This is a genomic window from Pseudomonas sp. PS02302, from assembly GCF_029959585.1.
Taxonomy (GTDB): Bacteria; Pseudomonadota; Gammaproteobacteria; order Pseudomonadales; family Pseudomonadaceae; genus Chryseomonas; species Chryseomonas aestiva.
Map to the genome: position 1 here is coordinate 57672 of NZ_JASCON010000004.1, position 55755 is coordinate 113426.

The 55755-nt window shown below is 67.1% G+C and carries 50 protein-coding genes and 1 tRNA gene (2 of these 51 running past the window's edge); 19 read left to right on the forward strand and 32 right to left on the reverse strand.

Annotation, left to right across the window (positions count from 1 at the left end):
* Positions 1-503, forward strand: partial view of a leucine-rich repeat-containing protein kinase family protein gene (locus QMX82_RS02565; protein ID WP_208694367.1) — the 3' portion only. Its footprint begins 802 nt before the window's first position; only the last 503 of its 1305 coding nucleotides appear in the window; the start codon falls outside the window, past its left edge; it ends in the stop codon at positions 501-503.
* On the opposite strand, the gene QMX82_RS02570 is transcribed toward QMX82_RS02565, so the two are convergent.
* Positions 500-1204 (reverse strand): aspartate/glutamate racemase family protein, encoded by a 705-nt coding sequence (locus tag QMX82_RS02570; RefSeq protein ID WP_282281104.1) that lies wholly within the window; start codon positions 1202-1204, stop codon positions 500-502. The genes QMX82_RS02565 and QMX82_RS02570 overlap by 4 nt on opposite strands.
* A gap of 339 nt (positions 1205-1543) precedes the next feature.
* On the opposite strand from QMX82_RS02570, the gene QMX82_RS02575 reads away from it, so the two are divergent.
* Together QMX82_RS02575 and QMX82_RS02580 are read left to right on the forward strand one after the other, a co-directional pair.
* The gene (locus tag QMX82_RS02575; protein WP_282281106.1) at positions 1544-2341 is read left to right on the forward strand and encodes a phosphodiesterase; all 798 of its coding nucleotides are present in this window, start codon (positions 1544-1546) and stop codon (positions 2339-2341) included.
* A 310-nt stretch (positions 2342-2651) separates the two neighbouring features.
* Entirely contained in the window at positions 2652-2843 is a 192-nt protein-coding gene (locus QMX82_RS02580; protein WP_208694371.1) for a hypothetical protein, read from the forward strand.
* 92 nt (positions 2844-2935) lie between these two features.
* On the opposite strand, the gene QMX82_RS02585 is transcribed toward QMX82_RS02580, so the two are convergent.
* The gene (locus tag QMX82_RS02585; protein WP_282281107.1) at positions 2936-3742 is read right to left on the reverse strand and encodes an SDR family NAD(P)-dependent oxidoreductase; all 807 of its coding nucleotides are present in this window, start codon (positions 3740-3742) and stop codon (positions 2936-2938) included.
* Positions 3743-3864: 122 nt separating this feature from the next.
* Here QMX82_RS02585 and QMX82_RS02590 point away from each other — a divergent pair, with 122 nt between their 5' ends.
* Positions 3865-4080 carry a DUF3820 family protein gene (locus QMX82_RS02590; protein WP_158892131.1) on the forward strand — a complete coding sequence of 72 codons (216 nt, stop codon included), beginning with the start codon at positions 3865-3867 and terminating at the stop codon, positions 4078-4080.
* On the opposite strand, the gene QMX82_RS02595 is transcribed toward QMX82_RS02590, so the two are convergent.
* Positions 4077-4529: a GNAT family N-acetyltransferase gene (locus QMX82_RS02595; protein WP_208694373.1), complete on the reverse strand. Its 453-nt coding sequence runs from the start codon at positions 4527-4529 to the stop codon at positions 4077-4079. The two genes, QMX82_RS02590 and QMX82_RS02595, sit on opposite strands and share 4 nt — an antisense overlap.
* Before the next feature lie 2 nt (positions 4530-4531).
* Entirely contained in the window at positions 4532-4756 is a 225-nt protein-coding gene (locus QMX82_RS02600) for a hypothetical protein (RefSeq protein ID WP_133859899.1), read from the reverse strand.
* A 124-nt stretch (positions 4757-4880) separates the two neighbouring features.
* Between QMX82_RS02600 and QMX82_RS02605 the strand changes: the two genes are divergently transcribed.
* Positions 4881-5294, forward strand: a complete 414-nt coding sequence (locus tag QMX82_RS02605; RefSeq protein ID WP_208694374.1) for a VOC family protein — start codon at positions 4881-4883, stop codon at positions 5292-5294.
* Between the two features lie 23 nt (positions 5295-5317).
* On the opposite strand, the gene QMX82_RS02610 is transcribed toward QMX82_RS02605, so the two are convergent.
* Positions 5318-5668, reverse strand: a complete 351-nt coding sequence (locus QMX82_RS02610) for a 4a-hydroxytetrahydrobiopterin dehydratase (protein WP_282281109.1) — start codon at positions 5666-5668, stop codon at positions 5318-5320.
* A gap of 163 nt (positions 5669-5831) precedes the next feature.
* Between QMX82_RS02610 and acs the strand changes: the two genes are divergently transcribed.
* Both acs and QMX82_RS02620 read left to right on the forward strand, forming a co-directional pair.
* Positions 5832-7790 (forward strand): acetate--CoA ligase, encoded by a 1959-nt coding sequence (acs, locus tag QMX82_RS02615; RefSeq protein WP_208694375.1) that lies wholly within the window; start codon positions 5832-5834, stop codon positions 7788-7790.
* A 286-nt stretch (positions 7791-8076) separates the two neighbouring features.
* Entirely contained in the window at positions 8077-9039 is a 963-nt protein-coding gene (locus QMX82_RS02620) for a GlxA family transcriptional regulator (RefSeq protein WP_282281110.1), read from the forward strand.
* Positions 9040-9057: 18 nt separating this feature from the next.
* Here the strand turns inward: QMX82_RS02620 and QMX82_RS02625 are convergent, their stop codons facing one another.
* The 3 genes from QMX82_RS02625 to QMX82_RS02635 all read right to left on the reverse strand — a co-directional run bounded on the left by QMX82_RS02625 (position 9058) and on the right by QMX82_RS02635 (position 13138).
* Positions 9058-11622, reverse strand: a complete 2565-nt coding sequence (locus tag QMX82_RS02625) for a bifunctional diguanylate cyclase/phosphodiesterase (protein ID WP_282281111.1) — start codon at positions 11620-11622, stop codon at positions 9058-9060.
* A gap of 176 nt (positions 11623-11798) precedes the next feature.
* Entirely contained in the window at positions 11799-12479 is a 681-nt protein-coding gene (locus tag QMX82_RS02630; RefSeq protein ID WP_208694378.1) for a hypothetical protein, read from the reverse strand.
* Between the two features lie 59 nt (positions 12480-12538).
* A complete protein-coding gene (locus tag QMX82_RS02635) occupies positions 12539-13138 on the reverse strand; it encodes a short chain dehydrogenase (RefSeq protein ID WP_282281112.1) in 600 nt (199 codons plus the stop codon).
* Between the two features lie 97 nt (positions 13139-13235).
* Between QMX82_RS02635 and QMX82_RS02640 the strand changes: the two genes are divergently transcribed.
* Positions 13236-14147: a LysR family transcriptional regulator gene (locus QMX82_RS02640; RefSeq protein WP_282281113.1), complete on the forward strand. Its 912-nt coding sequence runs from the start codon at positions 13236-13238 to the stop codon at positions 14145-14147.
* A 638-nt stretch (positions 14148-14785) separates the two neighbouring features.
* On the opposite strand, the gene QMX82_RS02645 is transcribed toward QMX82_RS02640, so the two are convergent.
* From QMX82_RS02645 to QMX82_RS02665, 5 genes are all read right to left on the reverse strand, one after another.
* Positions 14786-15487: an ABC transporter ATP-binding protein gene (locus tag QMX82_RS02645; RefSeq protein WP_208694381.1), complete on the reverse strand. Its 702-nt coding sequence runs from the start codon at positions 15485-15487 to the stop codon at positions 14786-14788.
* A gap of 11 nt (positions 15488-15498) precedes the next feature.
* Positions 15499-16266 carry a high-affinity branched-chain amino acid ABC transporter ATP-binding protein LivG gene (gene livG / locus QMX82_RS02650; protein ID WP_133859890.1) on the reverse strand — a complete coding sequence of 256 codons (768 nt, stop codon included), beginning with the start codon at positions 16264-16266 and terminating at the stop codon, positions 15499-15501.
* Positions 16263-17519: a high-affinity branched-chain amino acid ABC transporter permease LivM gene (locus tag QMX82_RS02655; protein WP_282281114.1), complete on the reverse strand. Its 1257-nt coding sequence runs from the start codon at positions 17517-17519 to the stop codon at positions 16263-16265. The genes livG and QMX82_RS02655 overlap by 4 nt, the downstream gene beginning before the upstream one ends.
* Positions 17516-18439, reverse strand: a complete 924-nt coding sequence (gene livH / locus QMX82_RS02660; protein WP_007159571.1) for a high-affinity branched-chain amino acid ABC transporter permease LivH — start codon at positions 18437-18439, stop codon at positions 17516-17518. Before livH ends, QMX82_RS02655 begins: the two co-directional genes overlap by 4 nt.
* A 114-nt stretch (positions 18440-18553) precedes the next feature.
* Positions 18554-19675, reverse strand: a complete 1122-nt coding sequence (locus tag QMX82_RS02665) for a branched-chain amino acid ABC transporter substrate-binding protein (protein ID WP_133859888.1) — start codon at positions 19673-19675, stop codon at positions 18554-18556.
* A 214-nt stretch (positions 19676-19889) separates the two neighbouring features.
* Here QMX82_RS02665 and QMX82_RS02670 point away from each other — a divergent pair, with 214 nt between their 5' ends.
* Positions 19890-20198 (forward strand): DUF2288 domain-containing protein, encoded by a 309-nt coding sequence (locus tag QMX82_RS02670; RefSeq protein WP_282281119.1) that lies wholly within the window; start codon positions 19890-19892, stop codon positions 20196-20198.
* 45 nt (positions 20199-20243) lie between these two features.
* On the opposite strand, the gene QMX82_RS02675 is transcribed toward QMX82_RS02670, so the two are convergent.
* A complete protein-coding gene (locus tag QMX82_RS02675; RefSeq protein ID WP_282281120.1) occupies positions 20244-21230 on the reverse strand; it encodes an aldo/keto reductase in 987 nt (328 codons plus the stop codon).
* Positions 21231-21340: 110 nt separating this feature from the next.
* Here QMX82_RS02675 and QMX82_RS02680 point away from each other — a divergent pair, with 110 nt between their 5' ends.
* The 3 genes from QMX82_RS02680 (at position 21341) to QMX82_RS02690 (ending at position 24336) form a co-directional block, all read left to right on the forward strand.
* Positions 21341-22228 carry a LysR family transcriptional regulator gene (locus QMX82_RS02680; RefSeq protein WP_282281122.1) on the forward strand — a complete coding sequence of 296 codons (888 nt, stop codon included), beginning with the start codon at positions 21341-21343 and terminating at the stop codon, positions 22226-22228.
* Between the two features lie 89 nt (positions 22229-22317).
* Positions 22318-24231: a selenocysteine-specific translation elongation factor gene (gene selB, locus QMX82_RS02685; protein WP_282281124.1), complete on the forward strand. Its 1914-nt coding sequence runs from the start codon at positions 22318-22320 to the stop codon at positions 24229-24231.
* A gap of 9 nt (positions 24232-24240) precedes the next feature.
* Positions 24241-24336 (forward strand) — tRNA-Sec (locus tag QMX82_RS02690).
* A 10-nt stretch (positions 24337-24346) separates the two neighbouring features.
* Here QMX82_RS02690 and QMX82_RS02695 read toward each other — a convergent pair.
* A complete protein-coding gene (locus tag QMX82_RS02695) occupies positions 24347-25357 on the reverse strand; it encodes a hypothetical protein (protein ID WP_282281126.1) in 1011 nt (336 codons plus the stop codon).
* A 144-nt stretch (positions 25358-25501) separates the two neighbouring features.
* Here QMX82_RS02695 and QMX82_RS02700 point away from each other — a divergent pair, with 144 nt between their 5' ends.
* Entirely contained in the window at positions 25502-26110 is a 609-nt protein-coding gene (locus QMX82_RS02700; protein ID WP_282281128.1) for a TetR/AcrR family transcriptional regulator, read from the forward strand.
* Between the two features lie 9 nt (positions 26111-26119).
* Here the strand turns inward: QMX82_RS02700 and QMX82_RS02705 are convergent, their stop codons facing one another.
* Positions 26120-30151, reverse strand: a complete 4032-nt coding sequence (locus QMX82_RS02705; protein ID WP_282281133.1) for a bifunctional nitrate reductase/sulfite reductase flavoprotein subunit alpha — start codon at positions 30149-30151, stop codon at positions 26120-26122.
* Positions 30152-30733: 582 nt separating this feature from the next.
* Here QMX82_RS02705 and nirB point away from each other — a divergent pair.
* The 3 genes from nirB to QMX82_RS02720 all read left to right on the forward strand — a co-directional run bounded on the left by nirB (position 30734) and on the right by QMX82_RS02720 (position 34118).
* A complete protein-coding gene (gene nirB / locus QMX82_RS02710) occupies positions 30734-33283 on the forward strand; it encodes a nitrite reductase large subunit NirB (RefSeq protein WP_282281135.1) in 2550 nt (849 codons plus the stop codon).
* Positions 33284-33285: 2 nt separating this feature from the next.
* The gene (gene nirD / locus QMX82_RS02715; protein WP_282281137.1) at positions 33286-33642 is read left to right on the forward strand and encodes a nitrite reductase small subunit NirD; all 357 of its coding nucleotides are present in this window, start codon (positions 33286-33288) and stop codon (positions 33640-33642) included.
* A gap of 266 nt (positions 33643-33908) precedes the next feature.
* Positions 33909-34118 (forward strand): hypothetical protein, encoded by a 210-nt coding sequence (locus tag QMX82_RS02720; RefSeq protein ID WP_133859878.1) that lies wholly within the window; start codon positions 33909-33911, stop codon positions 34116-34118.
* Positions 34119-34122: 4 nt separating this feature from the next.
* Here the strand turns inward: QMX82_RS02720 and QMX82_RS02725 are convergent, their stop codons facing one another.
* The 5 genes from QMX82_RS02725 to QMX82_RS02745 form a co-directional block, all read right to left on the reverse strand.
* Positions 34123-36657 (reverse strand): bifunctional diguanylate cyclase/phosphodiesterase, encoded by a 2535-nt coding sequence (locus tag QMX82_RS02725; RefSeq protein ID WP_280310520.1) that lies wholly within the window; start codon positions 36655-36657, stop codon positions 34123-34125.
* A gap of 160 nt (positions 36658-36817) precedes the next feature.
* Positions 36818-37402 (reverse strand): DUF4136 domain-containing protein, encoded by a 585-nt coding sequence (locus QMX82_RS02730; RefSeq protein WP_208694393.1) that lies wholly within the window; start codon positions 37400-37402, stop codon positions 36818-36820.
* 62 nt (positions 37403-37464) lie between these two features.
* Positions 37465-38076, reverse strand: a complete 612-nt coding sequence (locus tag QMX82_RS02735) for a DUF4136 domain-containing protein (RefSeq protein WP_280310525.1) — start codon at positions 38074-38076, stop codon at positions 37465-37467.
* A gap of 47 nt (positions 38077-38123) precedes the next feature.
* Entirely contained in the window at positions 38124-38879 is a 756-nt protein-coding gene (locus tag QMX82_RS02740; protein WP_280310527.1) for a methyltransferase domain-containing protein, read from the reverse strand.
* The gene (locus QMX82_RS02745) at positions 38876-39181 is read right to left on the reverse strand and encodes a nucleotide pyrophosphohydrolase (RefSeq protein ID WP_280310529.1); all 306 of its coding nucleotides are present in this window, start codon (positions 39179-39181) and stop codon (positions 38876-38878) included. The genes QMX82_RS02740 and QMX82_RS02745 overlap by 4 nt, the downstream gene beginning before the upstream one ends.
* 34 nt (positions 39182-39215) lie before the next feature.
* Here QMX82_RS02745 and QMX82_RS02750 point away from each other — a divergent pair, with 34 nt between their 5' ends.
* Positions 39216-40430: a hypothetical protein gene (locus QMX82_RS02750; RefSeq protein ID WP_282281145.1), complete on the forward strand. Its 1215-nt coding sequence runs from the start codon at positions 39216-39218 to the stop codon at positions 40428-40430.
* A gap of 207 nt (positions 40431-40637) precedes the next feature.
* Here QMX82_RS02750 and QMX82_RS02755 read toward each other — a convergent pair whose 3' ends face one another.
* From QMX82_RS02755 to QMX82_RS02805, 11 genes are all read right to left on the reverse strand, one after another.
* Complete coding sequence (locus QMX82_RS02755) at positions 40638-41108, reverse strand: helix-turn-helix domain-containing protein (protein ID WP_208694398.1); 471 nt, start codon at positions 41106-41108, stop codon at positions 40638-40640.
* Between the two features lie 355 nt (positions 41109-41463).
* Complete coding sequence (locus QMX82_RS02760) at positions 41464-41883, reverse strand: GNAT family acetyltransferase (protein WP_208694399.1); 420 nt, start codon at positions 41881-41883, stop codon at positions 41464-41466.
* Between the two features lie 225 nt (positions 41884-42108).
* Positions 42109-43134 (reverse strand): peptide ABC transporter ATP-binding protein, encoded by a 1026-nt coding sequence (locus QMX82_RS02765; RefSeq protein ID WP_208694400.1) that lies wholly within the window; start codon positions 43132-43134, stop codon positions 42109-42111.
* Entirely contained in the window at positions 43121-44152 is a 1032-nt protein-coding gene (locus QMX82_RS02770) for an ABC transporter ATP-binding protein (RefSeq protein WP_280310537.1), read from the reverse strand. The genes QMX82_RS02765 and QMX82_RS02770 overlap by 14 nt, the downstream gene beginning before the upstream one ends.
* The gene (locus tag QMX82_RS02775; RefSeq protein WP_027602553.1) at positions 44149-45060 is read right to left on the reverse strand and encodes an ABC transporter permease subunit; all 912 of its coding nucleotides are present in this window, start codon (positions 45058-45060) and stop codon (positions 44149-44151) included. Before QMX82_RS02775 ends, QMX82_RS02770 begins: the two co-directional genes overlap by 4 nt.
* Before the next feature lie 22 nt (positions 45061-45082).
* A complete protein-coding gene (locus tag QMX82_RS02780; RefSeq protein WP_208694402.1) occupies positions 45083-46093 on the reverse strand; it encodes an ABC transporter permease subunit in 1011 nt (336 codons plus the stop codon).
* Positions 46094-46453: 360 nt separating this feature from the next.
* On the reverse strand, positions 46454-47872 hold the full coding sequence (locus tag QMX82_RS02785) for an OprD family outer membrane porin (protein WP_208694403.1): 1419 nt from the start codon (positions 47870-47872) through the stop codon (positions 46454-46456).
* Positions 47873-48018: 146 nt separating this feature from the next.
* Positions 48019-49611 (reverse strand): ABC transporter substrate-binding protein, encoded by a 1593-nt coding sequence (locus tag QMX82_RS02790; RefSeq protein ID WP_282281152.1) that lies wholly within the window; start codon positions 49609-49611, stop codon positions 48019-48021.
* 42 nt (positions 49612-49653) lie between these two features.
* Positions 49654-51252: an ABC transporter substrate-binding protein gene (locus QMX82_RS02795; RefSeq protein WP_208694405.1), complete on the reverse strand. Its 1599-nt coding sequence runs from the start codon at positions 51250-51252 to the stop codon at positions 49654-49656.
* Between the two features lie 70 nt (positions 51253-51322).
* A complete protein-coding gene (locus QMX82_RS02800) occupies positions 51323-52921 on the reverse strand; it encodes an ABC transporter substrate-binding protein (protein ID WP_282281153.1) in 1599 nt (532 codons plus the stop codon).
* 246 nt (positions 52922-53167) lie between these two features.
* The gene (locus QMX82_RS02805) at positions 53168-53875 is read right to left on the reverse strand and encodes an SIMPL domain-containing protein (protein ID WP_282281154.1); all 708 of its coding nucleotides are present in this window, start codon (positions 53873-53875) and stop codon (positions 53168-53170) included.
* 177 nt (positions 53876-54052) lie between these two features.
* On the opposite strand from QMX82_RS02805, the gene QMX82_RS02810 reads away from it, so the two are divergent.
* Positions 54053-55312: an ATP-binding protein gene (locus tag QMX82_RS02810; RefSeq protein WP_208694407.1), complete on the forward strand. Its 1260-nt coding sequence runs from the start codon at positions 54053-54055 to the stop codon at positions 55310-55312.
* Between the two features lie 16 nt (positions 55313-55328).
* On the forward strand, positions 55329-55755 hold the 5' portion of the coding sequence (locus QMX82_RS02815) for a response regulator transcription factor (RefSeq protein ID WP_208694408.1). 134 nt of this gene lie beyond the right edge of the window; 427 of the gene's 561 nt are visible here — the first part of the coding sequence; it begins with the start codon at positions 55329-55331; the stop codon falls past the right edge of the window.

Below are 55755 nucleotides of genomic sequence, written 5' to 3' on the forward strand. Positions count from 1 at the left end.
TGATCGGCGCCCTCGGTGATCTGGCCGAGCATCCCGAGCAGCGCAGTGGCCTGGTGCTGGAGCTGGTGGAGCCGGCCTTCGGCAACCTGGCCGGTCCGCCGAGCTTCACCACCTGCAGCCGTGACGTCTATCCGGAAGACACCCGCTTTACCGCCAGCGCCGTGCGCACCATGGCGGGCGGCATGGCCAGCGCCCTGGCGCACCTGCACGGGCATGGCCTGGTCCACGGCGACTTCTATGCCCACAACATCCTCTGGGACGGTGGCGCGCGCTGCCTGCTGGGTGATTTCGGCGGCGCCTCGCTGCTGCCCGAGGACCGGGCGCAGGCCGCGCGGCTGCAACGCTTCGAAAGTCGCGCCTTCGGCATCCTGCTGGAGGAGTGGCTGACGCGTTGCAGCGAGCCCGTGGATCCGGCGCTGGCGGCCCTGGCCGCGCAGTGCCAGCAGCCCGCACTCGATGCGCGCCCGCTGCTGGCCGAGGTGGCGCAGCGGCTGCAGGGCTAGCCCTGGGTCTCGTCCAGGGCCCAGTCCACGGCGGCCAGGGCATGCAGTCGCGTGGTGTCGAACAGCGGCACCGCGCTGTCGCCCTGGTCCACCAGCAGCATGATCTCGGTGCAGCCGAGCACGATGCCCTCGGCGCCCTGGGCGACCAGCTCGGCGATGATCGCGCGATAGGCTGCCCGCGACTCGGGGCGCACCTCGCCACGTACCAGCTCGTCATAGATGATGCGGTGCACGATCTGGCGCGCGGCTTCATCAGGCACCACCACTTCCAGGCCGAAGCGGTTGGTCAGCCGCTCGCGATAGAAGGCCTGCTCCATGGTGAAGGCGGTGCCCAGCAGGCCGATGGTCCGCAGGCCCCGGGCGCGGATCGCCGCACCCGTGGGGTCGGCGATGTGCAGCAGCGGCAAGGTCGTGGCCGCCTCGATCTCCGCCGTCAGGCAGTGCATGGTGTTGGTGCAGAGCACCAGCGCCTCGGCACCACCGGCGGCCAGTTGCCGCGCGTGGTCCTGCAGGCGCTGACCCAGCGCCGTCCAGTCGCCGGCATGCTGCAGCGCGGCGATCTCGGCGAAATCCACCGACAGCAGCAGGCAGGCCGCCGAATGACTGCCACCCAGCCGGCGCCGGACCTCTTCATTGAGGATGCGATAGTAGTGAGCCGAACTCTCCCAGCTCATGCCGCCCAGCAGGCCCAGGGTGCGCATGGTCGTTCTCACGGTGATTGGCGAACGGGCATCTTGGCGTCTGTTCAAGCTGTGCGTGAGGATCAGTAGGCGGGAGATCGAGCAGTACAGTGAGCGTGCGGTAGGGAGAAAGCGCGGGAGACTCTTGAAGCGGTGGGATGACTATCCCGGCGCGATTGGCTCTCTCCCGTGAACGCTGTGCGCAACGGTTTCCCTCTTTTCGGGTTAACACTGGCAGAGCCTTTCGCATTTGGCACCACTATTGCTGCTAAAAGCGGACTTATGAGGGCTGCCGCACGGGATAGCGGGTTGCGCTGTGGCGCGCGGTAGTAGCGGTCTTCAGGAATGGGTGAGGGTCTTATGCTGATAGCTCAGTTTTCCGACACGCATGTAAGGCCTGAGGGCCAGCTTTACCAGAATCAAGTGGACGCCAATGCCATGCTTGAAGCAGCCGTCCGTACGCTGCTTGAATTGCAGCCCAAACCGGATGTGATTCTATTCAGCGGGGATCTGGTCGATTGCGGAAGCCCAGCAGCCTATGACAAGGCACAACAGATATTGGAGCCTTTGACGACACCGGTATTGATGCTGCCGGGCAACCACGATGACCGCCAGGTAATGGCTCGTTATTTTGCAGACCACTGCCCCAGCGACGATACGCTGGATTGGAGCGCTGTCTACGCCGATCCTGCGTGGCCGTTGCGAATCATCGCGTTGGACATCAGTGTGGCGAATGACCACCATGGTGACATGACCGAAAGCCACGCGGCCTGGCTACGCCAGCGGCTAGACGAAGCGCCAGAAACACCCACCCTGATATTCATGCACCAACCGCCGTTCGATAGCGGCATTCCTTATATCGATGCCTACAGGTGTCTCAATGGCGACCGCCTTGGGCACGTAGTAAGCGACTACCCCAGCGTCGAGCGAATCCTGTGCGGGCACATTCATCGCTTTATGACCCTGCGTTTTGCGGGCACCCTGCTATGTACCGCGCCTAGTACCACCACCGCAATAGCACTACGTCTGGATCCCCAGGCCAGCGAAGCGTCCTACGTTGAGCCGCCGGCCATCCTGCTGCACCAGTGGACCGATGCCGGCCTCATTACCCACTGGTATCCCGTAGGCGACTTTCCTGGACCCTATCCATTTGCCTGAATAACTCGGTCCAGTGGTGCTTTGGCAATGTTCTCAAGAGTGATTCCTGGAACAACGAGGCCAATACCGCCAGAGCGTGCTAGCTACCGATGGCGAAACGCTCCGCTAGCCGTTACCAGTGTCATTCCAAGGGCAGAGGGTATTCCGCCAGCCTGAATATCCTTGGCCAAGTGACGAGTGATCGACGGCCGACCCTTGCCTGAGCGTTCAATCTCGCCGGGATGATCTGCAGCTTTCAAACCCCATGGCAGACCCCACGTGCGCAGGCTACGCTTCGAGAGGCCACTCCCGGCCCCTGGAGGTGATCGCCATGCTCAAAGCCCTGTTCGCCGCGGTAGCCCTGACCCTCTTCGCAGCCGCCAGTGTCCAGGCGGCGCCCTGCCGAGATGCCCACGGCAAGTTCGTCAAATGCGACACGACCAAGACCAAGGCCGCGCAATGCAAGGACGCCAAGGGCAAGTTCGCCAAGTGCGGCTCGCCCGGGGCCACGCCGGTCAACTAGAGCCGGCCAGCCGGATGTCAGGCAGGGTCTTGGTCATGACCCCTCGCCTGACGTCGCCGCCTGCGCCTGCCGGCGCCCCGGCGCAAGGGCCGCTAGTCCTTTTCCGCCGATCCCGGCTCCGACCAGGCGCGATGGCGCTCGGCTTTCTGCGCCTCGCTTTCCACCCGATTGAGCACCTCGCCCTCGTGCTGGACTTCGGGGCCGCCGCCATAGACATGGTCGAGGCCCTGCATCAGGGCGGCATAGCCCTGGGCGGCCACCTGCGCCGGATCGTTCTTGGGCCCGGCGCCGACGCTGGTGTCGTCCTCGCCGGCGCGGTGGAAGAAGTTGGTGTCGGTCTGACCGGGCATGAGCACCGTGAGGGTCACGCCACTGTCCTTGAGTTCGTTGCGCAGGGCGAAGGCGAAGGCGTTGATGAAGGCCTTGGAGGCGCCATAGACGGCCTCGAAGGGAATCGGCGCCGTGGCCGAGATGGACGACGTGAAGAGCATCCGGCCACGGCCGGCGGCGACCATCTCCGGCAATACCAGCTTGGCCAGGTGCACGGTAGCCATCACATTGAGCTGGATCAGCGCCATCTCGTCTTCCAGCCGCGTCTGGCCGACGAAGGCGCCGCCCAGGCCGACCCCGGCATTGAGCACCACGACGTCCAGCGGCCGCCCCTGGCGGCGCAGGAATCTGAAGGTTTCTTCCACGCCCACGGCGGTGCGCAGGTCGGCCGCATGACTCCAGACCTTGACCCCCAGGGCGCGCAATTCGCGCTCGGCGGCGTCGAGGCCGTCGCCGCGGGAAACCAGTAGCAGGTCATGGCCATGGCGGGCCAGCTGCTTGGCCAGTTCAAAGCCGATGCCGCTGGAGGCACCGGTAACGGCGGCCAGTGGCCGGGTAACATTGCTCATGCTGAAATCCTCTGCAGACCTGGTGTAGCTGGGATCGTCGCGGCGGGCTGGTGCTCCCCGCGGCCGATGGTTGACCCCTGACGGCATGGCATAATCGCCAGGCCGTGTAGAGGAGACAAGCGATGCAACCCGCGGATCTGGACGCCCTGGTGACCTGGACCATGCCCTATGGCAAGTACGCCGGCCGCCTGCTGGCCGACCTGCCGGGCCACTACCTCAACTGGTTCGCCCGCAGCGGCTTTCCACCTGGCGAGCTGGGCCGGTTGCTGGCGCTGATGCAGGAGATCGACCACAACGGCCTCAAGCCGCTGCTCGATCCGCTGCGCCGCCGACGCTAGTCCGCCAGGCGACGCATGTCGATATGGGGAATTCCGTCCTCGTCGTACACCGCTGAGCAGGGCGTGAAGCCATAGCGGCCATAGTAGGCCTGCAGATGAGCCTGGGCGGAGAGAAACAGCGAGCGCCCGGGCCAGCGCTCGGCGCAGACGCGCAGGGCTTGCGCCAGCAGCAGGTGCCCCAGGCCGCTGCCGCGGCCCTCGGGGGCGACGATCACCCGGCCGATCACCACGTCCTCGCGTACCGCCCCGAGCAGGCGCAGGTAGGCGTGCAACTGGTCGTCACGCCAGCCGAACAGGTGCCAGACATCCGCTGCCAGATCCAGGCCATCGGCGTCGGGATAGATGCACTGCTGCTCCACCACGAACACCCGGGCGCGCAGCACCAGGGCGGCATAGAGTTCGGCGGTGGTCAGCGCTGGCGCGGCGCGGCAGCTCCACTGGAGGGTCATGGTCAGTCCTTGCGGCGGCCGGACAGCATGCGGAAGCGGTTGCGGTTGAGCAGCACGTAGCCGGTCAGCTGCAACCCCGCCGCGAACAGCAGGCTGCGCATGGCACCGGGTTCGGTGGGGCGCGGACCCTGGTAGAGGCCATAGAGGGAGAAGGCCACGCCCAGCAGGCCAAGGATGAAGAAGACCAGGCCGATCTTGGTCAGGCGGGGGAGGTTGCGCAGATTCATGGGCAAGTCGTCAGAGGCGAAGGCCGCCACGCTAACCGTCCGCGCCGGGCTTGTCGAGCCGATAGGCAGGCGCGGCGGACTGGTCTAACGTGGCTTGATGACCCCTGCCAGCGAGAGAGCGTCCATGTTCAGCCATGTACAGCTAGGCGCGCGCGATCTGGAGCGCCTGATTGAATTCTACGACAGCGTCCTGCACGAACTCGGCCTGGTACGCATGCCGGCGGAAGACGATGGCGGCCCGCCCGGCTGCGGCTGGCAGCGCCCGGGGCGGGCGTGGCCGCAATTCTATGTGCAACTGCCGTTCAACGGCCTGCCGGCCTCCTGGGGCAATGGCGTCCAGGTGAGCTTTGCCGCGCCCTCGCCGGCAGCGGTGACGGCGGCCTGGCACCGCGCCCTGCAACTGGGCGGCAACGACGAAGGCGCCCCAGGGGTGCGACCAGGCTATGGCGCGGACTTCTACGCCGCCTATTGCCGGGACCCGGAGGGCAACAAGCTGTGCTTCGTCCATGCCGAGGGACTGACCGCCGCCTGCGACTAGCACAGGGTCCGGCGCTCCGATGGTCAGACGTTGGCCGCCAGGGCGACCGAATCGGTACGGGCGGCCATGATGAAGTCGTTGCGGTGCAGACCGCCGATGTTGTGCGTCCACCAGCTCACCGTCACCGCGCCCCATTCGGTGAGCAGGGCGGGATGATGGTCCTCGTCCTGGGCTTCGCGGCCGACGCGGTTGGTGAAGTCCAGGGCCTCGAGGAAGTTGCCGAAGGCATAGCGGCGTTCCAGCCGCGCAATCCCCGCGCGTTCCACCAGCGTCCAGCCGGGGACGGCCTTGAGCAATTCGCTGCTGGCGGCCGCGCTCAGGGCCGGCTCGCTGGAGCGGCAGGGGACGCAATGGGAGTGGGCGAGATCGGCCATGGGGCGCTCCTTGGGGAAAGAAAGTCACGAAAGGGCAAGGGTAACAGACCCGCCGGTCAGCTCCCGGCGCCCCGTCCGACCATGGTCGAATGGTCCGAAACCGGTGCGCGCCGTACAACTGAAGGCAACAAGAACAACAGTTTCCCGCCGAGGAGATCGTCCCATGAGTGCCGCCTTTTATCCGGTCCGCGCGGAAGTCGCTTCCCGGACCCTGACCGATGAAGTCACCTATCGCCGGCTGTACCAGCAGTCCATCCTCAACCCCGACGGCTTCTGGCGCGAGCAGGCCCAGCGCCTGGACTGGATCAAGCCCTTCAGCCGTGTCAAGCAGACCTCCTTCGACGATCATCGCGTCGACATCCAGTGGTTCGCCGATGGCACCCTGAACGCCTCCTACAACTGCCTGGATCGCCACCTGGAAACCCGCGGCGACCAGACCGCCATCATCTGGGAAGGCGACGATCCGGCCGACAGCCGCCACATCACCTACCGCGAACTGCATCGCGAGGTCTGCCAGCTGGCCAATGCCCTGCGCGGCCAGGACATCCACCGCGGCGACGTGGTGACCATCTACATGCCGATGATTCCCGAGGCCGTGGTGGCCATGCTGGCCTGCGCCCGCATCGGCGCGGTGCACTCGGTGGTGTTCGGCGGCTTCTCCCCCGAATCCCTGGCCGGCCGCATCAGCGACTGCCAGTCCAAGCTGGTGATCACCGCCGACGAAGGCGTGCGCGGCGGGCGCAAGATCCCGCTCAAGGCCAACGTCGACGAGGCCCTGACCAATCCGGCCACCCATTCGGTGCACAAGGTGATCGTCTGCAAGCGCACCGGCGCTGACATCGCCTGGCACCGCCACCGTGACGTCTGGTACGAAGACATTACCTCGGTGGCCCCGGAGCACTGCGAGCCCAAGGAGATGTCCGCCGAGGCGCCGCTGTTCATCCTCTATACCTCCGGTTCCACCGGCAAGCCCAAGGGCATCCTGCACACCACCGGCGGCTACCTGACCTATGCCGCCCTGACTCACGAGCGGGTCTTCGACTATCGTCCCGGCGAGGTCTACTGGTGCACCGCCGACGTCGGCTGGATCACCGGCCACAGCTACATCGTCTACGGCCCCCTGGCCAACGGCGCCACCACCCTGCTGTTCGAAGGCGTGCCCAACTACCCGGACGTCACCCGCATGGGCCAGGTGGTGGACAAGCACCAGGTCAACGTCCTCTACACCGCGCCCACCGCCATCCGCGCCATGATGGCCCAGGGCGATGCGGCCATGCGCGGCGTCGACGGCAGCAGCCTGCGCCTGCTCGGTTCGGTGGGCGAGCCCATCAACCCCGAGGCCTGGCACTGGTACTACAAGACCGTGGGCCAGGAGCGCTGCCCCATCGTCGACACCTGGTGGCAGACCGAGACCGGCGGCATCCTCATCAGCCCGCTGCCGGGCGCCATCGGCCAGAAACCCGGTTCGGCGACCCGCCCGTTCTTCGGCATCCAGCCGGCACTGGTGGACAACGAAGGCAACCTGCTCGACGGCGCCGTGGAAGGCAACCTGGTGATCCTCGATTCCTGGCCGGGCCAGTCGCGCTCCATCTATGGCGACCACGACCGCTTCGTCGACACCTACTTCAAGACCTTCAAGGGCATGTACTTCACCGGTGACGGTGCCCGCCGCGACGAAGACGGCTACTACTGGATCACTGGTCGCGTCGACGACGTGCTCAACGTCTCCGGCCACCGCATGGGCACCGCCGAGATCGAGAGCGCCCTGGTGGCCCATCCCAAGGTGGCCGAGGCCGCGGTGGTGGGCATGCCCCACGATCTCAAGGGCCAGGGCATCTATGTCTACGTCACCCTCAACCAGGGCGAGGAGGGCAACGAAGCCCTGCGCCAGGAGCTCAAGCAGTGGGTGCGCAAGGAAATCGGCCCCATCGCCACGCCCGATGTGATCCAGTGGGCGCCGGGTCTGCCCAAGACCCGCTCCGGCAAGATCATGCGGCGGATCCTGCGCAAGATCGCCGTGGGTGAATACGACTCGCTCGGCGACATCTCCACCCTGGCCGACCCGGGCGTGGTGCAGCATCTGGTCGGGACCCACCAGCAGATGAGCCAGGCCGTCGCCTGATCCAGCGGCCTCGGCAACCGCCCGCTATCGTCCCGGTAGCGGGCGGTTTCTTTTTTTTGGCGGTCCTGTAAGGACGTGTCGCCAGGCTGGAAGCCGCCGCCGTTGCGCTGGCGCTAGAATCGCGCCAGCCGGCGGGCCGCAGGGCACTCCGGTCCGCTACCCGGGGCAAAGGCCGGGACAGGGGCAGCGCTCCGGCGTACCATGCGTGCCACCCCACAAGGGTTTCATGGCGCGCGGGCCCCGGATCGGTTGCCCCCGCCGCTCTCGACAGGAAGCCAGACGTTAGATGACCATCCGCATCGCCTTTCTGCTGTGGCCCGACGTTCGTCCGCTGACCGTGGGCCTGGTCGAGGAAGCGCTGGAACTCGCCTCGCGCCACTCGAGCGATACGCCCTACGAGGTGCGCTTTCTGCAGGCCGGCAGCGAGTTGCAGCCGCGACTGCCGGGTGGCCACTGGGAAGGGCAGCTGGAACGCCTGGATCGGCTCTTCGTGCTGGCCGATGAACCCTCGCCGCCGCTGCCGCCACCGCTGATCGCGGCCCTGCGCCAGACCGCCCGGGCCGGGGTGGTGATGGGTGGTTTTTCCGCCGGGGTGCACATCCTCGCCCAGCTCGGGCTGCTCGACGGTCATCGCGCCGCCGTGCACTGGCGCTGGCTGGAGGAATTCAGCGAGCAATTCCCCAAGGTCATCGCCACCCACCACCTCTACGAATGGGACCGCGATCGCCTGACCGCCTGTGGCGGCCTGGCCATCCTCGATCTGCTGCTGGCCATGATCGGCCGTGACCGCGACGCCGAGCAGGCCGGCACCATCGCCGAGGAGCTGATCGTCGAGCGGCTGCGCGAAGGCAGCGAGCGACAGCGCATTCCGCTGAAGAATCGGCTGGGGTCGAGTCATCCCAAGCTGACCCAGGCGGTGATGCTGATGGAAGCCAACATCGAAGAGCCCCTCACCACCGACGAGATCGCCCAGCACGTCTGCGTCTCCCGTCGGCAACTGGAGCGGATCTTCAAGCAATACCTGGCGCGGGTGCCCAGCCAGTATTACCTGGAACTGCGGCTGAACCGGGCGCGCAAGATGCTCACCCAGACCAGCAAGTCGATCATCCAGATCGGCCTGTCCTGCGGCTTCTCGTCGGGGCCGCATTTCTCCAGTGCCTATCGCAACTTCTTTGGCGTCACTCCCCGCGACGACCGCAATCAGCGGCGCGGCGCGGCGGGCGAGGGCAGCATGGTGGCCGAGCGCTAGGCGCCCGGCCCTGCCGCTTCAACTCAGCGACTCGGTCGCCAGCTCGTCCAGCCAGGCGTCCAGCCGATCGGCCGGCAGGGGCGCGCCGCAATGGAAGCCCTGGATCTCGTCCGCCGGCAGGTGCTGCAGCTGGCGCAGGTGGTCGGCGTCTTCCACCCCCTTGAGCGTCACCCTCAGCCCCAGCGAACGACCTAGATCGATCATGGCCCGCACCAGGGCGCTGTCTTCCGGCGCCTGATGGTGCCGGGCGATGAGGCTGCGATCGAGGCGGATGCCGTCCAGCGGATAGCGGCGCAGGTAGGCCAGGGAGCAGAGGCCGGAACCGAAGTCGTCCAGGCACAGGCGTACGCCCAGGCCCTTGAGCGCACCCAGGGTGTTGGCCACGTCGGCGGCCGGATCCAGCAGGGTGCGTTCGGTGAGCTCCAGCTCCAGCCGCGACGCCGCCAGGCCGCTCTGGTAGAGCGCCTCGGCCACGGTCTGCACCGGGTCTTCGTTGGCGTGGAATTGCTGCGGCGACAGGTTGACCGACACCGAGAGTCGTTCCGGCCAGCCCTGGGCATCGTGGCAGGCGGTTTCCAGCACCCAGCGTCCCAGGCGCTGGCCGAGGCCGGCGTCCTCGGCCAGGGTCAGGAAGTCCAGCGGCTCCAGCAGCCCCTGGGTCGGGTGCTCCCAGCGCACCAGCGCCTCGAAGCCACGCAGGCTGCCATCGGCCAGGCAACGCCGCGGCTGGTAGTAGAGGCTGAGGCGGTCATCGCGCAGGGCCTGGCGCAGGTCCTGCTCCAGCTGCCGGCGCAACAGCACCTGCTCGTTCATGGCCGGCTCGTGGAAGCGCCAGGTGCCGCGGCCAGCGGCCTTGGCCTGGTAGAGCGCGATATCCGCCAGGCGCAGCAGTTCCGCCGGGATGCCGGTATCCCGCGGCGCCAGGGCCACGCCCAGGCTGCTGCCGATGAAGACCCGCTGCTCGCCGAGGCGGAAGGGTTGGCGCAACTGCTCAACCAGCCGTCGGCAGAGGTCGGCGATGGTGCCCGGGTCGCGATCGCCGCTGAGCACCACGCAGAATTCATCGCCGCCCAGGCGCGCCACCAGGTCGGTGGCGGTCACGTTCTGCCGCAGGCGCTGCGCCGCTTCCTGCAGGACCTGATCGCCGGCGGCATGGCCGAGGGCGTCGTTGACCGTCTTGAATCTATCCAGGTCCAGACTGATCAGCGCCAGGGGCCGCGGCTCCGGGCCTTCCAGGTGGGTGGCGAGAAACTGGTGCAGACGATGGCGGTTGGGCAGGCCGGTCAGGGGGTCGTGCCAGGACAGATGCTGGACCTGGGCCAGGGCCTCGATCTCGTCGGTGAGGTCGGTGACGGTGCCGCGATAGCCCCCCTCGGGAATGGCCCGGGCGGCGACCCGACAGGTGCGTTCGCGGCCGTTGCCGTCCAAGTAGTGACAGACCAGCGGAGGTCGCGGCTTGCGGTCGTGCGCCTGGCCGGCGAGCCAGTGCGCCAGGGTATCGGCATGGGGCGTCAGCAGTTCGTTGAGCGGTCGCCCCAGCCAGCGCTCAGTGGCTTCCCCGGTGACTTCGGCGAAGCGATCCGAGACATAGACCAGGCGCAGGGTGGCGTCGACCTCCCACAGCCAGTCCGAGGTGGCCTCGGCGATGTCGCGGAAACGCCGCTCGCCAATCGCCAGTTCGCTGCGACTGGCCAGCAGGTCATCGTATTGGGCATCCAGCTGGCGCATCGACAGCAGCGCCTGGCGAAACAGCCAGATCAGCCCCAGCAGCAGGATCAGCACTCCACCGCCGAACAGCGGCAGGGTCTGCTGCATCAGCCATAAACCCGGTCGCGGCGGGCGCCAGGTCAGCTGATAGCCGGAACCCGGCAGTTGCCAGCTGGCGCGGCTGCCGGCCGGGTCGGTGGTGATGCTCAGCGGCGGCAGGTTGTTGGCTTCGCTCAGGGCGGCCAGCCGGGCGGGACTCAGCACATTGACGAAGACCAGTACCGAGGCCGGCGCCTCCTGGGGGCGGACGCCGGCATGATCGCCCGGGGTGATGGCAGCGGCGGCCACCAGTGCCGGCGTGCCGGCCACGGTCAGTACCCCGGACACGCTGCCGGCGCGGGCGTCGGCGCTGCGTGCCGCTTCCAGCAGGCCGGCGATATCGCCCTGCAGCCAGGGTGTAGCGGGATCGACCAGCTGGCCAGCGAGCAGGCGATAGCGGGGGCGGTCCTGGCCGTCAAATACCAGCACCCCTTCGTAGCCATAGACGCGGTACAGCGATTCGCCGAGGTTGCCCTGGTCGTAGGCCCAGTCGGGGTCCAGTTCCTGATGGAGGCGGCGAAAGGCCTCGTCCCATTTGCTGTAGTCGATCAGGTTGCGGGCGACCTCTTCATCGAGGCGGGTAAAGGTGCGACCGACCGCGCGCTCGGTGTGCTGGGCGACGGTGGCATCCTGGCGCACGGCATTGTCGACCAGCAGGTAGCAACCCAGGCCGATGAGGCCGAGGAGCAGCACGCAGAGCGCCGGGAACAGCCGCAGGAGGACGGTATGGCCCCGCCGACGCGGTGAGGCGCTGCGGGACACGGAAGATGTTGGCATGCCTGGACCCTGGCTGGATGAGCGTTCCTGTGGCTTGGCCCGGCGCGACCCGGAGGTGGCCAAGCGAAGCGGATGAAGCCTTGCCGTCGCTAGACTAGCCCCTGCGGGCGGGCGACGCTAAACGTAAAGCGGAAGATGCCAAGGGGATCGCGCTAAGCATCGCGCGAACGCCCGAGTTAGGTGGGGTTGCCGGCCCCACCGTAGAAGGCGCAGCCCTGCCAGGTCTGGCCATTGATGCGCAATTCGGCCTGCAGCGACTGCACGGTGCCGGTCCGGCCGTCCACGCAGCGCCGGGGATTGATCCACAGCTCGACTTTTTCGCCATTGGCCTCGGTGGAGAGGGCGCGCATGCCGCCGGGCAGTTCTTCCTGCACGAAGGGCAGGGCGCGGCGCTGTTGGCCGGCGGTACTGATGAGCATGCCCTGGTTGCTGACCTGGACGCTCCAGTCCGGCCCATGGCCACCGGCATTCATGGCGGTACGCTTGAAGTTGGGATCGCTGCAGCCCGGACCGCTGTACTGCACGCGGTAGACGTCGGTGACGGCGAACACTCCCTGGGCGCCGTCGCGGCCGCCGGACTTGAGCTTGCCGCGCAGGTCGGCGAACAGCGAAGCGGCACCGCTGTCGGCGGCCAGTTCGTGTGCATCGCGCAGGATGGCGGTGTTGTTGGCGTCGGTGACGTCGAAGAAGCGCTGTTCCTGGCAGGGGCGGAACAGCAGCTGGTCACCGCTCCAGCGCAGATCGCCCTGCAGACGCTCGCCGCCCGGTGCACGCGGGGTGTCGTCGCTCTGGAACAGGCTGCAGCCGCCGAGGAGGCCGAGCAGGGCAAGGGGAAAGATGGCACGCGGCGCTGGCATCGCAGGACTCCGACTGAGGTGGGCACACGTTACTCAGACAGCGCCGCGAGCTCAAGGACTTACCAGACGCGATACGTCTTGCCGGTTTCCCGTCCTTCCACGCTGCGTTCGTAGGCCAGGGCCGCCTCGGCCCCCGATACCGCCTTGAAGCCGCGGAAGAAATCGCCGTAGTGCCCCAGGGATTCCTCCAGCACCGTCGGACTCACGGCATTGATCCGCTGACCCCGCGGCAACTCGATGGCCGCGCCGCGGACGAAGCCTTCCAGGGCGGCATTGACCATGGCCGCCGAGCTGCCCTGGGCGATGGGCTGTTCGCTGAGGATGCCGGTGGTCAGGGTAAAGGAGGCACCCTCGGCCGCCTGGGTCTGGCCCAGCAGCACCAGGTTGACCTGGCCCATCAGCTTGTCCTGCAGGCCCTTCTGATAGGCCTCGGGCGTCATCTCGGTGAAGGGGGCGAAGGTCACCGAACCCACCGCGCTGACCAGGGCGTCGAAGCGCCCGACCTGGGCGAACAGGGCGCGGATGGAATCCGCCTGGGTGATGTCGACCTGCAGATCGCCGGATTGGCGGCCAACGCGGATCAGCTCGTGGCGGCTGCCCAGGCGTTCGGCGATGGCGCTGCCCAGGGTACCGCTGGCACCGACGAGGATGATTTTCATGAGGCGACTCCGTGAAGGGAAGGAGTCTCCAGCCTAGAATGGCGCATTGCCTTGATAAATCACCTGAATGGCAATCCAGTGTTTCCCGGAGGAAACGATGCAGGACGATTTCGCCGATCTCGCCGCCTTCGCCATCCTCTGTGAAAGCGGCAGCTTCACCCGCGCCGCCGAGCGCCTGGGCTGCAGCAAGGGGCAACTGTCGAAGCGCATCCGGGCGCTGGAGGTGCGCCTGGAGACCCGCCTGCTGCACCGTACCACCCGCCGTCTCGATCCCACCCCCGCCGGACGCGCCCTGCTGCCCGAGGCGCAGGCCCTGGTGCGCCAGCGCGAGCGGGCCCTGCAGAGCGTGGCCCGCCTGCAGGAGGAGGCAGCCGGGCCGGTACGCCTGACCGTTCCGGTGTCCCTGGGCTACACCTTTTTCGAGGTGCTGCTGGCCTGTCGCGCCACCCATCCCGCCATCCAGCTGGACCTGGTGCTGGACAACGGCTATCGCGACCTGGTGGCCGAGGGTTTCGACCTGGCGATTCGCGCCCGGCTGGACCCGGACGAACGTCTGGTCGCGCGACCGCTGTTCGCCATGCAGGAGGTGACCTGCGCGGCACCCGCCTATCTGGCCGGGCACGAGGTCCCCCAGGCGCCCGAGGAGCTGCTCGGTCACCGCTGCCTGGTCAACAGCCACTATGCCGAGGGAGAGGTCTGGCTCTATCACCGCGAGCATCGACTCGATCGTGTCCAGGTAGCTCCCAGTCTGGCCTGCAACCACTACAGCCTGCTCAAGCAGGCCGCCCTGGCCGGGCAGGGCATCGCCCGGCTGCCCTCATTCATGGTGCACGAAGAGCTGGCCAGTGGCGCCCTGGTCTGGCTGCTTGGGGAATGGCGCACCCCCAGCCAGCCGCTGTTTCTGGTGCATCCCTACCAGGGTGGCCTGCCCAAGCGAACGCGCGTGGTGGCGGAAGCCCTGAGCGACTGGTTCGAGCGCAGTCGGCAGCGCCTGGAGGCGTTGGGGTAGTGGAGCCGATGAGCTGAACGCGGGTGCGGATAGCCCCTTCTACCCGCGGGAGAGGGCTGGGGTGAGGGCAACCTTCGCGATGAAGCCCCAGTGGAAAAGGCTGCGCCGTTTTCCACGCTACGGTGCTGTTGGGCTTCGACGATGGAGCCGTCTCAACCCAACCTACGTGGCGCACGGATAGCCCCCTCTCCCTGCGGGAGAGGGCTGCGGTGAGGGCACCCTTCGCGATGAAGCCCCAGTGGCAAAGGCTGCGCCGTTTTCCACGCTACGGTGCTGTTGGGCTTCGACGATGGAGCCGTCTCAACCCAACCTACGTGGCGCACGGATAGCCCCCTCTCCCTGCGGGAGAGGGCTGGGGTGAGGGCACCCTTCGCGATGAAGCCCCAGTGGAAAAGGCTGCGCCGTTTTCCACGCTACGTTGCTGTTGGGCTTCGACGATGGAGCCGTCTCAACCCAACCTGCGTGGCGCACGGATAGCCCCCTCTTCCTGCGGGAGAGGGCTGGGGTGAGGGCACCCTTCGCGATGAAGCCCCAGTGGAAAAGGCTGCGCCGTTTTCCACGCTACGGTGCTGTTGGGCTTCGCTGCGCTCAACCCAACGGCGCCGAGGTCAAGGCATGTGAGGTGGCGACGGTGTGACTCAGCCGCCCAGATAGGCCTTGCGCACGTCCGGGTTGGCCAGCAGCTCGGCGCCGCTGTCCTGCATGACGATGCGGCCGTTCTCCAGCACGTAGCCGCGGTCGGCCAGCTTGAGCGCCTGGTTGGCGTTCTGCTCGACCAGGAACACCGTCACCCCGTCCTGGCGCAGTTGCTCAATGATCTCGAAGATCTGCTGGATGATGATGGGCGCCAGGCCCAGCGACGGCTCGTCGAGCAGCAGCAGGCGCGGCTCGCTCATCATCGCCCGGCCGATGGCGAGCATCTGCTGCTCGCCGCCGGACATGGTGCCGGCGCGCTGGGCATAGCGCTCCTTGAGGCGTGGGAAGAGACCGAGGACCTTCTCCAGCTGGCGGTCGTAGGCGGGCTTGTCGGTGAAGAAGCCGCCCATGGCCAGGTTCTCTTCCACGGTCAGGCGGGCGAACACCCGGCGGCCTTCCGGCACCACGGCGATGCCCTTGCGCATGATCTGCGCGGTTTCCTGGCCGACCAGTTCCTCGCCTTCGTAGCGGATGCTGCCGCTGTGGGCGCGCGGGGAGCCGCAAAGGGTCATCAGCAGGGTGGACTTGCCGGCCCCGTTGGCGCCGATCAGGGTGACGATCTCGCCCCGGTTCACCTGCACGCTGACGCCATGCAGCGCCTGGATCTTGCCGTAGAAGGTGGAGACGTTGTCGAACTGCAGCATGGTGGTCTCCATCAGGATTCGCCCAGGTAGGCCTTGATCACGTCGGGATTGTTGCGGATCTGCTCCGGCGTCCCGTCGGCCAGGGGGGTGCCCTGGTTGATCACCACGATGTGGTCGGAAATGCTCATCACCAGGTGCATGTCGTGCTCGATCAGGAGCACGGTCACGCCGTGCTCGGCGCGCAGCAGGGCGATGAGCGCCTTGAGGTCCTCGGTTTCGCGCGGGTTGAGACCGGCGGCCGGCTCGTCGAGCATGAGGATCTGCGGGCGGGTCATCATGCAGCGAGCGATTTCCAGGCGGCGCTGCTGGCCGTAGGCGAGGTTGCCGGCGTTGCGGTTGGCGAATTCGGTGAGATTGACCTGCTCCAGCCAGAAGCGCGCGTAGTCCATGGCTTCGGCTTCGCTCTTGCGAAAGGCCGGGGTCTTGAACAGCCCGGCCAGGAAGCCGGTGTTGAGGTGGCGGTGCTGCGCCACCAGCAGGTTTTCCACCGCGGTCATTTCCTTGAACAGGCGGACGTTCTGGAAGGTGCGCACCACGCCCTTGCGGGCGATCTTGTGCCCGGGCAACCCCTGGATGGCTTCGCCATTGAGCAGGATCTCGCCGCCGCTGGGTCGGTAGAAGCCGGTCAGGCAGTTGAACACCGTGGTCTTGCCGGCGCCGTTGGGACCGATCAGCGAGACCACCTGGCCCTGTTCCACGCGGATGTTGACGCCGTTGACGGCCAGCAGGCCGCCGAACCTCATGGACAGGCCGGAGACATCGAGAAGGGCTTGGCTCATTTGCGCAACTCCAGGTGCGGGCGTTGCATCGGGAGCAGGCCTTGCGGACGCCAGATCATCATCACGACCATCAGCAGGCCGAACATCAACATGCGGTATTCGCTGAATTCGCGCATCAGCTCCGGCAGCAGGATCATCACGATGGCCGCGAGGATCACGCCGAGCTGGGAGCCCATGCCGCCCAGCACCACGATGGCCAGGATGATGGCCGATTCGATGAAGGTGAAGGATTCCGGCGACACCAGGCCCTGGCGCGCGGCGAAGAAGCTGCCGGCGAAACCGGCGAAGCAGGCGCCCAGGGTAAAGGCCGAGAGCTTGATCAGCGTGGGATTCAGCCCCAGGGCGCGGCAGGCGATCTCGTCTTCGCGCAGGGCTTCCCAGGCGCGGCCGATGGGCATGCGCAGGAGGCGGTTGATCACGAACAGGGTCAGCAGCACCAGCAGCAGGGCGATCAGGTAGAGGAAGATCACCTTGTATTCGGAGTTGTAGGGGATGCCGAAATACTCGTGGAAGGGCGTCATGCCCTCCGGGGCCCGGCGTTCGAAGGTCAGGCCGAACAGGGTCGGTTTTTCGATGCCGCTGATGCCGTTGGGGCCGCCGGTCCACTGGGTGAGGTTGCGCAAGAGGATGCGGATGATCTCGCCGAAGCCCAGGGTGACGATGGCCAGGTAGTCGCCGCGCAGGCGCAGCACCGGGAAGCCGAGCAGGAAGCCGAACAGCGCCGCCATCAGCCCCGCCAGCGGCAGGCAGACCCAGAAGCCCAGGCCGTAGTAGTGGGAGAGCATGGCGTAGGTGTAGGCGCCGACGGCATAGAAGCCGACGTAGCCCAGGTCGAGCAGACCGGCCAGCCCCACCACGATGTTCAGGCCGAGGCCGAGCATCACGTAGATGAGGATCAGGGTGGCGATGTCCACCGCGCCGCGCGAGCCGTAGAAGGGCCACACCAGGGCGATCAGTACCAGGCCGAGGATCACCCAGCGCTGGGTCTTGGGTTCGGTGAGCTTGGTGCCCAGGCCGGTGGCCGGCAGGTGCAGGCCGCCACCGCGGCGCCAGCCGGCGGTGAGCGGGTCACGCACCAGTTGCCAGACGAACATCAGTACCGCGGCCAGGGCCACGATCCAGAGGGTGCGCGGCGGGGCGCCGTGCACTTCGAGGTTGACGCCCACCGTCTCCAGCTTGAGGCCGAGGATGGGATAGGCGACGGCCAGCACCAGCAGGGCGCTGAAGAAGGCGGTTCGCAGACGGGCACTCATACCTTTTCCACCTCCGGGCGACCGAGGATGCCGGTGGGGCGGAACAGCAGCACCAGCACCAGCAGGCTGAAGGCCACCACGTCCTTGTACTGGTCACCGAAGACGTCGGCGCCAAAGGCCTCGGCCACGCCCAGCACCAGGCCGCCAAGCATGGCGCCGGGGATGCTGCCGATGCCGCCGAGCACGGCGGCGGTGAAGGCCTTGATGCCGGCCAGGAAGCCCAGACTGGGGTTGATCACGCCGTACTGGATACCCAGCAGCACCGCGGCCACTGCGGCGAGGGTCGCACCGATGACGAAGGTCAGGGCGATGATGCCGTTGGTGTTGATGCCCAGCAGGTTGGCCATCTTGATGTCCTCTGCGCAGGCGCGGCAGGCGCGGCCCAGGCGGGAGCGGGAGATGAACCAGGTAAGGCCGAACATGGTGAGCAGGGTGACGATGAAGATCAGCACCTGCACATAGGAGATCACCACGCCGTTCATGGCGTCGGTGCCGATGATGAAGTTGCCCGGCAGCAGGTTGGGGATCGACTTGTCCTTGGAATCCTGGGCCAGCAGCACCCAGTTCTGCAGGAAGATCGACATGCCGATCGCCGAGATCAGCGGGATCAGCCGGTTACCGCCACGCAAGGGGCGATAGGCGATGCGTTCGATGCTGTAGCCGTAGGCACTGGCGATGATGATGCTGGCGCCAAAGGCGGCGAGCATGACGATGGGCAGGCTGTGGATACCCAGCATGGCCAGGCCGGCGATGGCGATGAAGGCCACGTAGGAGCCGATCATGTACACCTCGCCATGGGCGAAGTTGATCATGCCGATGATGCCGTAGACCATGGTGTAGCCGATGGCGATCAGCGCATAGGTGCTGCCGACCGTAAGGCCGTTCACCAGCTGTTGCAGGTAGTGGTAGAACTCGGGCATGGGTGTCTCCAGGGGACCTTGGTGCACTTCTGGTGCGGGTCCCAGGCCTCGGATGGAGGCGGATAAACGAAGCCCACCGCCGTTGGCGGTGGGCTCCGGTGTTACAGGCAGGGCTTACTTGGCTTCAGTCTTGGTGCCGTCGGCGTGCCATTCGTAGACCACGAACTCGAAGTTCTTCAGGTCGCCTTTCTCGTCGAACGCCAACTCACCGGTGGGGGTGTTGAAGGTGTTGCTGCGCAGTGCCTTGGCCACGTCCTCGGGCTTCTCGTCGCCCGCCTTCTCGATGCCTTCGGCGATGACCTGCACGGCGGCGTAGGAGGGGAACACGAAGGGACCGCTCGCATCCTGCTTCTTGTCCTTGAACGCCTGCACCAGGGCCTGGTTCTTGGGATCCTGGTCGAAGGAGCGCGGCAGGGTGACCAGCAGGCCTTCGGAGGCCTTGCCGGCGATGGCGGAGATGGAGCTGTTGCCCACGCCTTCCGGACCCATGAACTTGGCGGTCAGGCCCTTCTCGGCCGCCTGACGCAGGATCAGGCCCAGCTCGGGGTGGTAGCCGCCGTAGTAGACGAAGTCGACGTTGGCCTGCTTGAGCTTGGCGATCAGCGAGGAGAAATCCTTGTCGCCGGAGTTGATGCCCTCGAACACGGCGACCTTGACGCCGGCCTTGTCCAGGGTCTGCTTCACCGCGGTGGCGATGCCTTCGCCGTACTGCTGCTTGTCGTGGATGACCGCGACTATCTTCGGCTTGACGTGCTCGACGATGAACTTGCCGGCGGTCGGGCCCTGCATGTTGTCCAGGCCGATGGTACGGAAGATCAGCTTGTAGCCACGGTTGGTGATGTCGGGGCTGGTGGCCGCCGGGGTCACCATCAGGATGCCTTCGTCCTCATAGATGTCGGAGGCGGGCTGGGTGGAGCTGGAGCAGAGGTGGCCGACGACGAACTTGACGCCATCGTTGACGATCTTGTTGGCAACCGCCACGGCCTGCTTGGGATCGCAGGCGTCATCGTAGATCACGCCTTCGAGCTGCTTGCCCTTGACGCCGCCGGCCTTGTTGATCTGCTCGATGGCCATCTGGGCACCAATGAACTCCATGTCACCGTACTGGGCGACCGGACCGGTCTTGGGGCCGGCCAGACCGATCTTCAGGGTGTCGGCTGCCAGGGTGTGGCTGGCCATGCCGGCCAGGGCCAGGGCCGCGACCAGGCGGGAGAAACGCAGAGTTGCCTTTTTCATGAGTGCTCCACTCGGAATGCTTTTATTAATGAGGCAGTTGGAAGCGAAAATGTGCCGATTTTGTTCTTTATGACGCGCCGCGCAGTTTAATCACCGTCTGTTCGTCTTGGAAAGCTGGCGACGACAACTTGTCGGATCTGTGGCCCGTGCGTCCGGGCGCTCGGCAAGCGGGGAGGGCAACGGTAGAATCCGCCCTTTTCGCGAGGCCCGCACCATGACCGATCACGCAACGCGCTACGCCACCCTGCTCGGGCAGACCGCCGCCATCGGCTGGGAAGAATTGCAACCGCATTTTGCGCGGGGCGTGCTGCTGGAAGTGGCACCCGAGCTGGACCTGATCGAAGCGGCCATCGCCGTGACCCAGGACGATGCCGCCCGGGTGGGTCTGTGGCTGCAGCAGGGCCGACTGGCCAAGGTCGACGAAGACCGCGCGCGGCGCCGACTGGAGGCGCCCGAGGTGCCCCTGTGGGCGGTGGTGGTGGCGCCCTGGGTGCTGATGCAGGAGCGTCCGGCCGAACGCTGAAACGCAAAGGCCCGCGCAAGGCGGGCCACTGCTAAAGGGCGTGGCTCAGCGTTCGCTGTCGAGATCGCGGAGCTGGTGTTCGCCGTAGCGATCGCCGGCCACGGCGTCCGGCGGCAGCAGCCGTTGCAGTTCGGCGCGATCCGCAGCGCTCAGCGTCACCTCCAGCGCGCCGAGGGATTCGTCGAGCTGCTCGCGGCGGCGGGCACCGACCAGTGGCACGATGTCGTCGCCCTGGGCGGCGACCCAGGCCACCGCCAGCCGGGCCGGGGTGGTGCCCCGGTGTTCGGCGAACTGCTTCAGGCCTTCCACCAGCGCCAGGTTTTTCTCCACGTTGCCCGGCTGGAAGCGCGGACTATGAGCGCGGAAGTCGCCGCTGCCCGAGGGTTGGCGCCAGTGACCGCTGAGCAGGCCACGGGAGAGCACGCCATAGGCGGTGATGCCGATGCCCAGGTCGCGGCAGGTTGGCAGGATCTCCGCCTCGATGCCGCGCGAGACCAGCGAATACTCGATCTGCAGGTCGCAGACCGGATGCACCGCGGCGGCCCGCCGCAGGGTCTGGGCGCCCACCTCGGAAAGGCCGATATGGCGGATGTAGCCGGCCTGCACCAGCTCGGCGAGGGCGCCCATGGTGTCCTCGATGGGCACCTGGCGATCCAGCCGTGCCGGGCGATAGATGTCGATGTGATCCACACCCAGGCGCTTGAGGCTGTAGGCGACGAAATTCTTGATCGCCGCCGGCCGGGTGTCGTAGCCCAGCCACTCGCCGCCCGGACCGCGCAGGGCGCCGAACTTGACGCTGATCAGCGCCTGGTCGCGCCGACCGCGCAGGGCTTCGCCCAGGAGCAGTTCGTTGTGGCCCATGCCATAGAAGTCACCGGTGTCGAACAGGGTGACGCCGCGTTCGAGGGCGGCCTGGACGGTGGCGATGGCCTCGCCTCGGTCGGCGCTGCCATAGAGATCGGACATGCCCATGCAGCCCAGACCAAGGCTCGATACCAGGGGGCCCTGCTGGCCCAAGCGACGCTGTTGCATGAGGGATTCCTCGTCAGGTGAATGAGGCTTCACTCTAGCCAGGATGACGCTGTGCGATAATCCGGTCTCGACACAACGACCTGTTCGCTCAGCCGTACAATGGAGGCGCCTTGAATCTGGATGACCTGGCGGCCTTCGCCGCCGTGGCCGAGGCCCGCAGCTTTCGTGGCGCCGCCTATGTGCGCGGCGTGGCGGCCTCTTCCCTGAGTGATGCCGTGCGGCGGCTGGAGCGGGAACTGGATGTCCGGCTGCTGCACCGCACCACCCGCAGCGTGACGCCCAGCGCGGCCGGCCAGCGTCTGCTGGAACGCCTCACCCCCGCGCTGCGCGAGGTGCGCGGCGCGCTGGACGCCATCAATGCCGAGGGTGAGAGTCCGGTGGGGAGCCTGAGGCTCAATGTGCCCACCATCGTCGCCCGCGTGCTGCTGCCGCCGCTGATCGGCCCTTTCCTGGCCCGGCATCCGGGCATTCGCCTGGAGGTGGTGGCCGAGGACCGGCTGATCGACGTGCTCGCCGCGGGTTTCGATGCCGGGGTGCGCTACGACGAGCACCTGGAGGCGGACATGATCAGCGTGCGACTGGGCCCGGTCACCCAGAGATTCGCCGTGGCCGGAACCCCTGCCTACCTGGAACGGCACGGCGTACCGGCACACCCCGCCGACCTGGTCCGGCATTCCTGCATCGGGCATCGCTTCGCCAGCGGCCTGGTGGCGCAGTGGAGCTTCGAGCGCGGCAGCGAGGTCCGCAACGTCACGCCGGGCAGTCGCCTGCTGGCCTCGGCGCTCGATCTGGAGCTGCAGGCCGCCCTCGACGGCGTCGGCCTGATCTATTCCTTCGCCGACTATCTGGCCGAGCCCCTGGCCGACGGTCGCCTGGTGGAAGTGCTGGCGGACTGGTCCACGTCCTTTCCCGGTCCGCGGCTCTACTATGCGGATCGCCGCCAGCTGCCGGCCCCGCTGCGGGCCTTCGTGGCCTTCTTGCGCGAGCGTCACGGCTAGGCGATCACGCGGGGCGCCGCTACCCTGAGCGCCAGTCCGCCGCCTGGAGCCGCCATGACGTCCCTGTTCATCCGCCTGGTACCGTGCCCATGATCATCGGCACCGCCGGCCACATCGACCATGGCAAGACCGCCCTGATCCAGGCCCTCACCGGGGTCGCCGGTGACCGCCGCCGCGAAGAGCAGGCACGCGGCATCACCATCGACCTGGGCTATGTCTATGCCGATCTGGGCGACGGCGGTCTCACCGGTTTCATCGACGTGCCCGGTCACGAGCGCTTCGTGCACAACATGCTGGCGGGCGCCAGCGGCCTGGATCTGGCCCTGCTGGTGGTGGCGGCCGACGACGGCGTCATGCCGCAGACCCGTGAGCACCTGGCGATCCTCGAACTGCTCGGCATTCCCCGGCTGCTGGTGGCCCTGACCAAGGCCGATCGGGTGGATGCCGAGCGACTGGCCGAGGTGCGTCAGGACGTCAGTGCGCTGCTGGCCGCCGGCCCCTTTGCCGGGGCGCCGCTGTATCCGGTGGCCAGCCCCAGCGGCGTGGGCATCCCCGAATTGCGTGCCGCCTTGCTCGCGGCCCTGGACCAGGTGCGCCAGCGCAACACCCGCGGCGGCTTTCGCCTGGCCGTGGACCGGGTGTTCAGCGTCGCCGGGGCCGGCGTGGTGGTCACCGGCACCGCCTTTGCCGGCCAGGTGGCCGTCGGCGACGAACTGCTGCTCACCCCGCGCGGGCAGCGCCTGCGGGTGCGGGGGCTGCACGCCCAGAATCGCGCGGCGGAAACCGCCCAGGCTGGTCAGCGGGTGTCGCTCAATCTTGCGGGCGAGCGGCTGAGCACCGACAGCCTCGCCCGCGGTGACTGGCTGGTGGCCGAGGCGCTGCACGCGCCCACCACCCGGATCGATGTGGAACTGCGCCTGCTGCCTGGCGAGGCGCGCAACCTGGCGCACTGGACGCCGGTGCATGTGCACCTGGGCGCCCAGGATCTCACCGGTCGCGTCGCCCTGCTGGAAGGCGACAGCCTGGCCCCCGGCGCCATGGCCCTGGCACAGCTGGTACTCAATGCGCCGCTGCACGGAGTGCATGGCGATCGCCTGGTGCTGCGCGACCAGTCCGCCCAGCGCACCCTGGGCGGCGCCCGGCTGCTCGATCCCTTCGCCCCGGCGCGCCATCGCCGCACGCCCCAGCGCCTGGCCCAACTCCAGGCCCTGCGTCGGGGCGGTCTGGAAGAGGCGCTGCCCGAACTCCTGGCCCAGGCCGACGGCGGTCTCGATCCGCGATTGCTGGCCCGGCAGTTCAACCGGCCCGAAGGCGACTGGCAATTGCCCGCCGACACCCTGAGGATGGAGACGCGGATCGGCCCGCGGCTGTTCGCGGCGGCGCTGTGGCAGACCGCGCTCGAGCGCCTGGGCGTGGCGCTGGCGACCTTTCACCATGAACAACCCGACGAGCTGGGTCCCGATCGGGATCGCCTCCGCCGCATCGCCGCACCGGAATTGGAGCGGGCCGTCTATCTGGCCCTGCTGGAGACGGCCCTGGCCGAGGGGCGATTGCAGAGCAGCGGTCCCTGGTTGCACCTGCCCGATCACCGGGTTCGCCTCACCGAGGCGGAGGAGGGGCTCAAGACCCGCCTCTGGCCGCTGCTGGAGGCCCAACGCTTCGATCCGCCCTGGACCCGCGATCTGGCCAGAAGTCTGGATCAGCCCGAGGCCGAGGTGCGGCTGCTGCTGCGCAAGCTGGCCCGGCTGGGGGAACTGACCCAGGTGGTCAGGGATCTCTTCTATCCCCAGGCGAGTCTGGAAGCCGCGGCCGGCGAGGCATTGCGCCTGGAGCGCGAAGCGGGGATCATTCGCGCCGCGGCCTTTCGCGATGCCCTCGGCATCGGTCGCAAGCGCAGCATCCAGATCCTCGAATGCCTGGATCGCATCGGTTTCACCCGTCGCTTCGGCGACGAGCGCCGGGTCCGCCCGGACAGCGCCTGGGCCCGCGCGGCCAAGGGCTAGTGCAACAGAGGAAGGCAATCACGCCCGGTGGCGTGGCCGGGCTTCAAACCCGGTTGGGGACGGCAGCCGTTCCCGGGTGGGTTCGACTCCCACTGCCTTCCGCCATTTTCCGCTGTCAGTGCCCATCCGTCTGGTGATGGATCACCGCGCCCTCCCGTTGCAACTCCCGCAGAAACCACTCGGCCGCCCAGAGGTGTTCGGGCATATAGAGACCCGCCGGCAGGGGTCCACCGCCCGCCAGGCCCAGCACCCGCTCCAGCGACAGCACCAGCCCGAGGGCAGTCAGCGAGGCCTGCCCCTGGTTGAATTCCAGCACGGCGCGTGCGCCGGTGGTCTGGCCGTCCCTTTCACCGCTCACCCTGACCGCGATCTCGGCCGCCGTTTCCGCGCCCCGCCGCCGGCTGGAGGACTCGCCCATGGCGATGTCGAAGCGGAGCTCCGGGGCGGCGGTGGCGGCCCGGAGACTGAGCAGATCGATGGAGCCGAAGGCCGTGGCGGCCAGCGTGCGACCGTCCAGCGCCGTGACGCTGCCCTGCAGGTCGGCCCCGCTCAGCCAGGCGCGGCGTCCATGATGGAAGGCCAGGGCAGCGGGCGCCGTGCTGTGCACCCGCTCCATGTCCTCCCAGGCCAGGGGACCGGCCGGGTCCGCCTCATCCAGCAAGACCTCTATACCGATGGCCGCGACCCGGGTGAAGCGGCGGGCGAGATCGAGTGCCAGCGCCAGGGCGGCGCCCGAGGCCCAGTGGCTGGACAGCACCAGGGCATGGGCGCCGGGGCGGTGCATGAACTGGGCGACCTCCGGCCCCAGTTCGGTGACGCCGGTGTTGGCATTGAGATAGGGGATGCCCAGGTGCTGGGCGAGGCGCAAGCCGTGCAGGGCCTGATCCGGTGCCAGCATGAGCATGGCTGCCGGGGTGAGGGCGGGATCCAGTCCCAGCCCCGGCTGGTCGAGATCCAGGCGCACCGCCCGGGCCTGGCCGGCGGCCTGGGCGACATCCTCGGCCGTGGCGAGGTTGCGGCCGCCGACCAGCAGCGGCCAGTCAGGCTGGCGCTGGCGGAACCAGTGGACGGCCTGGCGGCCTACGGTGCCCGAACCGCCGGCAAAGAGTATGGGTTGCAGTGGCATGATGCTGTCCTCTTCGTTGCAGTGCTGAGGTTCCGGAGACCGCACAGCCGATTGCCACGGGCTGTTCTCCGCATTAACCTACCATGTGTAGGTTCCAGTTCAGGATTAACCTACCTTTAGTAGGTTTGCAAGAAGACGTGACCAATGGCAGCGCGATCCACCCCTGAAAAACCGGTCTCCGAAGGGACCGGACGGCGTCTCTCAAAGGCAGCCCGGCGTCAGCAATTGCTGGACACGGCGCGGGTCATCGTTCGGGAAGAAGGCGCGGATCGCCTGACCCTGGGCTATCTGGCCGTGCAGGCGGGCGTCTCCAAACCGGTCGTCTACGAGCATTTCGGTACCCGCTCGGGGCTGCTCATCGAGCTCTATCGCTGGCTCGATCTGGCGCAGATGGATGCCTTTCGCCAGGCCATGACCGCCCGGCAGCAGGGCGCCGAAGAAGCCACCGCGGCGCTGGCCGAGGGCTACATCCGCTGCGTGACCGACATGCAGGGTGAAGTCGGCGTAGTGGCGGCGGCGCTGGCGGGGAGCGAGGAAAAGACCGCGGTGTACCAGGAGTTGCTGGAACATGGCACCCAGATGGTGGCGGCGGTGCTCACGCCGCACAGCAAAAGACCCACCGCGGAGTTGCAGGTGTCCTGCATCGGTCTGGTCGGCGCCGGCGAGGCCCTGGCCGCGGCCGTGGTGCGCGGGGCACTGGGCGAGCGCGAGGCCATCGAGGCCTTCACCCGCCTGGTGCGCGCGGTGCTGTAGCCGGCGGCGCTAGTAGACGTCCTTCAGATAGCGCTTTTGCTCGCTCATCCCGCGCAGGTACTCGCTGGCGGCCTCGTCGCTGAGGTGGCCATGGGTCGCCACCACCTGGCGCAGGGCCTGGTCGACGTCCTTGGCCATGCGGCTGGCGTCGCCGCAGACATAGACGCGGGCGCCGTCCTGCAGCCAGCGCCAGACGTCGGCACCGCGTTCACGCAGCCGATCCTGCACATAGATCTTTTCGGCCTGGTCGCGGGAGAAGGCCAGGCTCAGTTCGTTCAGCAGGCCATCGCGCTGGAAGGCTTCCAGTTCGTCGCGGTAGTAGAAGTCGTGGGCGGCGTGCTGCTCGCCAAAGAACAGCCAGTTGCGGCCCTGGTCGCCTCGGGCGCGACGCTCATGGAGAAAGCCGCGGAAGGGCGCGATGCCGGTGCCGGGGCCGATCATGATCAGCGGGACGTCGCCCTGATCCGGCAGGCGGAAATGGCGTGAAGGCTGGATATGCACCTCGGTGGTGGCCGCGCCCAGGCGGTCGGCGAGAAAGCTGGAGGCCACGCCCTTGCGCTTACCGTAGCGCACCGCCGAGACGGTAAGGTGCACCTGGCCGGCATGGGCCAGGGGGCTGGAGGCGATGGAGTAGAGGCGTGGCTGCAGGCGCTTGAGGCTGCCGAGCAGTTCGCCGGCGTCGTGGCGGGCGGGAAAGCGGGCCAGGACATCGGCCAGTTGCCGGCCCCAGAGCCAGGTCTTGAGTTCGTCCCGGTCGCCCAGCAGAGCGCGGCACTCGGCACTGCCGCTGCGCTCGGCGATCAGCGCCAGGGTCTCGGGGTTGGGGCGGGCGATCTCGTAGTGTTCGCTCAGCGCCTGGCGCAGCGACAGCTCGCCGACCTTGGCCACGGCGACCGGCTGTTCGCCGTCCAGCCCGGCGAGGGCGAGGATCTCTTCGACCAGCTCCGGGCAGTTGCGCGCCTTCACGCTCAGGGCGTCGCCGGCCTGGTAGGCCAGAGGCTGATCGGATTCGAACCCGAATAGCCGCACCTCCTTGTTGGACCCGGCGCTGTTGAGTCTCCGGTTGATGACCAGTCGCGCAGGCACCGCCGGCGGGCGGCTGGTCGTGGTCGGATGGGTGACGGGCACGTGCTCGGCCTGGGGCGCCAGCTGCCCTTGCAGGGCGGTCAGCCAGGCGTCGGCGCCGTCGAGGCCATCGGCGTCGCAGTCCAGGCGTGGGCAGAGGCGCCGGGCGCCAAGCTCGGCCAGGCGGGCGTCGAGGCGCTGGCCATGGCCGCAGAATTGCTCGTAGGTGGAATCGCCCACGGCCAGCACGGCGTAGTCCAGGTCCGTCAGGGAAGCGTCGAGCCGACTGAGGCCCTGCCAGAAGGCCTGACCATTGTCCGGCGCTTCGCCATCGCCAAAGGTGCTGCTCACCAGCAGGACGCGACGGGCACCGGTCAGGCGTTCCACGGCATAGGCGGCCATGTCGTGCAGCTCCACGCTGAGACCGGCCTGGCACAGGCGGGCGACGCAGCGCTCGGCCAGGGCTTCGGCGTTGCCGGTCTGGGAGGCCCAGAGCACCACCAGATCGGCCGGCGCGGTGGGGGATATGGCCAGGCCGGCAGTCTGGCTTTCCGGCAGGCGGCTGAACAAGCCGGCGAGCAGGCCGTCGAGCCAGAGGCGGGTGTCGGCGGCCAGCGGCGCCTGGGCCGGCAGGCAGGGCACGCCCTGGGTCGCGCCGTCGCGCAGGCCGTCCATGAAACCGGCCAGGTAGGTGCGTTCGGCCGCGCTGAGCTGAGGCCGTACCGCGGTCGCGACCCCGGTGAGCTCGGCCAGCCGCGCCAGGGCGGGCAGCCGGGCGCTCTCCGTGACAGGCTCGTCGGCCGGCAGCTGGCGATGGGTAATGGTGGCGACGCGGGTCAGGCGCACGGCGCAGACCTTGAGTTCCGGTTGCAACGAGAGCGGATCGACGGCGTCGCTGGTGACGGCGTTGATGGCCAGGTCGCTGCCCTGCACGTCGGCCCAGTGAAAGGGCGCGAAGCAGTTGCCGGGCTGGACCCGGTCGCTGATGGTCACCGGCAGCACCGCGCGGCCACGGCGTGAGGTGATCTCCAGGCGGTCGCCCTGCGCCAGGCCCAGCGCCTGGGCGTCCTGGGGATGCACTTCCACGAAGGGTGCCGGATTGAGGCGGTTCAGGGCGGCGATCTTGCCGGTCTTGGTGAGCGTATGCCACTGGTGCTGCAGACGCCCGGTGTTGAGCACGAAGGGGTAGTCGGCATCGGGCAGTTCGGCCGGGTCCAGGTGCGGACGGGCGAAGAACTGCGCCTTGCCGCTGGGGGTGGCGAAGTTGAGCGCAGTCGGTTCGCCGGTTTCGTCCAGGCGCAGGGTCTGGCTGCGGCCGTCGTTGCGATAGCGGATCGGCTGGCGCGGATCGCTCTCTGCGCCGGGGCAGGGCCATTGCAGCGGTGTCTCGCGCAGCCGGGCATGGCTGGCGCCGCGGATGTCGTAGCCGGTCTGGGGATTGTGGAATTGCCGGATCTCGTCGAACACCTCGGCGGCCGAGGTGTAGCTGAAGTGTTCGCCATAGCCCAGGGCGCAGGCCACGTCGGCGATGATCCGCCAGTCGGCGCGGGCCGCGCCGGGCGGGGTGACGGCCTGGGGCGCCAGGGTCAGGTTGCGCTCGGAATTGATCATGACCCCGTCGGCCTCGGCCCAGAGCGCGGCGGGCAGGAGGATGTCGGCGTAGCTGTTGGTCTCGGTGTCGAGAAAGGCGTCCTGGGTGATCACCAGTTCGGCGGCCTGCAACCCGCGGATGACCGTCTCGCGGTTGGCCACGCTGGCCACCGGGTTGGTACAGATGATCCAGCAGGCCTTGACGGTACCGGCGGCCAGGTCCTCGAACAGGGCGACGGTGCCCTGGCCCAGGCGGGTGTGCAGGGTGCCCTCCGGAATGCCCCAGGCCCGCTCGACGAAGGTGCGGTCGGCGGCGGACAGCAGGCTGCGCTGGCCGGGCAGGCCGGGCCCCATGTAGCCCATCTCGCGCCCGCCCATGGCATTGGGCTGGCCGGTCAGGGAAAAGGGACCGCTGCCGGGGCGGCAGATCCTGCCGGTGGCCAGGTGCAGGTTGCACAGGGCATTGGTGCTCCAGGTGCCGTGGGTGCTCTGGTTCAGGCCCATGGTCCAGAGGCTGGTCCATTCGCCGGCCTCGCCAATCCAGCGCGCGGCGGTGCGGATGTCCGCCTCGGCCAGCCCGGTCCCCGCGGCCACCCGTGCCGGACTGTAGTCGGCGAGAAACTCGGGCATGGCCGCCCAGCCTTCGGTATGGGCGGCGATAAAGGCTTCGTCTACATGGCCCTCGGCGTGCAGCAGATGCAGCAGGCCGTTGAGCAGCAGCAGATCGGTGCCCGGACGCAGTTGCAGGAAGAGATCGGCCTTCTCGGCGGTGGCGGTGCGCCGCGGATCTATCACGATCAGCTTGGCGCCGCGCTTGACCCGATCCAGCAGCCGCAGAAAGAGGATGGGATGACAGTCGGCCATGTTGGCGCCGCTGACCAGGAAGAGGTCGGCGCGGTCGAGGTCGTCATAGGAGCCGGGCGGACCGTCGGCGCCGAGGGACAGCTTGTAACCGGTGCCGGCACTGGCCATGCACAGACGGGAATTGGATTCGAGCTGGTTGGTGCCGATGAAACCCCGCGCCAGCTTGCTCGCCAGGTACTGGGCTTCCAGCGACAGCTGCCCGGACACATAGAAGGCGATGGCGTCGGGTCCGTCGCGGTCGAGGATGGCGCGCAGGCGTTCGGCGGTGGCGGCGATGGCCTGGTCCAGCCCGGTCTGCACCGGTTCGTGGGAACGGTCGTGGCGGACATAGGCCTGCTCCATGCGTCCGCTGTCCACCAGCGCCTGGTGGCTGGTGCTGCCCTTGGTGCAGAGCCGGCCGCGATTGGCGGGGTGGTCGCGATCGCCGCTGACCTTGGTGATCCGGCCGTCTTCCACCTGCATGACGATCCCGCAGCCGACGCCGCAGTAGGGGCAGACGCTCTTGATGTGGGTAGTGGCCATGGCAAGGATCCTTCGAAAACCAGAAAGCGAAAAGGCGCCGGTCGCACTCCCCGGAGGGAGGCGAACACGGCGCCTTTGTCGTGAAAGGAAGCGATCGGCGTTGACCGCTCCATGCTGAGGATTTAGCAAGGCTCGCGCCAGCTTGGCCCGGCGCGCGCGAGGGGCGCATTCCTACTGCTCTGGCGGGGTGCCGGTGGCGCTGGCCGAGGCCACGGCGGTGGGGGTCGCGATGCGCCGTGACGGGGCAGGCCGGCCCGGTCTTGCACCGTTGTGGTTCTGCTCGGCGGGCGTTCGGGCAGCCTCCGGCAAGCCACTCGGCAGGCCGCAGCCCGCGCCAGCGGCGGATCTTCGGGCGATCAGGCGGAACTGGCACAGCCGATGCAAAAGCCCTGACAGACCCGCACATTCGGGTCGCCCGGTCGATCAACGGCGATCGACAGCCACCGCAGGCGACGGGCATGGAGCAGAGCCAAGGGCTCCTCCCTACCAGAACAGGCAAAGGCGCCTGAGACCGCAAGGTTTCAGGCGCCTTTTTATTTGCCGCGAATCAACCTGATTGGCCTCGGCCGGGGGATAGCCTCCATGAACAGCATCGTGACCCGCAAAGAACGCCTGATCGTCGTCGGCAACGGCATGGTTGGCCATCACCTCGTCGAGCAGCTGCTGGCGGCCGGCGCCCTGGACCACTACGAGATCCATGTCTTCGGCGAAGAGCGTCAGCGCGCCTATGACCGGGTCCATCTCTCCGAGTACTTCGCCGGTCGCGACGCCGAATCCCTGGCCATGAGCGAAGCCGGCCTCTATGCCGTGCCCGGCCTGGTGCTGCATCTGGGCTGCGCGGTAACCGCCATCGACCGCGAGCAGCGCGAGGTACTGACGCCCGAGGGTGCCTTTGGCTACGACCGCCTGGTACTGGCCACCGGCTCCTATCCCTTCGTGCCGCCCATCGAGGGCGCCGAAGGCGACTCGCGCCTGGTCTATCGCACCCTGGACGACTTGGACACCATCCGCCTGGCCGCCGCCAGGGCGCACCGCGGCGTGGTGGTGGGCGGCGGCCTGCTCGGCCTGGAAGCGGCCAATGCGCTGAAATCCCTGGGTCTGGAGGCCCATGTGGTGGAATTCGCCCCGCGGCTGATGCCGGTGCAGCTGGATGACCTCGGTGGCGCCGCGCTCAGGCAGCGCATCGAAGACCTGGGCGTGGGCGTGCATCTGTCCAAGGCCACCCAGAACATCACCGCCGGCAGCGAGTATCGCTACCGCATGAACTTCGCCGGCGAGGATTTCCTCGAGACCGACCTGATCCTGTTTTCCGCCGGCATCCGGCCCCAGGACGCCCTGGCCCGCAGCTGCGGCCTGGAACTCGGCGCCCGCGGCGGGGTGGCGGTGGACAACGGCTGCCTGACCAGCGATCCCTTCATCCATGCCATCGGCGAATGCGCCGCCTGGAACGGCAGCATCTTCGGCCTGGTCGCCCCGGGCTACCAGATGGCGCGCCTGGTGGCCGCCACCCTCTGCCACGGCCAGGCCACGCCCTTCACCGGCGCCGACATGTCCACCAAGCTCAAGCTGCTGGGCGTGGACGTGGGCTCCATCGGCGATGCCCACGGCGCCACTCCGGGTGCGCGCAGCTATCGCTACATCGACGAAGCCAGCGCCAGCTACCGGCGCCTGGTGGTCTCCGCCGACGGCAAGCAGGTGCTGGGCGCCGTGCTGGTGGGCGACAACAGCTACTACGACACCCTGCTGCAATACGCCCAGAACGGCATCCCGCTGCCCCAGGATCCGGCCAGCCTGATCATGCCGGTGGGCGAGGGCGCCCCGACCCTGGGCGCCGATGCCCTGCCGGCCACCGCGACCCTCTGCTCCTGCCACAACGTCACCAAGGGCGCGGTCTGCGCCGCCATCGACGCCGGCTGCACCGAACTCGCCGGCATCAAGAGCTGCACCAAGGCCGCCACCGGTTGCGGCGGCTGCGCGGCGCTGGTCAAGCAGGTCTTCGAGCACGAGCTGATCGCCCGCGGCGTCGAGGTCGACAAGAGTCTCTGCGAGCACTTCGCCCATACCCGCCAGGAGCTCTATCACCTGGTGCGGGTGGCAGGCATCCAGAGTTTCGACGAGCTTCTGGCGCGCCACGGCCGCGGCCAGCATGGTTGCGACATCTGCAAGCCGGCGGTGGCCAACGTCCTGGCCTCCTGCTGGAACGCCCCCATCACCGATCCGCACCTGGTGCCGCTGCAGGACACCAACGACACCTTCATGGCCAACATGCAGAAGAACGGTACCTATTCGGTGGTGCCGCGCATCCCGGGCGGCGAGATCAGCCCGGAAGGCCTGATCGCCATCGGCCAGGTGGCGAAGAAATACGATCTCTACACCAAGATCACTGGTGGCCAGCGCATCGATCTCTTTGGCGCCCAGTTGCACGAATTGCCGGACATCTGGGGCGAGCTGATCGCCGCCGGCTTCGAGACCGGTCACGCCTACGGCAAGTCGACCCGCACGGTGAAGAGCTGCGTGGGCAGTACCTGGTGCCGCTACGGCGTGCAGGACAGCGTCAAGATGGCGCTGGACATCGAGCACCGCTACAAGGGCCTGCGCGCGCCGCACAAGCTCAAGTTCGCCGTCAGCGGCTGCACCCGCGAATGCGCCGAGGCGCAAAGCAAGGACATCGGCGTGATCGCCACCGAGAACGGCTGGAATCTCTATGTCTGCGGCAATGGCGGCATGCGCCCGCGGCATGCCGAGCTGTTCGCCACCGACCTGGATGACGAAACCCTGATCCGCTACATCGACCGGCTGCTGATGTTCTACATCCGCACCGCCGACCGCCTGCAACGCACCTCGGTGTGGCGCGAGTCGCTGGAGGGCGGGCTGGACTACCTCAAGCAGGTGATCATCGAGGACAGCCTGGGCCTGGGCGCCGAACTGGAAGCCCAGATGCAGCTGGTGGTGGATCGCTACGAATGCGAATGGGCCAATGCTCTGAACGATCCCGACAAGCTCAAGCGCTTCCGTACCTTCGTCAACCAGCGCGGCAGCGACCCGGACATCCACTTCGTCAAGGAGCGCGGCCAGCGTCGGCCGGCACGCCATGGCGAACTGCAGCTGATCAACCTGACCGAGGAGGCCTGACCATGACCCAGACCACTACCGCGCGTGCCCTGGAAACCCGCTGGCAACCCCTGTGCAGCCTGGCCGATCTGGTACCCCAGTCCGGCGTGGTGGCCTTGCACGAGGGTGAGCAGGTAGCGCTGTTCTACCTGCCGGAGACCGAGCAGAAGGTCTTTGCCGTGGGCAATCGCGATCCCAAGTCCGGCGCCAATGTCATCGGTCGCGGCATCGTCGGCCAACTGGGCGCGGATCTGGTGATCGCCTCGCCGTTGTACAAGCAGCACTTCCGCCTGGCGGACGGCGGCTGTCTGGAGTATCCCGAGCAGGCCTTGCCCACCTGGACGGTGCGGCTGAATGGCGAGTGGGTGGAGATCGCCTGAGGCGGGCTTCACCCTCACCCCAACCCTCTCCCGGAGGGAGAGGGGGCGGTCCGGAGCGGGGCGGGGCTTCGCGCGTAGCCTGGACAACGGCGCCGCCTTGTCCGGGGTCCTCGCCAAACACCGCGATCCCCACTGTTGCACCTGCCGCAGTGCAGCATTGCGCAATCGGGCTCCGTTCGGGGCGGCGAAGTGACTTCCGGGGGACGATACTCAAGGAGCGGGGACGCTGTCTGCCGATCCTGGCCATCGTCCCGCGGGAGGTCACCATGCGCCTGACAAGAACAATTCGCTCCGCGCTGTTCATCGCCCTGCTCTCGGCCCTGGCCGCTATCGCCCTGCTGGAGGGCTGGCGCGCGCAACCGGTGGGCGAACTCACCCTGCGCGCCGATCCGGTCTGTACCCATGGGTATGCGCCCTATGGCTGCTATCCGGTTCCGGCCCGAGGGGGCGATCTGGGGTGGCTGGAGCGCCTCTAGGTCGTCAATCCGCCTGCAGTTCGGTTGCCAGCAGCGCTGTCAGCTCGCGACCAGTCAGGGCGGGACCGAACAGGCCCCCCTGGACCTCGTCGCAATGCTGCGCCCGCAGCCAGGCCAACTGGCCGGGCGCCTCCACCCCCATCGCCGTCACCCTGAGGCCCAGGGTTCGTCCCAGGCCGATCAGTGCCTGGGCGATGGCGGCATCGGCCTGCTGATCTTCCAGGCGCGCGACCAGACGACTATCCAGGCTGATGCCATCCAGCACGGGTTGGCGTAGCGAATCGAGGGCGCCTGAGCCTCGGCCGAAGTCGGCCAGACTCAGGCGCACGCCCAGCGCCTTGAGCGGCAGCAACATCGGGGCGCTGTCTGCCTGCAACAGCGCCTCGGGCAGCTGCAGCTCCAGGCGTTCCGCTGCCAGGCCGCTCGTCTGCAAGGCGCGGGCGACCGTCGCGACCAGGGCCTCGCCATCAGCGCACGGGCGCGCGGACAGACCGACGACCAGCCGCAGCGGCGCGGGCCAGGTCGCGGCAGCCTGACAGGCGTTGTCCAGCAGCCAGAATTCCAGGGGAACGCTGAGTCCGGTCTCTTCGGCCAGGGGCAGGAAGACCTCCGGCGACAGCAGGCCGCGCCGCGGGTGGGCCCAGTGCAACCGCACCTCGATGCCGCTCAGCCGGCCCTCGGCGGCGCTCCGCCGGGGCAGGTAACCCAGGCGCAACTGGTCGAGCGCCAGCGCCTGGCGCAGCTCCTGTTCCAGGTCACGCCGCTGGCTGAGCTGGGCGTCCATCGCCGGAGCATGGAAGCACCAGCCGTTGCGGCCCGCGGCCTTGGCCTGGTACAGCGCGATATCCGCCAGGCGCAGCAGGTCCTCGACCTGGCTGGCCTGCTCCGGCGCCTGGGCGATGCCGATGCTGGTGCCTACGCTGACCGACTGCTCCTCCAGCAGGATGGGTCGGCCGATGGCGTTCACCAGCCGCGCACAGATCTGGTCGACGGTCGCCACGTCCAGCTGACCGAGCAGCACCACGATGAATTCGTCGCCGCCCAGGCGCGCCACCAGGCCGCCGGGTCTCAGACTGGCCTGCAGACGCCGGGCGATTTCCTGCAGCACCCGATCGCCGGCGGCGTGGCCGAGGCTGTCGTTGACCGGTTTGAAACGATCCAGATCCAGGCTGAGCAGCGTCAGCGGGGTTTTGGCTTGCGTCAACTTGCGCGCCAGGTAGTGCTGCAATTGCAGGCGATTGGCCAGGCCGGTCAGGCTGTCGTGTTGCGACAGGTGTTCGATTTCCGCCTGGGCATTGACCGCGGCGGTGATGTCACTGGCGGTGCCGCGAAAGCCCGCGCCCTTGGGCAGCGGCCGGGCGGTGATCTCACAGACCCGGGAATGACCCAGACGGTCGCGATAATGACAGCGCAGCACCTGGCGCTCGTCGAGCTGGCGAGCGTTGCCCTGGAGCCAGGCGGCCAGCGGGGTCGTCTCGCTGCTGAACAGCTCCGCCAGCGGCCGTCCGAGCCAGCTGCCGGGTGTGTGCCCGGTGATGCGGGCGAAGCGTTCGGACAGATAGGTGATGCGGCCCGCGGCATCGCTTTCCCACAGCCAGTCGGAGGCGGCCTCGGCGAGTTCGCGAAAGCGCTTTTCGCTGCGGCTCAACTCGGCCTGGCCGGCCACCAGGGCATCGAATTGCTGGTCGAGCTGCCGCGCCGAATTCAGCGCGTGGCGGATCAGCAGGGCCAGCACCAGGCCGAGCAGCAGCACCCCGGCCAGGAAGACCGGCAGGGTGCGACGCAGGAGCTGGGCGCCGGGTTGCGGCGGTTGCCAGTTGAGCAGCAGCGGTGAATCCAGCAAGCGCAGCGTTTCGTGATCGACCAGGGGCACCCGCGACGCCTCGAGTCGCGGCAGACCGTAGGTATCGCTGAGATGGGCCAGGGTGTCCGGATCGAGCACGTTGACGAACAGCATCACCGAGGGCGCGCCGGGGCCCGGGGCCACGCTGTAGCTCGCGCCCGGCGTGATGGTGGCCGCGGCGACCAGTGCCGGGACGCCGCCCACGCCCAGCACCCGCACCAGACTCTCGGTCTCGCCAGGGCGCTGGCGGGTGGCCGCCAGCAGGCCGGCCAGATCGCCTTCGAGCCACTGCGCGGCCGCGCGCTGCGTCGGCCGGCCATTGATCACCGCGTAGACGGTACGATCCTGCGGATCCAGCACGAAGACCCCGTTATAGCCATAGAGCTCGTAGGGGATGTCGCCGACGTTGCGCTCGTCGTTGGCCCAGAAGAGATCGACCGCCAGGTGCAGATGCTTGTAGGCCTCGCCCCACTTGGCGTAGTTGATGATGTTGTGGCCGATCTCGTTTTCGACCTGCACCAGGGTGCGCTCGATATAGGTCCGGGCGCGTTGCTGGACGTCGGCGTCCTGGCTGGTGGCGGTCCTGATCAGCAGGTAGCAGCCGAGGCCGAGTAGGATCGGCAGGGCGCAGATGACCGGAAAGAGGCGCAGCAACAGATTGTGGCTGCGGCGGGTGGCGACGGGTGTGGACGACATGTTGAACCTGGGCGGCGCTGGACGACAGTCAGGATTCCCGCGAGGTGGCCAAGGACGGCGCGAGGGGTGCTGGCCTGCGGCCATTATCCGTCACCCTCACCCAGCTGTCTGCTCGCGGCCTGACCAGGGGCAGCGCTGAGCTGCCCGGACGGTCGACCGTTCAAGGCCGCGGCGGATAGCTGACCAGCAGTTCGTTGATCAGGCGGCTGAAGGCGGCGCTGCGTTGGCTGGGCGTGGCGTTCTGGTCGTCCAGCAGACGCTCTTCGCTGGCGCGCCAGACCAGCTTGCCGTCACGGCCATCGAGCATGTCGAGCTGGACCGTCATCACCGGGTAGGTAACCGTCTGGGTGCGCACATAGCTCGGTCCCCAGGGACCGGGACCCCAGGCGGAGCCCCAGGGACCGCCCCAGCCCGGACCCCAGTAGGGATCGGCATAGCTGTAGCTCTGCTGGCGCTGGTCGAGGATCACATAGAGCTTGATCTTCAGATCCGGGCGCGTGCCTGCCACCGCGGGACGCATTCCGCGCTGGTCGAGGCCGCTGCTGACCGAATCGCGCAGGCGCTGCTCGGTGAGATCGCTGCGTACCCGCGGATCGTTGGGGCGGTACTCGATGGCCGGGTCCGCCCAGCCCCAGCTGCGATAGGCGGCGAAGTCACGGCTGGCGTCATAGTCCAGATTGCGCGGGCCACGTTCGGCGCAGGCCGCCAGCAAGAGGACCGCAAGCAGCAGGAGACAACGTTTCATAAGCGATCCTCCGAGGTGAGCGCGCTAGTCTGCTTGGACTGGCTTAAGGGCCACTTATCTCTTCAGCTCGGCGGATAGTTGGCCAGCAGGCGGCGGGTGGTCTCGCGCAGGGTGCGCGCGCGTTCGCCGCTGGTGCCGCCGCTGGCCTGCTCGGCGGCCGAGTGCCAGAGCACGCGGCCGGTGGCGGGATCGAGCAATTCCACCTCCAGCACGTCGACCAGAAAGGTCCGGGTGCGGGTCCGCGCCTGGCCGACCGTGGCGCCATAGCCGGGGCCGTAGCCATAGGGCCCGTAGCCGCCGTAGCCGTAGCTGGTGTCGTAGTAGTCCGTATATTGCTCGCTACGCTGTTGCTGGGTGAGGCGGGCACGCACCTGCAGATCGGCGCGGGCACCCCCGATGGCCGGTCGCAGGCCACGCTGGTCGAGGCCATCGGCCACCGCCTGCTGCACGGTCTGGCCATCCAGGCCGCCGCTGACCACCGCGGCGCCCGGAGCCCAGCTCCAGGTGCGATAGCGGCTCCAGTCACGCGGTGCCGGCGGATAAGCCGCCGGATCCTGTTGCGGCAGCACCGGGAGCGACGCCTCTGGCAGGCTGCTGGCGACATAGGGATTGGGCGTCTGGCAACCGGCCAGGGCGAGCAGCGCGAGCGACAGGCAGAGTAGGGGGCGACGCATGACCGGTTCCTCGGAGGAATGCTGGCCAGAGCATACCGCGCCCTACGTCATCCTGCCTTAGCTTGGCAGAGCCAATGCAGATAGCGTCCCAGGCCCGCGAAAGCCGGGTGCCGTCGGTGGGCCAGTTCCATGGCCACCAGCTCCTCGCCGTCGGCACGGGTCTGGAATTCCGGCGGCATGTAGTCGTGAAAGACCCGGACGCCACTGCGCGCCCGAACCTGCCAGTCCGCCGCCAGCCAGGCCTCGACCTCACGCGGATCGAGGGGCCGTTGCGGCGTCAGGCCGCGTTGGCCCGCGCCGGCGTAGTCACCCTGCCGGAGTTTACGAAAATGGCCCTTGAGCAGGTTGCGATAGATCAGGGCGTCGCGATTGTAGAAGGCCAGCGACAGCCAGCCGTCCGGGGCCAGGCAGCGCTGCAGGGTCGGCAGGATCGCCGGGGGCGTTTCCAGCCATTCCAGCACCGCGTGGCAGAGCACCAGGTCAAAGGGCTCGGCGAAGGCGGGCAACTCCTGCCAGGGCAGCGCCAGCCAGGCGGCGTCGAGTCCGGCGGCGGCGAAGGCCTCCTGGGCGCCGGCCAGCATGGGCGCCGAAGGCTCGGCCAGGGTCACGGCATGGCCCTGCTGCGCCAGCCAGAGACTCATGTGGCCGAGCCCGGCGCCGATGTCCAGCACCCGCAGCGGGCGTTGCGGCAGCACCTCGGCAAGATCCGCCTGCAGCACCGCCAGGCGGATGGCGCCCTTGGTGCCGCCATAGATGTTGGCGGCGAAACGGGTGGCGCGGTCGTCGAAGAAGGTATCGCTCACGGCAGGAAGCGCCTCTCGTTGTCGGCCAGCTTGGCCAGCACCGCCTGCTCCACGTCCAGCTCCAGCTCGCTGCCCAGTTGCAGCAGATAGAGCAGCACGTCGGCGATTTCCTGGCCGGCGTGCTCGCGCTCGGCGGTGCTCAAGGCGCGGGCCTCGGTATCGCTCTTCCACTGGAAGATCTCCACCAGCTCGGCCATCTCGACGCTGGCGGCCATCGCCAGGTTCTTGGGATTGTGATAGCGGCGCCAGGCGTTGGCATCGCGGATCGCGTGCAGGCGGATGAGCAGGGCAGGGAGGTCCATGGGCGTCCGAGGGTCGACAAAACGCCATTCTCCCATGGCGAGACGGCTGTCGTCCGCCGGCCTGCGCGACAGCCTGGCGCCGCTGTTCTACCCTGAGCTCATCACCGACACCCTGGCTGCTGGAGCCCTGATGAAATCTTGCCTGTCCGGACTGGGCTTGGCCCTGCTGTTGACCACTGGCGTCGCCCATGCCGAAAAGCTGCTCCTGGAAGGCACCCTGGGCCCGGCCCGGGTGGTGGTGGAGGTCGATTCCACCGCCAACGACGAAGCCTATGGCCGCTACTTCTACGACCGCTATCGCCGCGACCTGCGCCTGAGCGGTCCGGCGCAAGCGGGCGACCGGCTCAGGCTGGAGGAGGGTGCGCCCTGGCAGGACGGTCCCAAGGCCAGCTGGTCACTGACGCGCGGCAAGGATGGTTCCTGGACCGGCACCTGGAGCGGTGCCGGCAAGACCCTGCCGCTCGCCCTGGCGCCGCTGCAACCGGGGCAGTCCGCGGCAGCGGATGGCTATCGGCAGAAACTGCGCCAGGACGATCCCTACGAATATCGCCGCCTGCAGGGACTCAGACTGGAACAGGGTGAGCGCCAGACCTTCATGGGCCGTGGCCTGCGCTGGTGGCGCGAGCCGGTCTCGGGCATGCGGCTGTTTACCGTGGAGGGCGCCAGCGAGGCGGCCAATGCCGTGCTGCGCGAACGCCTCTGGGCGGAGGTCGATGCCCACCTGAGCTGCATCGGCGCTGACGGCGAGCACAGCCTGGAGGTGACCCCGCAGCTGCTCAGCGAGCGGGTGCTCAGCGTCAATCTGTTCAGCCAGTACAGCTGCAGCGGCGCGGCTCACCCGGATTTCGGCAGCGCGCCCCTGACCCTGGATCTGCAGACCGGCGAGGAGCTGGCGCTGGAGGATTTCCTCTGGCTGGGCCACGGCCAGCCGATCCGTCCGCAGCCGGAGGATCGCTATTCCCAGGCCTTGGCGGACTATCGGCAACAGACCCTGGCGCCCTGGGTGATCCGGCTGTTCACCCGTCTGTATCCGCAACTGATGCAGGCGCCCGCCGACGGCGATGGCTGCGACTATCGCAGCGCCGACGTCTGGCAATTCGCGCCCTGGTACCTGACGCCCAGGGGCCTCTACCTCGGCCCGACCTTTTTCCGCGCCGCCCGCAACTGCGACGAACCCGGCGGCACCCTGGTGCCCTACGCCGAAGTCCGCAAGCATCCGGGGCCGCTGGTGGGATTGCTGCCGCGCTAGGGCACCTGCGGGTGCCAGGTAATGTTGGGCTTCGACGATGGAACCGCCTCAACCCAACCTACGAGGTACCGTTTTTGTAGGTTGGCGCTGAGCGCAGCGAAGCCCAACATCGCCACCTGGCTCGGCAGTCTGACGGCCGGATGGCAGCGCTATGGCCGAGTAGGCAATTCAGCTGATCCTGGGGATGAGGCTGATCAACGGCGTCCCCTACTTTCGCAAGATCTTTTGCAGCCGGCCGTGCTGCCATAGGGCGATCCTATCGCGCAGGAAAAAGGTCTGGATGCCACGACCCAGCAGCAGAAGACCCCAGATGGCGGCGACCCATAAGGACCAGTGGCTCTCGGGCGAGGTCGCGCGATTGAGCACATAGAGAAAGACGCAGATGACCAGGCCCCGCAGTACCTGCCAATAGAAGCCGATCTCGGCGGCTACCTGTTCACGGGCATTCGCGATCCGCTCGTCTGCGGCGGATCCCGCTTCCTGAGTGGTTTGCTCCGTCAGATCGCTCACCCTGATTTCCAGGACGGCGGCCAGGGCGCTCAGCGTCTCCAGACTGGCCTGCTCGCCATTTTCGAGACGTTGCACCGTGCGGGTGCTGATACCCGCGAGCTCTGCCAGATGCTCTTGCGACCAGGCTCGGGCCAGGCGGTGTTCCTTGATCCTGTTGGGCAGTTGCATGTCGGTTTCTCCAGCGGTGATGGACGAGCAAAAGCGTAGCCGCAGGGTCTTCTTTCCGACACGACGGCAACCCGATAGCAGCCTGACAGCGAGATGACAGGGACGCGACTGCCTCGCTGGCAGGGGACTCGGAAGCCCGTCTCCTCTCAGGGTTTTCCCTGTCCATCCACTCTACACCGGCTACACCCAGTGGAAACCGTCTAAGGGTTTCCGCTGCAGGTTTGGCTCCGCGTGGGTAAGGCTGCGCCGTTACCCACCCTACGGTCAGTCGTCAGCCCGTAGCGTGGAAAACCGCAGGGCGTTTTCCACTGGGCGTTGAGTATCGGCAGCAAACAGGGCTTCGCCGCCTTCCACTCTAATCGTCGACGATCAGCCGCTTGCCCAGGGTGACGACCTCGGCCTCGGCATAGCCAAGGGCCGTATAGAAGCCGAGGATCGCCGCATTGTCCCGGCGCACCATCAGCTGCAGCTTGGGGCAACCGCGTTCGCTCAGCAGTTGTTCGGCCCTCTCCACCAGTCGCCGGGCATGACCGCGGCGCTGGTGCGCGGGGGCCACCGCCAGGTAGTAGAGCCAGCCGCGATGACCGTCGGTGCCGACCATGGCGCTGGCCATGAGGGTACCGTCCGCTTCGCCCACCAGGAACAACTCGGGCTGTTCGGCGAGCTTGCGCTGGATGTCGCGGTAGGGATCGTTCCAGGGGCGAGTCAGTCCGCAGGCCTGCCAGAGATTGACCACGGCCTCGGTGTCGGCGGGGTGGAAGGGGCGGATGTGCATGGACTGCAGCCTTTAGCGGGGTTGGGGTGTGTTGGGCTTCGACGATGGATCTGGCTCAACCCAACCTACAAGGCTTCCGTAGGTTGGGTTGAGTGCCCAGTGAAGCCCGACAGTACGGCGCCAGGCCAAAGATGTTGGGCTGCGACGATGGAGCCGGCTCAACCCAACCTGCAAGGCTTCCGTAGGTTGGGTTGAGTGCCAGTGAAGCCCAACGGCCCCGATGGCCTAGAGAAAGTTCTCCGCATAGTGGCAGGCCACCTGGCGGGCTTCCACGTTGCGCAATGCCGGGACCTCGGTCTTGCACTTCTCCGTCGCATAGGGGCAACGGCGGTGGAAGACGCAACCGGGTGGCGGATCTAGCGGGTTGGGCAGTTCGCCCTGGATGCGGATGCGCGGCTTGCTCGGGTCCGGGTGCAGACTCGGGGTGGCCGACAGCAGCATCTGGGTGTAGGGATGCAGGGGCCGCTGGAACAGCAGGTCGCGACTGGTCTTTTCGACGATGCAGCCGAGGTACATCACCATCACTTCATCGGCGATGTGGCGCACCACCGAGAGGTTGTGGGAGATGAACACATAGGCGGTCCGGTACTGCTGCTGTAGATCCATGAACAGGTTGAGCACCTGCGCCTGGATGGACACGTCCAGCGCCGAGGTCGGCTCGTCCGCCACCAGCACCTTGGGCTGCAGCATCATGGCGCGGGCCACGGCGATGCGCTGGCGCTGGCCACCGGAGAACATGTGCGGATAGCGCTGGTAGTGCTCGGGCCGCAGACCCACCTGCTGCATCATCGCCTGTACCTTCTCGCGCCTTTCGGTGCGGGAGAGGCTGGTGTTGATCTGCAGCGGCTCGGCCAACTGGTCGCCGATCTTGCGCCTTGGATTGAGCGAAGCATAGGGATTCTGGAACACCATCTGCACCTCGCGGCGCAGTTCCTTGCGCCGGGCGGTGTCGGCCGTGGCCACGTCCTGGCCGCCGATGACCAGGCTGCCGGCGGTGGGCTGCTCGATCAGGGTCAGGGCGCGGGCCAGGGTCGACTTGCCACAGCCGGACTCACCCACCACGGCCAGGGTGCGCCCGGCCTGGAGGTCGAAGGAGACGCCGTTGAGCGCCTTGACCGTGGCGTTGTCCTTGAACAGGCCGCGGGAGATTTGATAGTGCTGAGTCAGGCCCTTGGCTTCGAGCACGAGGTGCTCGGGCGCCTGCTCCGGGGGAGTGGAGCGGGCGAGGACGGTGGCTTCAGACGGCGCCATGGCGATCCTCCGGCAACTGGCTGGGACGTTGATGTTCGGGCAGCACCGCGGGCGCCTCGCCCGGGGCGACGTTGCGCGGGAAGAAGCAGCGCACCGCACCACGGTCGTAGGGCTCCAGCGCCGGGCGCTCCTGGCAGCGCGGCTGCACATAGGGGCAGCGCGGGCTCAGCAGGCAGCCGGCGGGACGGTCGTAGCGACCGGGAACGATGCCGGGCAGGGTGTGCAGGCGGTCCGTCTGGCTGTGCTCGGGAATGGCCGCCAGCAGGGCTTCGGTGTAGGGGTGCGCGGGGGCGTCGAACAGGGTCGGCACCACGCCTTTCTCCACCGCCTGGCCGGCATACATCACCACCACGCGCTGGGCGGTCTCGGCCACCACGGCGAGGTCGTGGGTGATGAGGATCAGCCCCATGCCCTCGTCGCGCTGCAGATTGACCAGGAGCTCCATGATCTGCGCCTGGATGGTCACGTCCAGCGCGGTGGTGGGTTCGTCGGCGATCAGCAGGCGCGGCTCGGCGGCGATGGCCATGGCGATGGCGACGCGCTGGCTCATGCCCCCGGACAGCTGGTGCGGATAGGCGCCGAGACGACTGGCCGCGGCCGGGATCTCGACCTTTTCCAGCAATTCCAGGGCGCGCTGGCGAGCCGCGCGACCCTTGAGGCCCAGGTGCTGACGGATCACCTCTTCCAGCTGGAAGCCCACGGTGTAGCTGGGGTTGAGCGCCGTCATCGGGTCCTGGAAGACCATCGACAGCTCCTTGCCGATCAGGTGGCGCCGGCGGCGACCCTTGAGGCTGAGCAGGTCCTGGCCGTCGAAGGCCAGGCGGTCGGCGGTGATGCGGCCGGGGTGATCGACCAGGCCCATCACGGCCATCATGGTCACCGACTTGCCGGAGCCGGATTCACCGACGATGGCGACGATTTCGCCCTGATCCACCGTGAGATCGAGGCCTTCCACCACCGGCGGGGCGTCGGTGCCCCCGAAGCGCACCGAGAGGTTCTGGATTTCGAGGAGGCTCATGACTGCACCTTCAGACGCGGATCGAGGGCATCGCGCAGGCCGTCGCCCATCAGGTTGATGGCCAGCACGGTGAAGAGGATGGCGAGACCCGGCAGGGTCACCACCCACCAGGCGCGCTCGATGTAGTCGCGGGCCGAGGCCAGCATGGTGCCCCACTCGGGGGTGGGCGGCTGCACGCCAAGGCCGAGGAAGCCCAGGGCGGCGGCATCGAGGATCGCCGAGGAAAAGCTCAGAGTGGCCTGGACGATCAGCGGCGCCATGCAGTTGGGCAGCACGCTGACGAACATCAGCCGCAGGGTACCGGCGCCGGCCAGCCGCGAGGCGGTGACGTAGTCGCGGTGCAGTTCGCCCATCACCGCGGCGCGGGTCAGGCGGACATAGGAGGGCAGCGAGACGATGGCGATGGCCACCACGGTGTTGATCAGGCCTGGGCCGAGAATGGCGACGATGGCCACGGCCAGCAGCAGCGAGGGCAGCGCCAGCATGATGTCCATCAGGCGCATGATCACCGGACCGGCGCGGTTGGGCGAGAAGCCGGCGACCAGCCCGAGCAGGATGCCGGGGATCAGCGAGAAGACCACCGAGGCCAGGCCGATCAGCAGCGACAGCCGGGCGCCGTGGATCAGCCGGCTGAGCAGGTCACGCCCCAGCTCGTCGGTGCCCAGGGGGAACTGGCTGTTGCCACCGTCCAGCCACAGCGGCGGGGTGAGCATGAAGTCGCGGAACTGCTCGCTGGGCGCATGGGGTGCGACCCAGGGCGCGAAGAGCGCGCAGAACACCACGATGACCATGAAGATCAGCCCGCCGAGGGCGCCCTTGTTGCGGGCGAAGGCGTGCCAGAACTCCTTGAAGGGGGAGGGATAGAGGGCGCTCGGGTCTTGAGCGGCCGGGGTGTTTACCGTTGTCATAGGCTCTGTCCGTATGGGCGCATCAACGCTGGTGGCGGATGCGCGGATTGACCAGGCCGTAGAGGATGTCCACGACGAAATTGACCAGGATGACCAGGGTGGCGATCAGCAGGATGCCGTTCTGCACCACCGGATAGTCCCGGGCGCCGATGGCCTCGATCAGCCACTTGCCGATGCCGGGCCAGGAAAAGATGGTCTCGGTGAGCACCGCGCCGGAGAGCAGGCTGCCGACCTGCAGGCCGAGCACGGTCAGCACCGGGATCAGGGCGTTGCGCAGGGCGTGGATGAAGACCACCCGCCCCGGCGACAGGCCCTTGGCGCGAGCGGTGCGCACATAGTCCTCGCGCAACACCTCGAGCATGGCCGAGCGGGTCATGCGGGCGATCACCGCCAGGGGAATGGTGCCCACCACGATGGCCGGCAGGATCAGGTGCTTGAGGGCATCGACGAAGGCGCCGGGCTCGTCGGAGAGCAGGGTGTCGATGAGCATGAAGCCGGTGCGTGGCGGAATGTCGTAGAGCAGGTCCAGACGGCCGGAAACCGGGGTCCAGCCGAGCTGCACGGAGAACAGCATGATCAGCAACAGGCCCCACCAGAAGATCGGCATGGAATAGCCGGTCAGGGCCACGCCCATCACCCCGTGGTCCACCGTGGTGCCGCGCCTGAGGGCGGCGATGATGCCGGCCAGCACACCGAAGACCGTGGCGAACAGCATGGCCGCCACCGAGAGTTCCAGGGTGGCCGGGAACAGGGTCAGGAATTCGTCCCAGACCCCGACGCGACTGCGCAGGGATTCGCCGAGGTTGCCCTGGGCAAGGTTGCCGATGTAGTCGAAATACTGCTGGTACAGGGGCTTGTCGAGGCCCAGGCGGTGCATGGCTTCGGCGTGCATCTGCGGATCGACGCGGCGTTCGCCCATCATGACCTCCACCGGATCGCCGGGGATGAGGCGGATCAGGGCGAAGGTCAGCAGGGTGACGCCAAAGAACGTCGGTATCAGCAGCCCGAAGCGACGGGCGATGAAGGCGAGCATCGGAGGGGGTATCTCCTCTTGAGGCTGATCAAGACGGCGCGAGTACATGCCCGGCCGCGTTTTTAAGTGAGAGCCTGCTCAAAAGCTAATGAGCTTTTGATCTGACTCTCAGACCTTGTGGGTCCGGATTCATCCCTGCACGGACCGTCCTGGTCCGCGCCGAACGAGGCCTGCGCGAGGCAGGTTCGTTCGGTCCTACGAATAGGTTCGAAGAGCGCTCTGGGCCAGCGCTCCAAACCCGGCAGACTATCACGTTGCCACGGGCGTCGATATCCTCGACACGGCCAGGGCTTCGCCGGTGTTCGCGACGCGATCCCGGCCAGATGCCCGACACTGCGTGGAAGCCGCCGGGGCCTGCCATTACAGCAGGTTGAACGGCAGGGTGGAGACCAGGCGCAACTCCTTGACGTTGCCGTCGACCTGGTTCTGGCTGGCGCGGTGATCGGTCAGCAGCAGGCGGAAGCGACTGTCCTTGAGCGCGCCCTGCTGCACCTTGTAGGTGGTGACCAGGCCGATCTCGTGGTGCTTCTCGCCATCCTGCTGCAGGACCTCGGCATAGTTGGCGTACTTGCCGGCGCCGGCGTCGTAGTGGGTGCCGTCGATGTCCCAGCCCTTGGCGTACCAGACGCCGGTGCTCAGGCCGGGCACGCCGAAGTAGCTCCAGTCGGTCTCGTAGCGGATCTGCAGCGACTTCTCGTTGGGGCCGTTGTAGTCCGAGACCAGGGAGTTGGCCAGGTAGATGGCGGCGGTCTCGTGGGCGTAGTCGAAGTACTCGTTGCCGTCGATCTGCTGGTAGGCCAGGGTCAGGCTGTGGGCCTGGTGGCTGCCGGTGAACGCCAGGCTCCAGGCGGTGTTGTCGATGTCGCCCGCCTTGGCGCTGCCGGCGTCGACGGTGCGATAGGCGTTGGCCACCGCCTTCCAGGCGAAGGTATCGAGAGAACCGCCGGCCTGGGTGATGCTCAGGAAGTACTGATTCCAGACGTCCTCGAAGTTGGCGCCATAGACGCTGACTTCCCAACCCTGGGGCAGCTTGTAATTGCCGCCGAGAAAGCTCAGGCGGTCGGCGGTGACCTCGCGGGTGCCGTACTCGGTGGTCCACTTCTCGTCGCCGGCGCCGGTCCGCGGACTGACACGGGTGAAGCTGCCACCCTGCAGCGAGAGGTTGTCCCATTCATCGCTGGTCAGGGCGAAACCGTCAAAACCGGAGGGGAAGGGCCGGTTGTCGTTGTAGCTGATCACCGGGGTGTCGAGCATGAAACGACCGATCTTGAGCTCGGTGTTGGAGACACGGAAGCGCGCATCGGCGATGCCCAGCTTGGACCACTCGGCATGACCCTCGCCCTCGGCGTTGGCCAGGGTGCGGTTGCCGCCGCCACCGATCTGGCCCTTGCCCCGCTCCAGGTTGGTGGCCTGATAGCCGGCCACGTCGATGCCGAAGCCCACCGGGCCCTGGGTGTAGCCGGAGCTGTACTTGAGCGCCGTGGCCTGGACCCAGGTATTGCGCGAATGGGTGCGCACCCGGGTGCCGTTCTTGCTGTAGCTGAAGATCGGATCGGAGCTGGTCTCGCGGGCGAAGAAGTTGCGTGTGGTCAGGGTCAGGCTGTCGTCGGCGAAAAAGCCCTGGGCGCCTGCCTGGCCCTTCACCGGCTTCTGCACATTGGGCAGGGTCTGGACCTCGTTGGCGTAGCTGGGATCTTCCGGCGCCGGGGACTGGGCGTGGGCGGTCAGGGCCAGGGTGAGCAGGGAGAGGGCGAGGCCTCCACGGTGGACGTTAGTCATTGGCTGTGCTCCAAAGCGGTCGTTTTTTCTGTTATCTGGGCGTTTTCCGGCGCGGCCGAACCCGTCGCGCCGAAATGCGGCGCGAGACGGGAAAGGTCGAGGGGACGGGCCGCCCGGGCCCGGTCGCTTACGGCATCAGGGGCCGATCAGTCGAGGGTCACCGTGGAGAAGTCGTAGACCCCCAGCGGACTCTGCACATAGCCCTGCACCTTGGGTTGCAGGACATCGGTGAACAGCGGGTGCGCCAGCGGAATCCAGGGCATCTGCTGGTGGAAGATCTGCTGGGCCTGCTCGTAGAGCGCGGTACGCTGGGCCGGGTCGTTGATACGCTTGGCCTGCTCGATGGCATCGTTGAAGGCCTTGTCGCACCAGAAGGCGCGGTTCTCGCCGCCCTGCACCGCGGCGCAGCTCAGGTTGTTGGTGAGGAAGTTGTCCGGATCGCCGTTGTCGCCGGTCCAGCTCATCATCATCAGGTCGTGCTCGCCGGCCTTGGTGCGCTTGACGAATTCGCCCCACTCGAACTGGGTGATCTCGGCCTTGATGCCGATCTTGGCCAGGTCGCCCTGAATCAGCTGGGCCACCAGCGCCGGACTGCCGCCCGGGCCGGTACCGGTACTGATGTAGTACTTGAGGGTGAAGCCATCGGCGTAGCCGGCTTCCTTGAGCAGCGCCTTGGCCTTTTCCACGTCATGGGGCCAGGGCTTGATGTCCTTGGCGTAGCCCAGCAGCGAAGAAGGGTAGGGATTGATCGCCGCCTTGGCGCCGCCTTCGCCGAACACCGTCTTCAGGTAGTTCTGCTGATCGAAGGCCATGGCGATGGCCTGGCGTACGCGCACGTCGCTCAGCGCCTTGTGCCTGGTGTTCATCGCCAGGTAGGAGGTGGTCTGGCTTTCCACCTGGGCCAGCTTGACGCTCTTGTCCTGCTTGAGCATCGGCACGTCCTGCGGTTTCACCGTCAGGCCGATCTGGCACTCGTTGTTGCGTACCCGCTGGATGCGCACATTGGGATCCAGGGTCACCGCCAGCACCAGGCCATCCATCTGCGGCTTCTTGCCGAAGTAGTCCGGATTCACCTTGTAGCGGGTGTTGGAATCCTTGGCATAACGCTGGAAGACGAAGGGACCGGTGCCGATGGGCTTCTGGTTGATGTCGTCGGTCTTCTTGCTGGCCAGCAGGCTGTCGGCGTATTCCTTGGACAGGATCGAACCGAAGGCCATCGCCAGATCGGCGAGGAAGGGCGCCTCGGGCTGGTTGAGGGTGAAGCGCACGTGGCTGTCGTCCACCTTGTCGATGGACTTGATCAGGGTGCCCATCTCCATGGCCGCGGCATAGGGATAGCCGCTGGGGGAGAGGTTGTACCAGGGATTGTTCTTGTCGAGCATGCGCTCGAAGCTGAACACCACGTCGTCGGCGTTGAAATCACGCGTCGGCTTGAAGTAGTCGGTGGTGTGGAATTTCACCCCCTGGCGCAGGGCGAAGGTGTACTGCAGGCCATCGGGGGAAACCTCCCAGCTTTCGGCCAGGCCCGGCTCCAGCTCGGCGGTGCCCTGCTTGAACTCCACCAGGCGGTTGTACAGCGGCGTGGCCGAGGCATTGAAGGTATAGCCGGAGGTGTAGCGACCCGGATCGAAGCCTTCCGGATTGGCCTCGGTGCAGACCACCAGGGGCCGGGCCAGGGCGGCATTGGCCGTCAGGCAGAGGAGGGCGGCGAGGGACAGCGAGAATAGCGGTTTGGACACGGAAGGCTCCTCGTGAAGGCCCGCAGAGCGGGCCGGACAGAATCAGCGGTCGAGGCTTACGCCATAGAAACCGGTGACGCCAAAGGGATTGATCTTGAAGCCCTGCACGGCTTTGCGCATGGGCTGGGACACCACCGAGTGGGCCATGGGGCTCACCGGCATCTGCTGGCGAATGAGCTGTTGCGCCTGCTCGTAGAGCCGGGTGCGTTCGGCGCGATCGTTGCTGGTCTTGGCCTTCTGGATGAGAGCGTCGTAGTCCTTGTCGCACCAGCGCGCATAGTTGCTGCCGCCGATGGCGCTGCAGCCGTAGAGCACGCCCAGCCAGTTGTCCGGATCGCCGTTGTCGCCGGTCCAGCCATAGGTCAGCACATCGTGTTCGCCAGCCTTGGCGCGTTTGATGTACTCGCCCCATTCGTAGCTGACGATCTTGGCCTTGATGCCGACCTTGGCCCAATCCTGCTGGATCATCTGCGCCGACTGGCGAGCATTCGGGTTGGAGGCGCGCTGCACCGTCATGGCCCAGAGGGCAATCTCGGTGCCGTCCTTGATCCCCGCCTGCTTGAGCAGCGCGCGGGCCTTGGTCGGATCATAGGGCGCGCCCTTGATATTCTTGTCGTAGGACCACTGGTTCGGCGGGATCACGTTCTGCGCGACCTGGCCGGCGCCCTGGAACACGGTGTCGACGATGGCCTGCTTGTTGATGGCCATGTCCAGAGCACGCCGCACCTCGGGCTTGTCTAGCGGCGGATGCTGGACGTTGTAGGCGAGGAAGCCGACGTTGAAGCCCGGCTGCTGCAGGACCTTGAGGTTGGCATCCTGCTTCATCTCCACCAGATCCGCCGGACGCGCATAGCCGCTGACCTGGCACTCGTTGGCCTTGAGCTTCTGCAGGCGGGTGGCGGCGTCGGGGGTGATGGCGAAGATCAGGTTGTCGAGCTTGACGTCCTCGGGCTTCCAGTAGTCCGGATTGCCCTTGAAGCGGATCACCGCATCCTTCTGGTAGCGGCTGAAGACGAAGGGGCCGGTGCCGATGGGCTGCTGGTTGATCAGTTCGGGCTTACCCTCCTTGAGCAACTGCGCGGCGTACTCCGCCGACTGGATGGAGGCGAAGCTCATGGCCAGGTCGGCGGCGAAGGCGGCATCGACCTTGTTCAGGGTGAAGACCACGGTGTGGTCGTCGACCTTGGCCACCTTGGCGATGTTCTGGTCCAGCCCCATGTCGGTGAAGTAGGGGAATTCCGTGGGATAGGCCTTACGGAACGGCTGCTCCTTGTCGAGCATGCGCTGGAAGGTGAAGACCACGTCGTCGGCAGTGAAGTCGCGGGTGGGCTTGAAGTAGTCGGTGGTATGGAATTTCACGCCCTGGCGCAGGTGGAAGGCATAGGTCTTGCCATCCGCGCTCACGTCCCAGCGGGTTGCCAGGCCGGGTTCCAGGGTGGTGCCGCCACGCTGGAACTGCACCAGGCGGTTGAAGACGGTTTCCGCGGAGGCGTCGAATTCGGTGCCCGAGGTGTATTGCGCCGGATCGAAACCGGCCGGGCTGGCTTCCGAGCAATAGACAAGATTGCTCGCCGCCTGGGCGAGCGGAGCACAGGCGAGCAGGCTCGCCGCCAGCAACGAGTAGGCGTAGGGAAGGCGCATGGGTTTCACTCCATCAGTCAAATGAACGGCCAGGGCCGGGAGTCTGGCTCCCGGCCCTGGCCAAGAGGCTTCACTTGCTGACGCTGACGCCGTAGAACTCGTTCAACCCGAAGGGGCTGATCTTGTAGTCCTGGACTTCCTTGCGCATCGGCATATACACCGTGGAATGCGCGATGGGCGTCATGGGCACCTGCTGCTTGAGCACCTGCTGGGCCTGTTCGTAGAGCTTGGTGCGCTCGCCCTGGTCGGTCACGCGCTTGGCCTTGACCACCAGGTCCTCGAACGGCTGGTAGCACCAGCGGGAGAAGTTGTTGCCGCCAATGGCCTTGCAGCCGAAGAGGGTCGCCAGCCAGTTGTCCGGGTCACCGTTGTCGCCGCTCCAGCCGATCAGCATGATGTCCTGCTCGCCGCTCTTGGAGCGCTTGATGTACTCGCCCCATTCGTAGCTGACGATCTTGGTCTTGACGCCAATCTTGGCCCAGTCCTGCTGCAGCATCTCTGCCATCAGGCGCGCATTGGGGTTATAGGGACGCTGCACCGGCATGGCCCATAGGGTAAGTTCGGTGCCTTCCTTGAAGCCGGCTTCCTTGAGCAGGGCCTTGGCCTTTTCCGGATCGTAGGGCGCGTCCTTGATGGATTTGTCGTAGGACCACTGGGTCGGCGGCATGGCGTTGACCGCCACCTGGCCGGCGCCTTGGTAGACGGCGTTGATGATGGCCTGCTTGTTGACGGCCATGTCCATCGCCTGGCGCACCTTGAGCTTCGCCAGATCGCCATGTTCGACGTTGTAGGAGATGTAGCCCAGGTTGAAGCCCGGCTGCGACGGCAGCTTGAGATTCGGGTCCTTCTTCAGGCCGTCCAGGTCCGCCGGACGCGGATAGACGGTGATCTGGCACTCGCCGGCCTTGAGCTTCTGCATCCGTACCGAGGGATCGGTGTTGATGGAGAAGATCAGGTTGTCCACCTTGGGCCCATCGACCTTGTCCCAGTAGTCCGGGTTGGCCTTGTAGCGGATCACCGCATCCTTCTGGTAGCGGCTGAAGACGAAGGGACCGGTGCCGATCGGCTTCTGGTTGATCTCGGCCGCCTTGCCGGCCTTGAGCAGCTTGTCGGCGTATTCGGCCGACTGGATCGACGGGAAGGGCATCGCCAGATTCTGCAGGAAGGCCGCATCCACTTCGTTGAGGGTCATGCGCACCGTGTAGTCGTCGACCTTTTCCACCTTGGCGATGTTCTGGTCGAGGCCCATGTCGGTGAAGTAGGGGAATTCGGTGGGGTAGGCCTTACGGAACGGATTGTCCTTGTCCAGCATGCGCTGGAAGGTGAAGAGGACGTCATCGGCATCGAAGTCGCGGGTCGGCTTGAAGTAGTCCGTGGTGTGGAATTTCACGCCCTTGCGCAGGTGGAAGGTGTACACCTTGCCGTCTTCGCTGATGTCCCAGCTCTCCGCCAGACCCGGCTTGACCTGGGTACCGCCGCGCTCGAACTGGGTCAGCTTGTTGAAGATGGTTTCCGCCGACGCATCGAAGTCGGTGCCGGTGGTGTATTGCGCCGGATCGAAACCGGCCGGGCTACCTTCGGAGCAGAACACCAGGTTGGTTGCCTGAGCCAGGGGTGCGCCGGCAAGCAGACCGGAAGCGAAGAGGGCAGCGAGTACGTTCTTGTGCATGGAGACCTCATGTCGGGGACGGCGCAACACGATGTGGCGTTGCGAAACAGAATGCCGATGTCTTGTGGACAGATGAGCCCACATGCACAGCTTATGCCCATGTCCATAGCTCAGGCGAGCTATTGACCCTGAGCGACCCAAACAGGAAACAGATGTCGCAAAGATGTAAGACGGGGTGTCGTGGCAGGAAGAGGGTGCGCACCGAAAGTGCGCACCGAAACAGCATTGTTACTTTTTTGCACTAGATCAGGGCATCTGTACTTCGATGGTACCGCCTGCGGTCACCTCGACGGTGGTGGTGCCGGGGGCGACGTCCGGGGTCACGGCATCGCTGGCGGCCTTCATCGCCGACATGCGCAGCATCGGCAGCGGCTGGGGTACGCCACTGGTGCCCAGGTCCAGGTTGACGATGCGATAGCCCGAGCCACCCAGGGCCTCGGTGGCCAGCTGGGCACGCGCCTTGAACGCGGCCACGGCGTCCTTGAACAGGGCGTCTTCCTGCTGCTTGCGGGTACCGTCGGCGATAGTGAATTGCAGGTTGCCCATCTTCAGGTTGCCCAGCAATTCGCCGGTCAGTTTGGACAGGGCGGCAAAATCCGCGCTTTCCAGGCGTATTTCACCGCGCTCGCGCCAGGCGTTGATCGCCCGGCCCTGGTCTTCGTAGACCGGGTAGGTGTTGCGATTGCCCAGGGAGACGTCCACGCCGGCGACCTTGCGCGCCTGTTCCAGGGCGGCGTTAAGGGTTTTGGTGGTGTCGCTGGCCAGGGTCGCCGGATCCTGGCCCTGGCTTTCGGTATAGAGCATGACCTGCATGCGGTCGCGCGGCACTTCACGACTGACCTCGGCCCTCAGGCTGATCTGGTTGTAGCGCGCTTCGTCAGCCTGGGCGCCGGTGGCGAGCAGGGCGCTGAACAGGGCGGCGCCCAGCACGAGCGGGCGTAGGGAAGGGGGCATGGTGTTCTCCTGATTGGCAGTACGACAGCGGTGTGACCGCGGACCTGGCGGATGGTGCGTCGCTTTGCCGCGTCGGCGGCTGCGGGCGGATACCCATCGCTATAATGCCAAGTCTGCTCTGACCGGCAGGTCCCTCGGGGCTGCCGTCTCGATCGTTTCTTGCGCCTGGAACCTCGCATGTTCTCCTTGCCCGTTCAATGGTTGTCTGCCAATCGCCAGAATCTCGGGCGCCTGGTCCTTATCCGCGTGCTGGTGCTGGCCGCCCAGGCCGGCTCGGTGGGTATCGCCCGGCTGTCGGGCATCGTCCAGCTGCCCTGGACGGCCCTGGCCATCACCCTGGGCGTCTCGGCGGTGCTCTGCCTGTTCGCCGCCCTGCGGCTGACCCGCCCCTGGCCGGTCACCGAGCAGGAGTACGCCGCGCACCTGGGTTGCGACCTGGCCATTCACAGCGCGCTGCTGTATTTCGCCGGCGGACCCACCAACCCCTTCGCCTCCTATTACCTGGTGCCCCTGACCATCGCCGCGGCCACGCTGCCCTGGCTCTATACCCTGGTGCTGGCGGCCCTGACCCTGGCGGTCTTCTCGCTGATGCTGCTGTCCTACGAGCCGCTGCACCTGCTGGTGGCCAACGACGGCGCGGTGCTCAGCTACGGCATGTGGCTGAGCTTCGCCCTGTCCGCCGCCGTCATCACCCTGTTCGTCGCGCGCATGGCCACCGCCCTGCGCGAACAGGAGAATCTGCAGGCCCAGCGCCGCGAACAGGCCATGCGCGATCAGCAACTGCTGGCCGTGGCCACCCAGGCCGCCGGTGCCGCCCACGAATTGAGCACGCCGCTGTCCACCATGAGCGTGCTGCTCAAGGAGCTGCAGCAGGAATACGGTAATCAGCCGACCCTGAGCGAAGACCTGGCGCTGTTGCAGGCCCAGGTCGGCCAGTGCAAGCAGACCCTGCAGCAACTGGTGCGCGCCGCCGAAGCCGACCGCCGCCAGACGGTGCAGGAGCAGACCGCCGTGGAGTGGCTGGAAGCGACCATGGATCGCTGGCACCTGATGCGCCCGGAAGCCACCTACAGCTTCGAGGTGGTCAGTCTGGGCACGCCGCCGCGCCTGACGCCGCCGGTAGAACTTACCCAGGCACTGCTGAATCTACTCAACAACGCCGCCGACGCCTGCCCGGAAAACCTGGCCATCCGTCTGCACTGGGATGCTCGCGAACTGTGTCTGTCGATCCGCGATCATGGCGCCGGGGTGCCCCTTGCCATCGCCGAGCAGCTCGGCAAGCCCTTCTTCACCACCAAGGGCAAGGGCTTCGGCCTGGGCCTGTTTCTCAGCCAGGCCAGCGTCACCCGCGCCGGCGGCACGGTGAAGCTCTACAATCACGAAGAAGGCGGCACCCTGACCGAATTGCGCCTGCCGCGGCACTACGCCCTGGCGTGAATGCCTGGAGAATTCTATGACTGACGACCTCAACAGCGGTTTCGACGACCAGCCCCACATCCTGCTGGTCGACGACGATCCCACCTTTACCCGGGTGATGGCCCGTGCCATGGATCGTCGCGGTCTGCGCGTGTCCATCGCCGACAGTGCCGAGGAAGGCCTGCAACTGGCCAGGGAAGACCTGCCGGACTACGCCGTGCTCGACCTGAAGATGGAAGGCGACTCGGGACTGGTGCTGCTGCCCCAGCTGCTGGAGCTGCATCCGGAGATGCGCGTGGTGATCCTCACCGGCTATTCCAGCATCGCCACCGCGGTGGAAGCCATCAAGCGTGGCGCCACCAACTACCTGTGCAAGCCGGCCGATGCCGACGACGTCCTGGCCGGCCTGCTCGCCCAGCACGCCGATCTCGACACCCTGGTGCCCGACAATCCCATGTCGGTGG

Coding starts and splice junctions, on each gene's coding strand:
- QMX82_RS02570 (WP_282281104.1), bottom strand. CDS start 1,204: ATGCGCACCCTGGGCCTGCTGGGCGGCATGAGCTGGGAGAGTTCGGCT.
- QMX82_RS02575 (WP_282281106.1), top strand. CDS start 1,544: ATGCTGATAGCTCAGTTTTCCGACACGCATGTAAGGCCTGAGGGCCAG.
- QMX82_RS02580 (WP_208694371.1), top strand. CDS start 2,652: ATGCTCAAAGCCCTGTTCGCCGCGGTAGCCCTGACCCTCTTCGCAGCC.
- QMX82_RS02585 (WP_282281107.1), bottom strand. CDS start 3,742: ATGAGCAATGTTACCCGGCCACTGGCCGCCGTTACCGGTGCCTCCAGC.
- QMX82_RS02590 (WP_158892131.1), top strand. CDS start 3,865: ATGCAACCCGCGGATCTGGACGCCCTGGTGACCTGGACCATGCCCTAT.
- QMX82_RS02595 (WP_208694373.1), bottom strand. CDS start 4,529: ATGACCCTCCAGTGGAGCTGCCGCGCCGCGCCAGCGCTGACCACCGCC.
- QMX82_RS02600 (WP_133859899.1), bottom strand. CDS start 4,756: ATGAATCTGCGCAACCTCCCCCGCCTGACCAAGATCGGCCTGGTCTTC.
- QMX82_RS02605 (WP_208694374.1), top strand. CDS start 4,881: ATGTTCAGCCATGTACAGCTAGGCGCGCGCGATCTGGAGCGCCTGATT.
- QMX82_RS02610 (WP_282281109.1), bottom strand. CDS start 5,668: ATGGCCGATCTCGCCCACTCCCATTGCGTCCCCTGCCGCTCCAGCGAG.
- acs (WP_208694375.1), top strand. CDS start 5,832: ATGAGTGCCGCCTTTTATCCGGTCCGCGCGGAAGTCGCTTCCCGGACC.
- QMX82_RS02620 (WP_282281110.1), top strand. CDS start 8,077: ATGACCATCCGCATCGCCTTTCTGCTGTGGCCCGACGTTCGTCCGCTG.
- QMX82_RS02625 (WP_282281111.1), bottom strand. CDS start 11,622: ATGCCAACATCTTCCGTGTCCCGCAGCGCCTCACCGCGTCGGCGGGGC.
- QMX82_RS02630 (WP_208694378.1), bottom strand. CDS start 12,479: ATGCCAGCGCCGCGTGCCATCTTTCCCCTTGCCCTGCTCGGCCTCCTC.
- QMX82_RS02635 (WP_282281112.1), bottom strand. CDS start 13,138: ATGAAAATCATCCTCGTCGGTGCCAGCGGTACCCTGGGCAGCGCCATC.
- QMX82_RS02640 (WP_282281113.1), top strand. CDS start 13,236: ATGCAGGACGATTTCGCCGATCTCGCCGCCTTCGCCATCCTCTGTGAA.
- QMX82_RS02645 (WP_208694381.1), bottom strand. CDS start 15,487: ATGCTGCAGTTCGACAACGTCTCCACCTTCTACGGCAAGATCCAGGCG.
- livG (WP_133859890.1), bottom strand. CDS start 16,266: ATGAGCCAAGCCCTTCTCGATGTCTCCGGCCTGTCCATGAGGTTCGGC.
- QMX82_RS02655 (WP_282281114.1), bottom strand. CDS start 17,519: ATGAGTGCCCGTCTGCGAACCGCCTTCTTCAGCGCCCTGCTGGTGCTG.
- livH (WP_007159571.1), bottom strand. CDS start 18,439: ATGCCCGAGTTCTACCACTACCTGCAACAGCTGGTGAACGGCCTTACG.
- QMX82_RS02665 (WP_133859888.1), bottom strand. CDS start 19,675: ATGAAAAAGGCAACTCTGCGTTTCTCCCGCCTGGTCGCGGCCCTGGCC.
- QMX82_RS02670 (WP_282281119.1), top strand. CDS start 19,890: ATGACCGATCACGCAACGCGCTACGCCACCCTGCTCGGGCAGACCGCC.
- QMX82_RS02675 (WP_282281120.1), bottom strand. CDS start 21,230: ATGCAACAGCGTCGCTTGGGCCAGCAGGGCCCCCTGGTATCGAGCCTT.
- selB (WP_282281124.1), top strand. CDS start 22,318: ATGATCATCGGCACCGCCGGCCACATCGACCATGGCAAGACCGCCCTG.
- QMX82_RS02695 (WP_282281126.1), bottom strand. CDS start 25,357: ATGCCACTGCAACCCATACTCTTTGCCGGCGGTTCGGGCACCGTAGGC.
- QMX82_RS02700 (WP_282281128.1), top strand. CDS start 25,502: ATGGCAGCGCGATCCACCCCTGAAAAACCGGTCTCCGAAGGGACCGGA.
- QMX82_RS02705 (WP_282281133.1), bottom strand. CDS start 30,151: ATGGCCACTACCCACATCAAGAGCGTCTGCCCCTACTGCGGCGTCGGC.
- nirB (WP_282281135.1), top strand. CDS start 30,734: ATGAACAGCATCGTGACCCGCAAAGAACGCCTGATCGTCGTCGGCAAC.
- nirD (WP_282281137.1), top strand. CDS start 33,286: ATGACCCAGACCACTACCGCGCGTGCCCTGGAAACCCGCTGGCAACCC.
- QMX82_RS02720 (WP_133859878.1), top strand. CDS start 33,909: ATGCGCCTGACAAGAACAATTCGCTCCGCGCTGTTCATCGCCCTGCTC.
- QMX82_RS02725 (WP_280310520.1), bottom strand. CDS start 36,657: ATGTCGTCCACACCCGTCGCCACCCGCCGCAGCCACAATCTGTTGCTG.
- QMX82_RS02730 (WP_208694393.1), bottom strand. CDS start 37,402: ATGAAACGTTGTCTCCTGCTGCTTGCGGTCCTCTTGCTGGCGGCCTGC.
- QMX82_RS02735 (WP_280310525.1), bottom strand. CDS start 38,076: ATGCGTCGCCCCCTACTCTGCCTGTCGCTCGCGCTGCTCGCCCTGGCC.
- QMX82_RS02745 (WP_280310529.1), bottom strand. CDS start 39,181: ATGGACCTCCCTGCCCTGCTCATCCGCCTGCACGCGATCCGCGATGCC.
- QMX82_RS02750 (WP_282281145.1), top strand. CDS start 39,216: ATGGCGAGACGGCTGTCGTCCGCCGGCCTGCGCGACAGCCTGGCGCCG.
- QMX82_RS02755 (WP_208694398.1), bottom strand. CDS start 41,108: ATGCAACTGCCCAACAGGATCAAGGAACACCGCCTGGCCCGAGCCTGG.
- QMX82_RS02760 (WP_208694399.1), bottom strand. CDS start 41,883: ATGCACATCCGCCCCTTCCACCCCGCCGACACCGAGGCCGTGGTCAAT.
- QMX82_RS02765 (WP_208694400.1), bottom strand. CDS start 43,134: ATGGCGCCGTCTGAAGCCACCGTCCTCGCCCGCTCCACTCCCCCGGAG.
- QMX82_RS02770 (WP_280310537.1), bottom strand. CDS start 44,152: ATGAGCCTCCTCGAAATCCAGAACCTCTCGGTGCGCTTCGGGGGCACC.
- QMX82_RS02775 (WP_027602553.1), bottom strand. CDS start 45,060: ATGACAACGGTAAACACCCCGGCCGCTCAAGACCCGAGCGCCCTCTAT.
- QMX82_RS02780 (WP_208694402.1), bottom strand. CDS start 46,093: ATGCTCGCCTTCATCGCCCGTCGCTTCGGGCTGCTGATACCGACGTTC.
- QMX82_RS02785 (WP_208694403.1), bottom strand. CDS start 47,872: ATGACTAACGTCCACCGTGGAGGCCTCGCCCTCTCCCTGCTCACCCTG.
- QMX82_RS02795 (WP_208694405.1), bottom strand. CDS start 51,252: ATGCGCCTTCCCTACGCCTACTCGTTGCTGGCGGCGAGCCTGCTCGCC.
- QMX82_RS02800 (WP_282281153.1), bottom strand. CDS start 52,921: ATGCACAAGAACGTACTCGCTGCCCTCTTCGCTTCCGGTCTGCTTGCC.
- QMX82_RS02805 (WP_282281154.1), bottom strand. CDS start 53,875: ATGCCCCCTTCCCTACGCCCGCTCGTGCTGGGCGCCGCCCTGTTCAGC.
- QMX82_RS02810 (WP_208694407.1), top strand. CDS start 54,053: ATGTTCTCCTTGCCCGTTCAATGGTTGTCTGCCAATCGCCAGAATCTC.